Source organism: Vibrio glycogenivorans, from assembly GCF_051660965.1.
In the GTDB taxonomy this organism is placed as follows: domain Bacteria; phylum Pseudomonadota; class Gammaproteobacteria; order Enterobacterales; family Vibrionaceae; genus Vibrio.
On the sequence record NZ_JBPVIS010000021.1, the window covers coordinates 1 to 50,818 of the forward strand.

A 50,818-nucleotide genomic window follows, 5' to 3' on the forward strand; every position below is an offset into this window, starting at 1 on the left:
TGCGCAATCTGACCTTCGCGAGCGTTCAATGCCGGTGCTCAATACCGAGGTTCAACCCCATAGGGTTGTTAACCCGGTGAGAGCACTCGACCGCATTGAGAGGGAGCTGACAACCACCCCACTCAACCATTTATGCACATGAGTTTTCGAGACCGCCAGGGACAATCTCGAAAACGATTGTGTAGAAAGTTAGCGCCTAAGTTCACGGGCGTGACGCACTCACCGGCACCACCCTTTTAGATTTCGCCCTGCGTAATCTGTCCTTTGTGAGCGTTCAATGCCAGTGCGAAGCACCGAGGTTCAATCCCATAGGATTGTTAACCAGGTGAGAGCACTCGACAGCATTGAGAGTGAACGAAAAGACCGCGCAAAAGCTGATAAGCGATGCTGCGGGCTTTTCCACACTTAGCCTGATCGCGCCCTAGAGCGAGCAGGGTTAGTGTGCCAAGCCCTAGAAAAATTCAATCGCAACAAGCGCCCCCTTGCGGGGTTTAATTGTTAATTTTCTCTAGGGTGCGAATCGCCAGATGAGCATCTTAGAGCATTTTCGCCCAACGAAAATGTTCTAAGACGGGGGAGCCGAAAACAAACACGTGCCCCAGCAAAGTGAGACCGCCCCAGCGGTCGCTTTGTTTTTGGGGGCTTGCCCCCGAAAACCGTTGAGTAGGCGAGACCAAGCTCGTTTTCGTAGTGGAAAGGAAGACATTTAAGCAAGCTGGATACAGCGGCAAAATGGCGACCATTTCCCACTTGAAAAGGGGCTTGGTCTCGCGTAGCGAGGCGGTTTTCGGCTCTTAATTAAAAAGGATCATTTTTGGTCGTCCAGACCGAAAAGGATTCTTTTTAATTTATTGAAAAATCACCGATTTTTTAATAATTCCCCTCAAGGGGAACCAAGTTAATTGATCGCCTTCAAGCGACAATTGACTTGCCTCGTCGGTCTCAGCGTTCGGTCTGACCAAAAGACTGAATGCAGAGACCGAGCACAAAGACCAAGCAACGAGAAAGGAAACCGACAACATGCTTGAGCTGATAGAACTCAAAATCTTTACAGGATCAGTGTATTTGATCTCCTTGTTGTATGAGGCGACGTTTTATTACGGCTCATACATCAGCCTCATCGCGGGGCTGTTATTGCCCATCATCTATTTCGATAAACCCAACAAAGGTGAAGAGGATTCGCCGCTTCGCCGAGTGTTGGTGATCGTCGCGTTACTCTTGTTTGTGCTTGGCACACTGGCCCCGTTCACGGTGCCGCCACTCATCAAATACGTGCAAAGTATGAAAATGGAAAACGTCACCTCGGTCTATTATCCAACATCGAGCTATCTCAACATGTTGGTATGCCTGGTCGCATCCATCATCCATACCGTTGTGCGACGTGAACTCACAACCATCGCTAACCAACTCAAGAAGAAAGCGACGAAAAAAACCAACATGGCGCGTGATGAACGTACCGACGTTCGAACCATCAAAGAGATGTTGCCGCAAACGGTCGAGTACGATCCTGAAGACTACATTGATCTCACGAAAGGCGTGTTTGTTGGTTTGGATCGCGAGCAAAAACCGCAATACATTCCATTGGAAAGTATCCAGAAATGGCACGCTGATATCATCGGCACCACGGGAGCCGGTAAAGGCGTTGTCTCCGGTCTTATCCTGTATCAATTAATCTTGGCCGATGAAGGCACATTCGTGCTCGATCCGAAAAACGATGAGTGGGCACCGCACCTGCTTAAGTACGCTTGTGAGAAAGCGGGCAAACCATTTCACCTTATAAACCTAAATAAGAAGGCCCCACAACTTGACTTGCTGGCGGGCGCATCGCCCGAGCAAATCGAAGAATTATTGGTCGCGGGTTTCTCACTGGCCGAAAAAGGTGATAACGCCGATTTCTATCGAATTGATGACAGGAAGGCCGCTCGAAAAGCGCCGAAACTGGCCGACGATGAACAGCGCCGCTCGTTTGAGGGACTATTCAGCACTGAATACGTTCAAGGGATACAAGACACTGTAAAAGCGTTTTATGGCAAGCTTGAAGAGATCTCATTGATTGAGTCGGTTAATGCCATTGGCGGGCTCAATCTCAATGACATTTATGAGCAAGGCGGGTGCTGCTACATCATTGGATCGTTACGTAACTCCAAGATTTTGATGACGCAAAAAATGATCCTCATTCGTCTGATCCAACTGGCCGAGATGCGGGATCGCATCAATACCTCACCGCGCCCGATTGCGATTTTTCTCGATGAGCTGAAATACCACATTTCAAAACCCGTCATGGAAGGTTTGGGGGCCGTGCGAGATAAAGGTGTTCACCTACTTCTTGCTCACCAATCGATTGCCGACCTGAAAGATTGCCCAGCGGATCTCAAAGGTGATGCGGTAGTGGGCTCTGTTGTGGAAAACACCAAAATGAAAATTGTTTATCGATTACAAGATCCCATCACCGCGCAATGGGTCGCGGAAATGTCGGGCACGATATTGGTCGATGATGAAACGCGTTATGTCGAAAGCGGTCGCTCGTTAACAGAGACCATCGAAGACCGGCGCAATATTAAATTAGCCGAGCGCGAGCTCGTTGACAGCAATATGTTGCTAAGCTTGCCTAACTTCGTCAGTTATATTTTCACCCCCGACTTTGTGCCAAGACCCTCTATGATTGCGCCCATCAAAGTCAAAAAACAACCACTGAAAACCTTTGATCAAACTCTGGCCGTCGTGAGTCAACCCCACGCGGTTATCGATGAGCAGCCGATTCACCCGGATGATGAGGCACCCATTGACACTCATGATGAAGTCGAAGCACAAGCAACAGCTTCCGGTGACAATGACTCGAACCAAGCGCCAATTGATCTCGATGAGGATGTGGCGGCACTTTTCCACATCGTGGAGAACGAACAGGCACAAGAGAGTGACGAAAATGATACACCGGCGCGCGCTGAGCCTGAGTCGAGCGAGCCCGTCGAGCCATTTTTTGATCAAGCGATGTTAGACATACTCGAAGCAGAAATTGAGGGGTTAACTGAAGATGAAATTGCATAATCGCCGTGTGCTGATCCTCTGGGATGATGCCAAATACAACCCAACTCAACGCCCCAAACACAAACCCGTGGATGGGGCATTTATTTACCACAGCCTGTTTTCTGTCGGCGCTTTCGCCTCGAAAAAAGGGCAAAACCCAAAGCAAGCCATCACTCAACGTTTAGCGATAAAGACAACGGAAAAGCTGCGCCTGGATGCGCGCGCTTTGCGCAATGAACTGACTAAGATGGCGCGTGAGTTGATTGATGAAGTGGGCGACATTGAGATCAATCCGGTCAAGTTACCCACCGCTGAGCGAGTGGTGTACGACGAATCCAAAATAACCCCGGAAACGGCGATGCTGATCAAGATTTTTGCGGCGCTTGATGGCTATTTCATCATCCTATACAAAGCGTTTAAGAACGGTGAACTCACTGACCATGAGCAGCGGGAAAAACGAAAGTTAGCGACAAGCAAACTGCAAGCGTTTTTGACCAACACCAACAAAACTTGCCTGTCTTTTCATAAAGTGCGCAAGCTTAAAGTGGAGACTATGGCATGAGTCACTTGATTGCCGATCCCCGCGAGCGCGAGCGGATCAATACCGAAAAGATGGCGAAGGTGATCCATTTTCTCAAGCAAGAGGTCTACAGCGACATTAAAAACCTAACCTTGCTCTTGGGCGTGAAAAGCCGCCGACCAGTGGATCGATTACTCAATAAGTTGATTGATTTGGGCTTTGTGCGAAAGCACGTTTATGACTTCCCGACTGGGCAATTTTCAGTCTGGGGGATCACCGACCTGGGACTCACGCAATACGTCAAAGATACCAATGAAGATTTTGTGTCCTTTGAGCCTTACCGAGTCAAATTTACCAACCTCAATCACAAACTGATGAATCAGCTTATCTACTTGCACCTTACCAAACGCAATTGGACAAACTGGCTCAACAGCGACCGTTATGCGTTTCGTCAGCAATACGATTTAGAACATCGCCCTGATGCTCTCATGACAACGCCCACCGGTCACGTGGTCGCCTTTGAGACTGAGCGCAGTCTCAAAGCCGTCCGTCGATATCGCTCAATTATGAAAAGCCACATCATCGCCAAACAGAAAAAATACTGGTCCGTGGTCGTCTATGTTGTCCCGGATGAGAACATTAAAAAGTTACTCACCAATCGCTTTAACAAGATTGAATACATTCAGTTTGACGAATCCAAATACCCTTTCGAGCACTACCAATCAAAGCTCATTCGCATCTACACCATTGATGAGCTGAAGAACCTCACTATTGGCTAAGTCATCCCCCCGCACTTGGCTACCCAAAACGGAGAATTTACCTCATGCAAGTGTATATTGCTGAAAAGCCGTCCCTGGCCGCTGCGATCTTCAAAGGCTTAGGCGGCAACCCACAAACCGGAAAAAAAGACGGCTATTACCAAACCGGCTCGAACGTCGTGACCTGGTGCGTCGGCCACCTATTGGCTTTAAACGATCCTGAAGATTACGATCCCGCGCTAAAGAAGTGGTCGCTTGAACAACTGCCCATCACTACAGTGTTTCCACCGAAGTTAAAACCCCGCAAAGGCGTGAATAAGCAACTCAATACCGTCGTGTCACTCGTCAAAAAAGCCAGCTCCATCGTGCACGCCGGTGACCCTGACGCCGAAGGCCAATTGCTGGTTGATGAAGTGCTGCGCTACGCTGGTAATGATAAAAAGGTTGAGCGCGTACTGATCGCCGACCTCAACGATAAGCCGGTCAAAAAAGCCCTGGCAAACTTACAGTGCAATACTCAATTCGCCAACCTGTCAGATAAAGCCCTGGCACGCTCACTGGCTGATCAAGCGTTTGGCTACAATCTAACGCGCGCCTATACCCTGAAAGCTCGAGAGAAAGGGTATGACAGCGTGCTCAATATTGGCCGGGTGATCACCACTTTGATTGGTCTTGTCAACGTGCGTACCCTAGCCAATCAAAACCACACCAAAAGCTATTACTATGAGTTAGTCGGTCAGTTTAAGATGGGCGATCACGAGCTCAAGGCAAAGCTCGTCCCGGATGATTCTTTTGACCTGGATGAGAAGCGCCGAATGATCTCTTCGCTGGAAGCAGCAGCGACCAAAGAAGCGGATAAGGGCCAGGCGGCCACCGTAAACCAGGTAAGCGAAAAAACAGAAACCTCCGCGCCACCGATGCCGTTCAACCTTTCTAAATTGCAGATTGAAGCGTCGAAAAAGTGGGGCTATAACCCCAAGCAAACCCTCGATGTCCTGCAAGGGTTGTATGAAAAACACAAGCTAGTTACCTACCCTCGAAGTGACAACCAGTTTTTATCGGATGCCCACCTAGCCAATGCGCCGCAAATTCTCGCGGCGGTAAGCGGAACCTCACCAGAATTAGATCAAGTGATCAGTGAGGCGCAGCCCACGTCTACCCATAAAGCCTTTAACGCGGCCAAGATTGAAGCGCACCACGCGATCATCCCCACTGAAAAAAATGGCGCGTCAATCACGTTGAACGAGAAAGAGCGAAATATCTATGAGCTGATCGCCAAGCGCTTTATCGCTCTGTTTTACCCAGCTTCAGTGCGCAACAAAGTCACCCTGGATATCCATTGTACTGATCGCCTTTATCGCAGCACACAAAACACTTTGGAATCACAAGGGTGGGAAGTCCTTTTCAAAGCAGAGAGTCGTGATGAGCCGAATGAAAACTCGGTTGACCTGGCAACCCTGACTGAAGGGCAAACCGGCGAGTGTGTTGATGTGGAAATCCTCGAGCGCGAGACCAAACCGCCCAAATATTTTGATGATGCTAGCTTGCTCACTGCGATGACCAATGCGGCAAAGTTCATTAAAGATCCAGCGTTAAGAAAGCAGCTAGAGGCTAAAGACAAAAACACCAAGGGTGAAAATGGCTCCATCGGCACCGAGGCTACGCGCAGTGGACATATTGAAAAGCTCGGTTCACTCAAACACTTGGTGAGTGTGAAAAAAGTCAAAGGCTATAAAAATCCGGTGTACATGACGACTAAGGCTGGGCAAGAGTTTTGTGCCCTACTCCCTGACGAAATTGTGATGCCCGATACTAGCGCGATTTGGGAGGGGGATTTATCGCGTATCGAAGGTGGAGAGTGTCGGGTCACTGAATTTATTGATCGTATTGATACCTATCTTGCTGAGCAGATAGCGCACGTTAAAACGCATGGTGTCGCGTTAACACAAACCGAGGGGATTACCTGCCCTACTTGTCAAAAAGGCCGTCTCAAGGCGCTTAAGGGCCGTAATGGGCCATTTTGGGCCTGTGTTCGCTTTCCTGACTGTAAAACGGCATTTCCCGATGACAACGGTAAGCCCAACCTCAACCCGAAAAAGAAGCAATCCGGGGAGGTGAGCAAAGATGAATTTTGTAAGCGCTGTGGTAAAGCCCTGGTGCGCCGCCCTGGTAAGCATGAGGGTTCATTTTGGTGGGGCTGCTCTGGATTTCCAACGTGCAAAGTGCGCTTTTTCGACCGCAACGGCAAACCTGACCGCGACCGAGGTGAGCTTGAATGACCAGTATCGAAACTCGACAACGAGGCGATGAACATACCCTTTTCATCGCTTCTAACAACCAAAGCCTGGATGACTTCTTGAAAACGCCTATCGCCTCGGGTAAGCACGTTTATTGCTCGTTCGGCCAAGAGCAACTTGATAACCATATCAAGTCAACCCTGCACCGGCGCGGTGTGTTGAGCGTGAGTTTTAACGATGGCAACACTTACTATCCAACTGAGGACAATCTATAAATGAATAAAGCAACACTGATTTTAGCCGTCGCCGGGCTGTCGATCACCGGCTGTGGCAGTCACACCGCTTCCTATACCACCACAAAGCCCCCCATCAACGTGTATGAAGTGGGAAATAAGACCAACGCAAAAGGGGTGGCCTTGTTTGATTATGTCAACACGCGTGCAAGCCCTGAGTACCAACGCTATCAAGTCGTGCTCTATTTTGACCAGTTACCGATTGATGAGACATTCCCGCTCTGCGCACCGGCGACGGTCGTTGATGACTGTAAGAGCCACATCACGATCCATGAAAATCCGCTAACCCTACCAGGTCGAAAACCCGTTTGGGTTGATTACAACCTGACCTTGCTTGAGTCGATAGAAAGTAAAGGTGGGCAAAGTTTACCGAATGCCCGCAGTATGATGAGCCGCACATCGGTGAATTGGAACACACGGGAGTCGCTTCACTACCTCAACCGGCAGACGCCTGACCACCTAGAGACTTTAGAAAGCTTTACTGTGCAAATAAAGCGCCTTTAAGTAAAAAAGCCCGGTTAGCTTCCGCTACCGGGCTTTTTTGTTGTAATAACCTATCACCTACACAAAATAGATCGTGCCATTGTCACTTTTAAGGTCACGGCCAATCAACTCAAGAATGTCGATCAATTCGTTCCTATCAGTCTGCTGCGTCAGTGGATCATTGAGCAAGCAAAACAGTTCATAATCGTTGCATGATTCTATCCATTTGAACTGTCTGACCGATAAGATACTGTGCAGTCGTTTAAGTTTCGCGCCAAGGAAACCCAAGGCCAGTAGACCAACAATGACGACCAACTTTAGAAAATAGCCGGTCACTACGCTCAGCAACAAAATAAACGCTACGCCCCCAATGCTCAACTTCATACTTCGTAAAGCGCGTTGTTGCTGTGGGTCGGCAAAATCACCCTTCCTCATAAACTGAATATTCATCGTTAATCCTCCTTGTAAAAGCCTTTCATCGCCGCCGCCAACACCTCATCGTTCGAATCAAAGCTTCTATCAAACGCCCTCAAAAAAGTTTCAAAATCTAACCCCTGATTTTTACAATCAAAGCCAAACTCATAAGCTTGTTCTGACAAGTCCATCTGCCCAATCCATTTGCTGAAAACTTACAAACATACTAGTAATAATTACTAGTTAAATAAAGTAATTATTACTAGAAAGTAGATAAAACATGACATGACACATGTCCTGCCTAGACAAGCCCCCGCCACCACGATTCACCGAAGTATTTTGATAGGTCAATTGGGCTAACCAAAAATAGTCAGCGTCCAAACTGGAATATGCAACTAATATTAAATATAAAGTTAATTGTGAAGCAGTACGCAAAAAAATTCAGATAGGTTGATTTACTTCCCAAATAACATCAATAATTACCAGGTACAAAACACAAGGAATAATACAAATGGAAAACCATGAGCCATATATATTAGTTAATGGTGCACAGTGTCGAATGATGGCAGATAAAAGAGTATTAGATATTTGGCTTGAAAATATTCAAATATCAGCACACTCAGATGACTTGATGCTATTTCATTTATTTAATGATACCTTAGAAAAAAATTCACCATACATACTACAGGCGGGGAACGCACGAATTTCACTTACAAGAAAAGAGGCTAAAACCATAGCCACCACGTTCTGTCTGGAGGTTATGAGTGCTTATTAAAAATAAGAAAATCTGAACAACAATGACACTAGTATAAACAAGCACTATAATAAGTATCTTTGAAAAAATGACCACACCCAGAAGCTTTAAAGCGAACGTTATTTCCCCCCTAAGGTGAAAGGTTCGTGATTTCGTAATCAGTTATAGCATCAAAGCCCACCATTTGATATGCGCAATAGTCGCCCTTGCTCTTTAGCGACCCAATTATTGGTGATTTTAGACTGGGCGAACTTATACACGAACAGCCCGCATAACACTGGGATGCTATAGTACCAAATTGATTCATAAGCGATAGAATAGAGGGCCAGTAAAGACAAAAACCAACTTGCTACCCCAATATAAAAAGCCTTTCTTTCATTAGTCTTAGGCATTCGCTGTTTATGTTTACGTAGAAAATCACGGGGTGATAGTTGTGAATCAACCAGCGATTCTTCAAGTTTTAAAATTTGTGTTTCATCTTTAGCTACCATCCAACCGTTCTCGGCTAATTCGTTAAGCACATCATCAAGTAACCCCTTGAGAATCAGGTTGTCAAACAAACCCAACCTCGATTGGCTTTTGAGAACAACCAACTGATGTTTCGTATCAATATGAGATATAAGCAATGGAACGTTGCCTCGCTTATTATTTGTGAATGCCAAGTCCACATTTGTTACAACTGAACTATCGAAAACATTTGGTAAATCGATAAGCTTGGAAAGAATCGCTATGGGCTCACCTGTTGGTGCGCTCAGATTCAACTCTACTTTATATCCATAAGACATTTTAAAATCCTTTTTGTTTTACTGAGAGACTTGCAGCGCCGCAACTAGTTCCCTCATTTATCTTGTCAAAGTGAACACCAAGATAACAGCGAATATCCCACGCGTTAGCCAACGAATTAACGGTGTACTATTTTGCTGATACTTATGCATAATCTCCGTACATCCAAATCCAATCAGGCATACCATTAGATAAGTTGTTATATTTCCTTCCACAATTCCCCCCTTTTTACACAACCCTCGATATCTCATGGTGATACCCACTAATGATAATAATACCAATACAAAAGAATGAGCCCGCTAACAAAAGAAAACTATGTAACAAGTCACCTTCTTTTAGTGAAATTAAAGACCTAACAAATAAGTAAAGACCAAAGACCATTGCCACTAACAGTATCATAAATTTATCCTTTGATTGGTGTGCTGCATCAATTTCGTTCTTATAATGAGTCAATGGGATAGATACCTTGTTCAACATCGGACTTCATAACATTGATTACCGGAGGCTTTGTCCCACATTTTAGAACTATCTTCGAACCGACTAGTAGCTCCACCTCCATAGAACCATACTCACCAAAATCAATTCGATACTTTAACGGTAAAGGGCCTTCATTTTTAATAACAACGTCGTGGCCTGGAATTGCTTCAAATGTCTGTGTCTGTATATCGTCCATATTTCCCCTTATAAGATTCTTTGCCGAATACGCCCCGTAGGGCGTAACGAGTAAAGCCACTAATCAAAAATGATTGGATGCGAGCTTTCATAAAGTTGTTCGATTTCTTCATCACGTTTATTCAATGACTGGCGAGTTTCTGCTGAGCCAGTATCGCGCTTAGAGAAGTAAGGTCTCGGTTGATTTTCGAATTTTTCATGTTGTTCATCGTAATGTGACATGGTGATTGCTCCTTTTGTGAAATTGTAACGGTTAAACATTCGTACTGGATGAATAAAGCAATACGCTCACCGCAAGCCGCAGCTAAGCGAAGTCTGAACGAGTGAGGAAGCCGAAGCTTGATATTGTTTTATGAGCCCTCGAATGTAAGTTGCAGAGATTGAACAAGGAGTTTCACCAGAACACATCAGGAACAACCCCGAAAGACCTATATTGCTCAAAACCACTTAGTTAACGTCAAAGTCCTTAAGCTGAGATAAACCATTCTTAACGAACGCCGTATTAAATTTAAGACTGGCTTTGTACGTTTCTGCGGTAGTAGGCTGCAAACCTAAAGATCTAAAAGTATGTACAGCGATTTGACGTTGGTTATGTTCAGGACAGTAAGCAATGCATTGTTTTTCACTTGTCCATGAACGGTTTGAATATGAGCAACCGCACTCAAACACTGCCGTAAACTGAGTGAATGCATGAGCATTCGATTCATCAATAAATGTTACTTTTGGCACAATTTCCCCTTAATCACGGTTTTCGGAGTAATTTCCTTCGTCACATGCGAATCCTTCGGCTTTCAATCCATCGCTATGATCTACTACTGTCACATGACAGAGCTTGTCTAAGATAACTACGTCCACGACCTTTTTCCCATCTACATCACGAACATCTCTCACATAACTAAGTGCTATACCAACAACCTGTTGGCCAAACAAGCCAATACTATCTCTGTAAGCAGATTTTTCGACTTGGATATTATCCAAAATAGGCACTTCGGAAGCTATCACGCTCGATGCAGCCATTGCTAAAGCGGCTGTTACTAGTAGTTTTTTCATAGTGATCTAAATTTACCCCTCTTGTCGTTTGTTCTTATTCGGCAGTCCATTTACAGCATCAAGATCACGCTGCTCACCGGCCTTCGCGATTCGGGATAGCTGTCGCTCAGACTTACCCCACCTTTTGCCTATCTCAACAAACGTCCAGCCTTTAGCGTTGGCTAGTCTTTGAAACTCTGTTATTACTTTACCCGTCATATATGTCTAGTATATAGCTTAAATTTTAACCAGTCAATAATGTCTAGTATGCGCGCATTCATTCAAGATGTCATTTGCGAAATATCCCCAATTATGAGGTTTTGTGACATATGAATGCCGGGGAATAATGAAAGACGCATACTGAGGTACTGATACTGAAGACTTTCGGGGGAAATCGGATTGTTATAGATGTCCTCACAATGCCTTATTCGTGTCCTATATCTGTGAGAACAAAATCAGTAACCTTAATATTGTTCTGTTTATGGGGGATACAACAATGACATTTATCGATAGCAAAAAACTTAAATCCGAACGTACGGCTAAAAATTATACGCAAGAAACACTGGCTACAATTTCAGGGGTAGATACTAGAACCATTGGTCGAATTGAGCGTGGTGAAACTGGAGGATCGTTGGAAACACTAATGTCCTTGTGTACTGCTTTAGCACTCCAAAGAGAGCAACTGTCCCCTGATATACAGCAGACACTTGTGTCTCCAGAGGCCATTAAACTACTTAAGCAATCAATAGATGCAACCGAGTATGCAGGAGATATTGTAGTGTACGACCATTTCGACCACTTCCAGGTTGATGTCGGTACATCGCCAGTCATCAATGTAATATCAGGAAAAGATAGAGCTAACGCGCGTGCAATCATAGAGGAGTTAATATCAAACGATCTAATTACACTCGCCGGAGGGCAGATATACTCTGTAACAAGTAAGGGCTACGCATTAGTTGAATAGAGGTTTCATCTTTGTTCAACAATGAGGAGACTGTCCTGAATTCTGTGTAACTGTCTACACTTAAGCCGTTAAGGCTAAGGATGGACAACATGGATAAAAAAGCACTTGAAGCTTTTGCTCGTGAAGCTGCAAAGTCAATCAAGACCGAATCTGATCTCGATGACTTCCGCAAAATGTTAACCAAGGTGACCGTTGAAACAGCGCTAAATGCTGAACTAGACGACCACCTTGGCTATGAAAAACACTCTCCAAAACCCAACTCAAATACCCGAAATGGGTACTCTGAAAAATCTATCATCACTGATGATGGCGAAGTGCCTATTGATGTGCCTCGTGACCGTGAATCTAGCTTTGAACCAAAGCTCGTGCGTAAGCATCAGACACGCTTTCAGTCCATGGATGACAAGATTTTAAGCTTGTATGCCAAGGGAATGACCACTCGAGAAATCGTCGCTACCTTCAAAGAAATGTATGATGCTGACGTCTCACCGACACTGATATCTAAGGTGACGGACTCCGTTCTCGAGCAAGTCGTTGAATGGCAATCACGCCCACTCGATGAGGTTTACCCCATCGTTTATCTCGACTGTATCGTGGTCAAAGTTCGCCAAGATAAGCAGGTCATCAACAAGTCGGTCTATCTCGCGCTTGGCGTGAACATGGATGGGCAGAAAGAGTTACTTGGAATGTGGTTGTCTGAGACCGAGGGCGCGAAGTTCTGGCTAAACGTGCTGACAGAACTACAGAACCGAGGCGTTAAAGACATCCTAATCGCTTGTGTCGACGGCTTAAAAGGCTTCCCTGATGCAATTAATGCTGCCTTTCCAAATACTCAAATCCAGCTCTGTATCGTGCATATGGTGCGAAACTCGGTCAAGTATGTCCCTTGGAAGGACTACAAGGCTGTGACCACAGATCTTAAGAAAATCTACCAGTCAAAAACTGAGGATGAAGGGTTGTTGGCCCTAGAGCAGTTCTCGGAAAAGTGGGATGAGAAATACCCGCAGATCAGTCGCTCTTGGACTAATCACTGGGATAACCTTAATACCCTGTTTGGCTATCCTGAGGATATCAGGCGGGCCATCTACACCACGAATGCCATCGAATCACTCAATAGTGTGATCAGGAAAGCAACGAAAAAACGCAAGCTGTTCCCGACGGATGAGTCTGCGAGGAAAGTGATCTTCTTAGCGATCCAGGATGCCTCCAAGAAGTGGACAATGCCAATTAGAAACTGGAAGCAAGCCCTAAACCGCTTTATGATTATGTTTGATGAACGACTATCTAAATATCAATAACCCAGGCAGTTACACAGAATTATTTACAGGGTCACAATGAGGGTTACTAGCACTGCTACTCTGAGGTAATTGAGGCAAAAAAATGTGCAGTGCTGGCAAGTCAACATTCTATCACAAACCCCGCATTCCCCTGACACTCACCGTGGTCATCTGCCTTTAATTTCTAAGTGGGCGTGATACTGCTCATACGCGAGTCTTACGTTATCAGGAAGGCTCTCTAAGCCCTCTTCGCTAAGCTTGCGCTCGATACTCCGCATAGACCATCCGTTAAACAAAGGCTGCTCGTCAAACTGACTACCGTCATTCCAGACTGATGTTAATAAATCGAAACGCAGATCGTTACACTCATAGCGTGGGGTGCCCTTTCCATACGAGTTATTCAGTACTGGGTAACGACTCAGGTAATCCTCACAGATCGACAATCTCGCCAGTATACCTTTGAAAGTAAATCTCTCCTGTTTCGGTAGTGAGCGGAGTTCCGCCCAGAAGCGGTCGAGTATTTGCTTCTTATCCTCGCTATGGCCCCTTATCGCGGCTGGTACTTGCTGCCCATCCACTCGATCATTAACGTTCTCTGTACGCTCTTGTTGACTGACTCGCGTTACTGTTCGCTTAGATACACCCGCTAACTTAGCCGTTTCAGCAATACTCAACCCACTTGCACGTAAACGGCGGATCTGATCGTGCAATTCCAGGTTCGCTTGTCGGCCTTTGAGCTTACCTGCTAGTTTGGCCCTCTCTATCCCTTCAGCTTGGCGGCGGCGACGGTCAAGGTAGTCCTTACGAGCGATCGCTGCGAGCATATCAAGCATCATTTGATTTATGGCATTGAGCATTGCACCGGTGAACTCATCACTTAGCGCTGTTGAGAGTGCCAAATGCGATGTGGGCAAATCGAGGCTGATCACCTTAAGCTGTTTTTCACTGATAATGCTCTTTAGTTTGAGCCAATTAGCCTCATCAAGCCGAGAAAGTCGATCAACTTGCTCAATGAGTATTGCATCACCTGGCGCTGCTTCATCAAGTAAACGCATCAATTCTGGTCTTTGCAGACTAGCACCCGATACGTTTTCCCAATACCAACCAGCAACACGGTGCCCTTTTTCTGCCACAAACTCTAAAAGGCTGTTCTGTGCACGTTTTGCATCTTGCTCTACGGTTGAAGCTCTTAGATACCCAAAGATGTACATTTTTGCCCTTCTGTGTCATATAAGTTATGTCACATACAATAAGCCATATAGATTATGACATAAAGAAAAAACATTGGGAATGAGAGTGGTGTCACATGGGTATACTGAAATGACACAATGGAAGCAAGAAGCAGCAACCCGTTCAACTCGGCGTATCACTTCGTGCAGAATCTTAAAGAAGCGAAAAAAACCACCTGGCAAACACCAATGAGCGGCAAAGCTGCTGTTAAAAAAAGGTTGGGCCGGTTCGGCTTAGCCTATAATTCATACAATTACATTATTTAGCCCCAAAACCCAACTTGACATTATTTCAAGTTGAGAAAGCGCAAGTGGATGAAATATAACAAACTCTTTTTACCCCTCGTCTAACTCTCCTAAAAAATATTAGATACAAGTATTATTTACTTATATTAATCCCCACACAAAAACACTGTAAATTTTACTTGCACTTAGTACCACAAATAACAACCAATGAACAAACAAGAGGTGTCGTGCGTTTAAATTATTGATTTTAAACATAATTTGGATAAAATTAAGCCATATTTTCAAATAAGTAAAAAAACCACTTGCACAGCCATCCAAATAGATCGTAACCTATATTTAAGCCATCAAGATTGATGGTGATACATTCCAATACTAAAAAACATTTAAGAAGTACAAAATGACCAATAATAAAACCACCTCAGAGAAGGTAATTGTCGCCCTCCTTATAATCACAGCACTGCTGTGTACTCCCTTTATCGCTGTCAAATTATTCGAGCAAAAGGCGAGGTATGATTTTGTTGACAAGCAAACGTGCGAAGACAGCGAGTACACCCGTCCTAGCCTAGAAGCCTGTGCGCCCTATGTTCCCGAAGACCATGAGCTATATCAGCCGTAACTCTTCTACTACTCAGAACCCCCAAAGCTACGATTAACCGTGCCTTTGGGGGTAGCATGGTAATCCGACACAGATTTAACCAAGTAAATACATGGATGTTTGACGTATCATGATACATACGCAATAATCAACCTGTGTGTATCATGATACGGAGTGAAGATGTTCTTAACGTTCGGTGTAGCGCCTACGGGCGAATGGATAAGCATTGGAGAAACCAAGGCTGGGAAAACCGAATTGGTTTGTCCATTTTGCAAGCAACAACTTATTGCTCGAAAAGGGAAAATAAAGTCGCATCACTTTGCTCATCATGGAAATACGTGCCAGCTCTCTGAGAAGGCGTCTCAAAACACCCAACTCCCTACCATTGATCATTTTGAACTGCTCGACACTAATGAATTGAAATATCTAGAGCGTAGGCAACAGTATCAGCACAAAGATATTTACTCATGGGGAGGCGAGCGTCGAGCTATCGAAAGATTAGAGGCGATGCAAATCCTGTCTGTGGAGTATGAGGATACAAAAAACCAGAATGTTGTAGCAGTGACAGACAATCTACGAGCGCTGCGAAAAGGCTATATAAACGAAGCCGGTAAACCATCCCAAGCATTTATGGACATTTTAGAGGCACTGGAGCCCATCACAGGAAAAGGTTTAGCTGAATGTTGGCAGGATTCGAGAAAAGTTATAAAAACATCTATCAACCGCTCTTACCATACCAATAAACTTAGTAAGTTAAGCAAATTTGGTCATTTTGAGGCAGCTCAGCGCTACTGGCTTGATGCCTACTATCGCAAAATAGCGTTGCTTGAACCCGATTTTATTCCACTACTTGATGCGAAGTTGCGAGCACTGAATGAACAAAGTCTCTACGTATTTCTGTTTGAAATCGATATTGCAAACTGCCCAAAGAGAATCGTAAAGATTGGTATGACAACCCGACCAGTAGAACAGCGCTATAAGGAAGTGAAGGCCATGTTGCGATCGTATGGTAAAGTCACATCCAGTTCAATTTTAGCGACTAAACCGCTTTGTGGACGACTAGAGCGCCTATTGCATCATCACTTTGCTGATCAGTTCATTCCGCTCAAACAGCACCGAGAATTTTTCGCTCTCTCTGATGAGCAGATACAACAACTAGTAAACGACCTAAATCAAGCTGGAGATATAAAGCGTTACAATCCACCTGTTATAGCGCTAGCAAAAGAGATTAAAGCAGCCGGTCGTAAGAAGAAGACGGCAAACCAATTGCTGGCAGAGTATCCTCAGATTGTGGACTGCCTAGCTCGCGATTTAGGTATCCGCCCCACCGCACGGGAAACCGGAACCAGCGTCAACACGGTTCAAAAGGTTAAAGCTGCGCTCAACCAAAAGGATTGCTAAATGTTGGTATTCGTCACCAGGGCATCTTACTTGCCTCTTGGCAAACCAGGCACTAGGTAAATGCCTAATATTACCGAAAGCACTCAGCTCTCGACTAACTAACGGTGTTTAGTGCCGTTAATTATCACCGTGCAAGATCGCTTTAAATTCCTTAAGTTTCGATTTTCGTCGAGCCAAGCATTCCAAAGCCAATACCACAACTGGCTTAATCACAGACGACCCCGAAACTAGGTTATCAATTTGTTTACACTGATATTGTGTATGCGTGTAGCCCATTGCTTTCCCAAGCGATAGGTTATCATAGCCTAGTAAATCACGCACTTTCACAAATTGATGATGGTTCATTGGTTTTCTTCACTGTAGCAATTATTACTTGATGGTAATTGCCAAACTTCGCACTGTAAAGTGAGCACTTTGTTGCCTCTATCTCGAGATACAAAAAAACCCAACAATCATATGATTGTCGGGTTATTTTAGTGAGTTGAGAGTTTGTATCGAGACCAACAAACAGTTAGGCCGCGATTGATTCTGAGTCGTGATTTACGATTTCTACTAAATATTGGTGTGCCTTGGATGCAAAAGCAGCCGCTTTGAAAATATAACGTTTGTCATTTTCAAGCGCTTGCAACCAATTAGCAATATACGATTCGTGTTGAACATCACCAGAAAGCCCCAGATCAGCCATTAAGAAACAAGCACCTAACTCTGCGATCAATTCCTCAAACGCATAGTCTTTCGTACCAAATTGCCCTTTTAGATCGCGTTCTAAGCGGCTCTTATGCCCTGTCCAATGCACAAGCTCGTGCATGGCCGTGGCATACATATCCGCTTGCGAATGAAATCGCTCGCGAGCAGGTAACACGATACTGTCAGTGCTGGGTCGGTAGAAAGCCTTTTGACCTCCATAGACGATGTCAGCGTGTGTATCCGCAATAAAGCGCTCTATCTCCTCATCTTGCAAGATAGTACGCGGTTGCTCAGTGGTTGATGAATCAAAATCGATACCATCCACTTGATCCAAATTAAACACCGTGTAGGTCTTTAACATTGGATACACGTCTTTCTCGTCCGTCGCCCCTTTCTTCTCTACCATTTGATAGTAGAAAATTTTGGTGCCCTTTTCGCCTTTGCGAACTTGTCCTTTAAGCGCCTTAGCTTGTTTGAACGTAAGCCAGAACTCAGAAGAAAAGCCGCGCATCGCTGCACTCATCCACAATAGCATGATGTTCATGCCGTTATAGTGATTATGCGTCGATGCATTAACCGGCAAACCGGAAGCATTGGTGCGATCCCAGGGACACGTCCAAGGTTTCACGCCCGCTTTCAAAGCTTCAATAACCGCATTGGTGATTTCTTGGTAAAAGTCAGTTTTAGTGTTGGTGTTAGTAGCCATGGTGACCACTCCTTATGTTGATTTAGCAAAAATGGAAATGTTGCTAGTCAACTGGCATCGCCAGTTGGACTGGCAATGCCACACTGCGAAAGCAGTGAGAGTGGTAAAAACGTTAACCTAAGTACTGTTCATACTCGGCTTTTGTGTCGATAGCGCGTGAAAGATCACAGTGAGGACACTCTGTAGAAGCTGCCCCATCGCGCGTAATATGTAACAACAACGGATTGTTACATAAAGTGCAATGATCAGACGATTTTGGGATCACCAAAGAAGCAAAGCCACTTTGCTCAAGCTCGACTAGTGGCAGCATCCAATAGGTGTTTTCTTCCGTAAAGTCTGTGATCACCCATTCCTCGTTAACCAAACACCAGACGAAATAGATTTCTACACGTTCCGGTGATACAAACGGGTTTGGATCGCAAACTAATGACACATACGCCTTTAGCTTTAAATGGTAATGAGTAGCAACTATCGATGGCTTGTCAGCTAAGATCTGTGAAACGTTTACTACTTGATTATTGGTAGTTGATGGCATCAGTTATCCCTCTTCAAAAAGTAATCAGAGGATTCCCGCTAGGGATTCCTCCCTAGCTATAGCTTTGCGGTTGGTTATCAGTCGAAAACTACGTCAGCAACATTCAGTTCTCGATGAGATACCTCAGTGACAATAAAGCCAACTCGATTAACCCAACGAAACCCTTGAGAGATGATCCAAACATCTTCATCACTGCTGTCACTCTCTATGACTGTCCAAACATATCGAGGGTCTGTTTTAGGCAACAGATCAATCGACCTTACCTCGAACAGAATGTTGATATCATCGACAAGCATTCCACCTAATCCGTCAGGATTCGGTAACGGTTTGAACGTGTCATACCATTGCTCAAAACTCATAGATTCCTCATTCATTTGGCCCATACCTCTAATTCATATCAAATAAAAAGAGGAACCCCGCTAGGGATTCCTCCCTAGCTTTCAAGTCAATTAATCGGCTATCGCCTCGATTTTCTCGCGTTCAGGATGTGATTTCACATACTGGTCGAGAAGGTGGACAAGCACTGACAGACGATTCATCTCTACCTTGTCATCGTCTCGCCAAGCAACCATTGCGACGGCTGACAATGTGATATGAGTGATACAGATGCCTGCGGCTTCTGCTGTCATTTGAACAGGCTCACACCGACTTGGGTTTTTGAGCACCAAAGATTGATCGAGTTTAGGGTAGGCAAATTTTCCACCGTTGCTTAACTCAACAAATTCCCAGTAACCACCGTCATAACCATCACATATGTTGCGTGCAAAATTAAACATTGCAGACTCAAAGTGAATGTATTGACTGGTAATAGAAGGGAAAAACCCTGGACGTTCCGCTATGGGAACAATTGATGCAGTAATCATAGCGACTACCTCATGTTGATGGATTGCAAGCGATGCTGGCAATCTTAATCTTGGGTTGGACACCACTCGATTAAGAATGGTGACATCGCCAAGATTGCAACTACTGATGAGCTGCCCATTAACTGTACGAAATTAGACAGTTATGGTCAATATTTCCTCTGGATTGTTTGTGAAAATGCCAACCATAATAATCGATGCCCATAAAAAACCCCGGCATCGAAAGATAAACCGGGGCAATTTAATGAGTAATGTATTGGTGCACGACATATCAATTGCAAATAGCCGCCATCAAGTCGCTTTCAGAATGTTCTTGAGCAAACTTTTCTAGCAAGTTGTGCTCAATCGCTATCTCGTCAACTTTCGCTAAGTCCTGCTGTTTGTATGCTTCATACGCAAGGCGCTCTAATGCCAGAAGGCTAAAACAAATGCCAGCAGCATTAAGTGACATACGCACAGGCGTGCGATGTTTAGGGTGCCACAGAGTAACGAAATCATTATGACAAGCAGGTTGAAGATATCTGCCACCATTACTTAACTCAACCCAGAGCCAGGTTCTTTTCGGCTCAGTAACCGAGTAAGCGATTTGTTGTGACACTGTAGAGCAAAATTGCTCAAATCGAGAATCGCAATACGATGCTGAAAATTCGTCGGCACGACTAAGTGGTAAGTATGTTGATGTGATCATGGTGATTGCCTCGCATTGATGGATTGACAAAATAGGCTGACAATCATAATCTGGGCATGGACACCACTCGATTATGAATGGCGTAGCCTAAGATTAACAACTTCTGAAGAGCTGCCTTTTCAATGTACGAGAATGAAAAACACCAGTCAATGACTGGTGTTTTTTTGTCTGGCAAAAACGTTACCAAACTCAATGTTTGTCCCACCGTTTTCAATGTGTGACTCATAACGCCTCTCAGCACGAATTTTGGCAATCAGTAACGTTTGCCTTTCATCGCTGCTACGCCTATTTGATTCATCACCTGGCTCGCCAACCAGCGTGCGTTTGAAGTCTTCATGTTTTCCGAGTATGTACATATCACTGAGTAATTCATCGACCGTTTGATAGACCTTACTACAAAAATTCGCTTTCAACTCATCTAACTGTGAGCCGTCATCATGAAACACTCGCCCCTTGATATGATATAAATCCTTACCTTTCATAATCAGGCCTCATCACGCGTAACATGTATTACATATGTAATACATGTTACGCCATTTTGTCTATATGCGCTGCAAGCTTAGCATCGTCAATGTCTTCTCTCATGAGTAACAGCGCTCGCATTAGTTTTGCTGGTGATACTTTTCTATTTAATGCCGTAAGTTCACTTACATCATCCACCCAGTCCATCACCTCTTTCTTATCGTTTCGTGATAGTCGTAAGGAAATAGGCGGCACTTGGTATGTTGTATCATTGCGCTGCTTAACCGTGGTAATGGGTGCACGATTTTCTCCCCTCTCACCAGTGACTATTAATTTTTTCTTATTTTTCGGTATCAATTTTGCCATACTGAACCCTGTCAAATGTGTATTACCTATGTATTACATAGAGTTTAGTGCTCGTATCTCTTTCGCTAGTGACGAATAATCGTTGTTTGCCAAAGAGCCTTTTTTGTAAAAGCGTAGAGGCATTGATACTGCACTTGCTTGACCTATATCCTCAGAACGTCTAATCACAGTTTTTAAGGTATTCTCAGAAACTTCCCTTAACTCTTCATCAATAAACTCATTGATCAATCGATTGCGGCTATCAACCTCATTACGTAAGAATCGATAATCAAACCCTTCCTCTTTGATCTCTTCAACTGCCTCAAGCAAAGGTGTGACACCATCTAAGCTAAATGCGCCCGAGTCAATAGGTATCAAATTTAGCCTGGCGGATTCAATCGCGTTTAAGGCTGTCAAAGAGAGATTTGGGGGGGTATCTAATATAACAAAATCAAACGTCTCGGTAAGCTTTGCGAGTCCGCGGCTTAAAATTCGTTCTCGATTAATTTTAGTCAATGAGGTCTCAATGATTCGGGACAACTGGAAGTCTGCTGGGATCACGTACAAGTTATCAATTTCAGCATCATTGCATACAGCTGGCTTTATGAGTGAATCAAGCCCTACGGCTTTAGGCTTATCGAAAAAAGCAGCAATTGTTTCTTCAAACTCATAGTCACTAGCGCCCAATAGTACCTTTGAACAGTTACCTTGAGGATCAAGATCAATCACCAACACCTTGTGTTTTCGACATAATTCAGATGACAGGTTAATGGCCGTGGTTGATTTCCCAACCCCACCTTTTTGATTAGCAATATTAATGATATGCATAGCGCCTCCATGTGTATGACCTGTGTATTACATATAAATATCGAGTAATGCACATTTATGTATTACCTATGTAATACACAATACTACCAACCTTAACGATGTGCAAGTCATTATGTGTAATACATAGGTAATACATATAATTTATAGATCAAACTTCCTACTGAGGTAGACACAACTCGGAGCTATGTATTACACATGTATGACACAAAGGAAAAGAGATCGTATCGAACTAAGCTACGAGCACCAGAGCGAGTCTGGAAGCACAATTGAAGTCGGTTGAGGATGAAATAGACAAGATCATTAAGGTACACGTGGATTGAAGACAAATTGGAGTTGTACCTACTAAATATAGGCTCCCACGAAAACTTCTACCAGAAGGCAAAGGGGCAGCGAAAAAGCGACCTTAAGCTAATCAACTCATAGATGAAGAGAGCCAGGGGAGGCAACGAACCTGGCTATATCGCTCGAATTGTCTCCCAATCAACAAAGATACGACCCTGATATTTGATGCAAGGGTAGGGGATAGTGAAATGCACCTCATGACCACAGTGTGTACATTTGTGGGGGAGTTGGTTGTGCGGCTGTATTCGAGTGCCGTCTGCGTTGTAGTGATAAACCCCATTGTGACAACGTTCGCATGGATAATCGACGCGCTCGACGCCGTGAGCGGGCCGATACACATAGGGGGCTTTAGAGTGTGCCATCTGTTTGTTCGCTACCGTGTCGTTGCGAGCTGTAGCGCATCACAATAACGCTCCTGAGCCAGCAAGTCATCGAGGTTTTCAACTTTAACCTTAATCACTTTCTTCTCTTCGTCGGTAATACCTGCATCTAAGTTGAGTGCAAACTTGACCGCATCGGCAGCCGCAAGAGCTTGGTTTTTACATGCCGCCTGATCACTAGCCGCAATGGAACTCGACGAAACGAACGCGAGCGCTGCAATAATAGTCACTTTTAACATAGTCATTCCTTATCAATTAAAGTGTTGTGGATAAGCAAAGCTTCAACCACGTCCAATCTTAATGAAACCTGGTCATCACCACTTGCTTTTGCGTGCTCCAAAGCAGATTGAGCTTGCTCAAAAGCCCGCTCAATCTCTGATGCCAAATCACCAACTTCACCTGTCGTCATCAACCTAATTCCTTCTTCCCAACCCAGCAAATAACCGCGCTATTACTAGATAATGTACATCGGCATCCAAAAATATCCATCATATTGTGTTTTCTAATCAAAAGTATGTGCGATGACTCGAAAAACAGCTAAGTTTGTTTGTTATGTTTGTTATGTTTGTTTGTTATGTTTGTTTGTATTACAATGAATGTATTGACCGGATAGGAGAGAACGCCATGAGACCCAAAAGTTACACTGACACGCAATTAATCGAAGCTGCTAACCTACTTATCGCCGAAGGCAAAGCAGTTAACGGTGCCTCTTTACGTAAAAAAGTTGGAAATGGCCGTCCAGATGCGCTTTTAAGTGACTATGAGCGTTTAAGCAAAAGTGGACAGATCACCATCTTGATCCCATCCGAGTCCGAAAGTAATGATGTCGTACACCAGGAGTTGCCACCCGAAATAGCTGATCGGCTAAATGTATTTCTAGCCGATATCACAGAGATGGTTGAATCCATTAATGACCATGCTCACCATACTGTAGAGGGACGCTTGAACACGGCTATCGCCGAGGCGAACACAAGAGCCTCAGAAGCGGCAAAACGAGAAGCAGAGTCGTTACAAGAACAAGAAAAAGCGTTTGATGAGCTAGAGGATACTTTAGACAAGCTCGCTGAAGCAGAGGCGCAATATCAAGAGCTTCAAGACAAAACCAACCAAATCGCTTCTGATCTGAAAGTGTCACAAAGCGAAACTAAATCAGCCCTGGCCGATATCCAAGAGCGCGATCAGCTTATTGAAAAGCTAGAATCTGAGCTTCAAGCTCATCGCCTAGCGTTGAGCGAAGCACAAACAGCGACGGCCATGGCTCAAGGACAAGCCGCGACACTAGAGACTCAAAATACGGAGCTAAAATCACTGTTAAACACCGAACGTGAGCACCTGAAGCAAACTGAAATCACCAACGGTCAGCTCGCATCAAATAATAATAACCTTGAACAACAAGTCTCAGAGCTAACGGCCCGAGTTGAACAAACGCAAGATAGCTTACAAACCAGTGAGAAAGCCCTGGCGAAACAGCAAGCAGATAACCAATCGTTAGTTAATGAAGTAAACCGCTTGAAAGAGTCACTAGAAGAAAATCAAAGTGAGAATAACCAGTTGCAACAGGCGATCGGCGAGGCCAACACCACGGCTAAACTTCTCAAAGAACGATTAGAAGACGAGGCCCAAGCGCATAAAACAGACTTAGAAGCGTTGAGAACCTTAGAAAAGCAAAACGCTAAATTGGAAGCTCAGAACCAGGACAAGAAACAGTAGTTACAAGGTCACTCACAGTATATTAAACCGAGGCTCGAAAAATTTTGTTAAACCCTCTCAGAGTTTGACGAAATTTTTGAGCAACCAACGGAGCCTTAGCGAGGCGGTAGTTCATTTCGACGTTTTAGCCTCTACCTACCTAAAACCGTCTGTTAGTCATACAAAGACATCGACAAAAAATACTCGCCGTAGCTTGCAATGCATCACCTAGAGTCAAATCAATATGCGCTCCAAACTGCCGCGCCCAAAGGGCTTGCCCGCGATGAGCCTCGTATGACTAGCGGCCTATCGGCCTGACGTCACACTCATTCATCGCATTGGTGTATAGAGTCCATATCATCATGCGATAAGTACCATTTTGTTATCAATCTCTTTTGCGCCCAGAAGCGCACCCACTGAAGGTAACACGCGCTCTAAACCAAGCCGCGCAGCGATAAGCAATGCGCTTGCGCAAGCGAGGCACCAAGCCGCTCGATGCGGTTAGATAGACCACTGAACGTCTTCGGCGCGGTTAGTTGCACAGTCCATGATTCGATTTTGCCTATCCCTCCTGCTAGACCTCGCGAAGCGAAAATGGCTAGGTGATTTAGTTGAAGTCTTCAATAAGGTTCGAGTGAATGATCCACTAGTTTGTCGTATATCTAGAAAGCCTGATGGTCGAATGACAAAAGAAATGTTCAGCGCAGACAGCAAGATCGATGTTCTTGAATCGTTTGATAGGGTGGGGCTGTCTGTCATCAAAACCTCGATGACGTTTGAGTGATCGTGGTGGTTATTGTTTTGATGTGAGTACCTTTGAGCGAAGCGATAGATTTGCTTTTGCTTAAATATTTATCTTTATATTTATCTATATACAAAGTCTTAATACGTAGTCTTCCTAAGCACTCTGCCTTAATGATATACATTTTTGAACTAACTTCTTAGCTCACTTTCTTGCACCATCTTTTGTGTGGAAAACTGAATTGGGGACGGATCGCCCTCTGAGTTTAAAATCAGCAGGTAAAATCATTGGAAATGGTCGATGTAAACACAACCGAGATAGCGGAAAATACGTAAAATGAGGGTGGTATGACTCTACAGGCGTGCGAATGCCTCCGCTTTCGCGGATAAATGGCCAAATCTAGTGGGGGTAGAGTTGCTCAGCAATAGCCTGGGTATGGAAAATATGCGCGGTAACGTCCGCAATTTCATTCAGCTTTGTGCTGTTGTAGATCTCTTGAACTAACTCACTCAGCGCACGACGGCTTATCCAATGAAAAAGGTTGCCCTTTTCATGTTGTCGTTTACGAGTTTTAACGATCAGCTTACAGATGTTTGAGTAACGCACGACTTTAAGATCGTTAAAAAACTTTCCAGTTAATTGCTTGTAAGCGGGGGCACTTCGGATCTCACCTTCCTCATCGACTCGTACGTTGATACGTTCAGACGTCAAGTAACCCGCGCGTTTAAGGTACTTCAATGCCTTGCCCAGTGAGTTAGGGGAAATGACTTCACCAAAGCGAAGCGCATAATCTTCTTCAACTTGGTTCCAACTGATGGTTTTCATCCCGGCCTCGGTCGGCTCACCAATCCGCCCACCAATTAAATCTGTATTCGGTAAAATACAAGCGAGAACGCGGGCAATAAGACGGCGGCATTGAATGTTATTGATGCCATCACCGCCCCAGGCATACAGTGCCGCGAAGCGTTTTTTATTATCAATCAGCTCTTCACAGGCTTTTAAGATAAAGGCAAACTCAGTCGGCAACTCCTCGACTTCACCATCACGGCGAATACGTCGTTTGGAAAAACCAACTTTAAACGGTGTCTTAGGCTTTTTCGCTTGTTCACGCTCTACCACCGATTTATGCAAATCAGCTAATTGCTGTTTTCTGGCTTTGCGTTTGGCACGATAGCGCGCTTCAGTCTGCGCTTTTTGCTGGGCTTTATCGAGGTTGAGGTTACTCGTTTTCATTAGACACACCCTCGCCAATGCCGATATCTAAACGTACTGAATGCACGTAAGACCATCGATATTTGGGGTAAGCAGTGTGTAATGCGAGTATAGACGCGCACCCATGGTGCACTAAGTTGTGACAAGTCATAGTCGATATCCTGTAAGATTTTGGGAGTGCTTCGGGTGCTAAACCAAAACACGTTCTCTTCAATCTACTCGATAAGGCTTGAAAGATCAAGCTCTTGAATGACAGGCACAAAAAAGCCACCGACTTACAGGAACGGTGGCTTGTTTGCGAATGCTATCACGTCAGATTAGCGGTCTGACACATTCTACAATTTGAAAAAATACACTACATAGTGAACTATGTAGCTAGTGCCATATGTAATGCACTCTTACTATCAAATTGTTATCAACATTATACGTCAACGACGGGCGATAAAGCAACTTTCCGCAAAAAAAAATCAATTTTTATCATGTTTTTTTATTCGTCGTCTCTTTTATGAGATAAGTCACATAAGTCATTGAAATATACGTTAAATTATTTCGATTTGTTAAATGATATAACTATCCATTACACCTGTTAACGTGACGAGCTTCATGTTGTGTTACAGACCACCACTAGTTAAATAGTTGCACACATATTGCACAACAATGCAACAAATGGTAAAAATGAACGTGCGCAAAGTTTGACTGCGCTGCAAAACAGTAACTTAAAACCTTGACATGCTTGTATTTACGCTCGTCACAACTATAGACTTTTACTGAACTTAAAAACACAGCTGTAGAGTGTCTATCAAATGAAAAAAAGTGAAAGTGATGAAAGAAAAAGCACGACGGTTAATGTTGTACTTGACTATGAAACAAACAGAAAGCTAGACGATGCTGCTCAAGCGAGCGGAAGAACTAAACGAAAGGAAGCCGCAGCAAGGCTGAAACATCATTTAGAGCATTTTGAAGGTACCTGGTCACGGATGGACTAAACCGTACGTAAACAAATAGAAGTAACGGCCTCACACATCGTTGCTTTTATTTTTGACTTATTCGATCCACCTTCTGTGCACCATATGTAGCGATTGTGTTAACAGAAGTATCATAAGTGTTACTGGCAAATTATCTGTGTGGCAAAGCGCTAAGAAGGGCGCAGGGGCGAATCCTAATAAAATCGAGCGTTTACACATTGGACGCAGACCGTATCGAAACCGGGAACACAATGTATTAGGCTATAAACCACACAACTAAGCCAGGTTAAATCTGCTGTCTTAGCCAGATCGATAATGACCGTCCATTATCACAAGCAGTATGACGGTAGCGGCACGGCACGTGTCGCTTTCTTATGGGTTTTTGTACCCGAGAGTCCATAAGAAAAGGAGTGCAATCACTATGGAAATTATATACGGACTATTTGAGTCTTCATCACCCACATCAATCATTGATGTTCGTCACCAACTTCGATTCATTACCCATCATTCAATTCTTCCAATTGTTCAAAGCAAAGTCCTCGAGGTCGATAAGGCCACTAAACGGGTCGCATTTGCCGCTCTAGCACACGACGATGAAAGCCCGGAACTGAACCAGTGGATTGAAACATCTCGAGGCCAGGTAAAATTTACTCGTAAACGTCGCCCAATCTTGATGAAAAAGTTACCACCTCTGCCGATAACAGCCAGCTTGACGGCTCGCCGTCGCCGTTTTCGCAAAGAGAATAATCGAGTGATGACCGAGAAGAATTGGAAGCAATTTATTATTCGTAAGCACGCCCCGGAGGTCTCTACCTCTTAGGCGCACCACATAGGAGGAACTATCGACGCTACACAAACCACGCATAACCCTCAACTCACGATCCAAACCGCTTTACACGACAACATCTCAACCCTCTTTGGGCTACCTCTTCCAATCTTTGCTTTCGCGCTGCTCATCTCTGGCACCTGCCTTGGGCTACTGATCCACATACTCGGCACCTTACTGGGTCTTGCACTGAGTACGCTCGTTATGCTCGCGGTGTTTATGCCTTTGCGCGTGATCCACCGAAACGATGTCCATGCCTGGAAGCTTTGGATTAAAGCCGGGAGAACGCCCCGACTTAGCTCAAATACCTTGACGGAAAGGCCCGTTTTTATCGTGAAAAATCATCAACATCTAACCTTTCAACAATGGAGATCCCATCAATGAAAAACCAATTACAGCGGTACTATTGGTTGTTTTTTGCAAGTCTGCTCACCCACCCAGCCTATGCCAATATCAGCCTGGGTGGTTCAACGACTGGCGTTTTTGGCAAGATGACTAAGTTCATGCAAGACATCGTCAATTTTTTAGGGGGCGCAGGAACCATGTTTGTTGTGTTCCTATCGTTTGCCGGTGCGATTGGGCTTTGGGTGATCTCACCCAAAAGTGGCGGTGCGGCGATAGCCTGGGCATTTCGCGCTGGGATAGGCGCGATTGGGCTGTTTGGCATGGCGACCTTGCTGACTTGGATTAAGGCGTTTTAATATGACTGCGCTCAACTCACTTATCCCAACGTATGCCGGTCTAAACAACGCTACGTTAACGCATTTTGGCAGTGTGATTGGTGCCTTATCGATAAGTGGTGTTGAGCCAGTATCGCTGAGTCACCATGACAAATGCACCCTGACTCAATTAATCCGCAACGTTCTGCAACGCTTACCGTTCAATACGTCATTGAGTCAGTACTATTTTCACATGCCAAGTCGTCCTATTGAATTTAAGCCTCGCGCCAACGCGAAAGCACAATTGGTCTCCGAGCGCCGCGCACACTTTTTGAACAACACGCGAGAGCTCTACGAATCACGGCTCTACTGGGTGCTCGAAGTCCAGTCACAGACGCAATACGATGATGCTGACTCGTCGTTTATCCATCTCTTGTTCGGTGCTTTGTTTGACAAAAACAAACGTCGCCAGCTCAAAGATAAACTCTCTTACTCTCATGCACTGCTTATCGAAGAGCAGGACTTAATGCAGCGGTTAGAGTTACTTGATGATGCGCTGGAGAACCTCAACACCGGGTTGTGTTTCCGTTCATTCAGTAATACTCGGCTCTCTGAGGATGAGTTATTTCACCTGCAAAAAGCCTTAGTGTGGTTGAGCCCCGAGTACCTCTTTAGCCAAGCAGCGGCCCCCCACTGTGATTGGGACAGCTTCTTATCAGGGGTCGAAGTCACGCCCATCGTCAAAGACTCTGTACACTATCTGCGCATCACCGACAGTGATACACGCTACGCTCGGATCGCGTGTGTGCAAGGTTGTGGCCTCAAGCGCGTTCCTGAAGCGGCCTGGATTAGTGACCTCAATCCGGTGTTAGAGCGGGGGAATTACCTCTATTTCACCCGTTTTACCCCCTTCACCAAAACGGCCCGGCGCTCGATGGTGTCGAGCAAAGAAAACGATTTATATCGCTCGCAAATCAAGATTATCGACATGCTCTCGGGAAATGCCGATCAAGGCACCATGTTGCAGCGGATGAAAGATAACCCGCAGCTAAAAGAAGTCCTTGATCAGCTCGAAGCCATCAATAACGACCCGGATAATTACGGCGATTGGGTCTCCTATGTGGTGGTGATCGAGTCCAGCATTGACGCGGTCAAAGAGCGCGTTAAACGACTACGTAGCGTGCTCGAAAACTCCGATTTTCACCTTCATTGGGAAAACATCGGCCTACTCGATGCCTATGAGACCCTCATGCTTGGCAGTGCCCAAAAGCCGATACGCGCCGCCGAAATCAACACCACCCAAGCCGCCGCGCTTTCGCTGTTTTATCGCAGCCAGGAAGGGGTGCCGGTTTGGGACTTTGGCTTGAAACAAGAAGAGGCCATCTATGTGCTTGAAAGTAATGATGGTGTGCCGTTTCATTACACCCCCTTTGTAGGTGACAAATGCTTAGTGATTGGGGTTGGGCCAACGCGAAGTGGAAAAACCTTTTTTAAACTCTGCATCGCCACCCACTTTCTAAAACTGGGCGGCATGTATTGCGCGATGGATGTCGATGAAGGCAGTGAGCCCTTAGCAAACTTCTTTCGTGAAGACAGTTCGGTGTTTTGTCTGAAAGATGCCGCGACCACCAAAGGCTTTAACCCTTTTGCGATGAGCTACGGCAAAGGTGACGATGCCTTTATGCGTCATATGATGGACTTGATCAGACTGATGCTGGCAATGAATGAAGCCGAAGACTTGCGCTCACTCTCATCGGATGAACAACTTGAACTTGAGGCGGCGATCAACCAAACCATGCAACAGACCGGCCCGCTGCGCTCGTTCTCCGCCATGCTGGGTCAATGCTCACCCGGGGTTTGCCAAAAGCTGCATAAATTTCGACGTGGGCAGGTCTACGGCAACCTGTTCGACAATGATGAGGATGCCATCGGCGTATTGGAAAAACCTTACTCGGTGTACAACGTTCAGGGCGTCAAAGACTCTCCAGCCTTAGCGCAACTCGTCAACACGGAAATTTTCTTTCGCAGTGTGCGCCTATTTGAGAACCCCAAATACCGCACCCGCGCCAAGTTTCTTGATGTCGATGAAGCTCAATACGTGCTCACGAAACCGGGCGCAGCTGACTTTCTCATCGCCAAAGCACGAACCTGGTTTAAGCACGGTGGCGGCATGGGATTTTGGACACAATCACCAAAGCACTATTCCTCACTCGAAGAGTGGTCAACGCTGCGCAGCGCAGCGACCACCTTTGTGTTTATGAGCGATCCCGAAATGAGCAAGGTCGAGTACCAGTACGCCTTTCCATTTCTCAGCGATGGTGAGTGCGACATCATCATGGGCCTCAAGCCTAAGCAACAGGCGTTCATTAAACAAATGGATATCAACATCGCCAAAGTGGTCAATCTGCACGTCGAGGATGAGCAATACGTCATCGCGACCTCTCGCCCACATGAAGCCGAGATTGCCAAACAGATCTTTGCCACTGAGCCAGATGAACACAAAGCGATTGATATGGCCGTCAACGCCATCAAACGAAGGAGCTGACTAATGACCCCTCCCCCTCTGAAACGAACCCTGATCACACTGGCGATAGCCGTCCAGCTTAGCTCTATACCCAATGTGAATGCCACGGGCTTTCCCACCATCGATGGTGCCAACCTAATCCAATCGTTGATTGAGTACATGACGGTGCTTAAGGAATACGAACAGATGCTCCAGCAAACGGGATTATCCGCAAACCAATTGCTCACCTTGATTGAACAGTATGAGCAGACCTTGCGTGAATATGACGTGCTACTCAATCAGGTTGCCCAATTAGAACATAAGATTGCGCGGCGCGACTACAACGGCATCGTTAAAGAAGGTCGAAAACTGTACGACGAATACGGCGGTCGGTATGGTGATGATTCAACCACCAACACCGACCAAGTAGTGCGTCGTCATGGCGAGATGACACAAAAGGACGAGCTGGAAACGCTCAGTCACGAAACCTTTGGCTATGTGCCGGATGACATCTCTCAATCGTATCTGTTTGCCAACGATGCCAACACCAATGAGCGAATGCGCGAGCATCTTCAAGGGCGTAACCGGCAGAATCAAGACGACATTGCGCACCTCGATTCGCTTCGCACTGATTTAGGCGATCAAAGTGAACTCGCTACCTTGCAATTGCTGGTAGAGCAAAATCAAGTGCTACTCAACCAAATATCGACGCTTACTGACTTGCAAATGGCGAGCTTTACCAATAACAACAACGCGTTACAACAAAGCTCTCAAGCTGAATATCGGGCTCATATCGAGCGCTTGAAGCGCATCAAGTATGAGAATGAAAATCCGATTGAGATAGATGAGAGGTCACTGCGATGAGTACAACCACGGTATATCGCGAAGCCTTTACCCACTCCATCAACTTATACATCGATGACTTGGTGAATCATCCCGAGATTGGAAACTTTACTCTCATTCTGACCGCCGTGTTTGTGTTGATTTTATTCTTTCTCGAAGTCTCAAAGTTCATGTTGACCGGCTTTGAGCTAGAGAGTCATATCCAGTCTGCGTTCATGGTGTTCTTCACTCTGGCGTTTTTAAAAGGTTTCCCCACGGCTTTCGATATCGCCTATGAAACCCTCGACAATTTAGGGCTGCTGTTTCTCAAAGTTGGCACTGGCAATACCGATCCTTTCTTTCTGTCTAAGTTCGTCTCGAAAACCCTCGCTTACATTAATCCACCGGACACGAGCATTTTTAACATGGCCGCGAGTGATTTACTGCTGGCCGGGGTTTGGTGGATTGTGTCGATGTTATTGCAACTGGTCATGATGCTGGTCGCGGCGTGGGCAACCTGGACACTGGCCCTGGGCAAGATGCTGGGCGTGCTGTTTATCCCCATGTTGATTTTGCCAGCCACTCGCCCGGTCTTTGACGGTTGGCTTAAGTTTGTGGTCGGCAGTCTGATGCTACTTGTCACCCTACGCGCGGCGGGGGTGCTGGTTGGCTTAGGGTTCCGCGCGCAATATATCGCTGTGGGGGTACTCAACTGCACGGGGACAGGGTTCAACACTTGCACCTTTGTCGCCAAAGGCAGTGCTTCGGTTGCGATGCGCTATTGGTCAGAGTTGATCGTCACCATGGTGATTGGCATCGCACTGGTGATCTCCTGTATCGGTATTACCCAAGCGATGGTGGGGGGCGCAGCCTCGCCAAGTAAAGCGGTCGGACGCGGCGCGGGGCAACTCGCCGGAAAGGCCGCCAATATGCAAATGATGAAAAGCCTTTTTGCTCGATTTATGAAATCTTAAGGGGTTCACTATGGACGACGTTGTCAACACATGCGACGACACGCAACCCACACCACAAGCCCCCTTGATAGCCCAACTCAGAAGTGAACGAAACCGTTGGTTTTTCGCCACACTTGGCAGTTTTGGGCTGATAGGGCTGCTTACCCTTTTCTGTTGGTACGCCTTTTCTAAAGCCGAAACCAACAAAGAAATTGTCTACGTCAAACTGGCGCCCAACGGCACATGGTCAGTGATTGATTACCAGCCTCAAGATAGCCAGTTGTACTACAAAACCACCATCGATTCAGCGCTAGAGCGATTCGTGATTGCACGATACCAACTCCACCCGGCCACGATTAACCGAGATTGGGGGGAAGCGATGGTGTTCATGGGGGCAGATCTTCGCACTCATTTCTTATCACCTGATGGGTTTAATGCGCGGGGCAAGATGGCCGCACTGCAAAAAAACACCACCCAAACCGATATCACTATCCGCTCTGTGGAGCACTACGACAGCGTAGAGTGGCAAAGTGATGCGCAATCGGTTGGGCAAGCGATCCGTAGCAACATCTATTTTTCCCGCACTCGAAACCCTGAAAGTAAGTCATCGAAACCCGAAGCCCTAGTGCTCAATGTGCAATGGCGACTGGTCGATAAGAGCACGCTGACCAATCGCAGCATCGATGAGATCCGTGTCAATCCAATAGGGGTTGAGATATTAACCACCCGACTGACTAAGGAGCGCAGCAGTGACTAAATTCCTGATTGGGTTATTGTGCTTGTTCAGTGCATCCAGCTTGGCAAGTACATGCAAGCCCATCAAGCACAAGGATGGCGAAATCATCCAAATACACAGTGCCCTGCGACTTGGGGGGCGCATTCAACTTCCTTCTAACCTCATCAGTCAACCTATTGTGTCTAACCCGCACCTGTGGGACGTGGATGGGATCGTTGGCACCAACCAAGTGTTTTTGAAACCCAACTCTGAGCTAAGTGAAGGGGAAAAAACCCTGATCTACGCCGTTACCGAAGATGGCAAGGTGTACGACATCGAAGCCACACGAACCAGCGCCAAAGCCAACCAACCGTGTGTGATGATCAACGGCGGCTCACGCATTTTTGAGCCAGGACAACAGTCGGCCATCACGCAGTTTGTTACCCAGCGAAAGCCCGTTCAACCGACTGGCCCCGATCCCCGCTTTGCAGACCAAAGCCAACGCATCCGAGCGCTCGAAGCTCAGCTTAAGCAAGAGCGTGAAAACGCTGAGCAGCGCATCAAGCAGTCGGTCGTCGATGCGTTAAAGAAATATCAATATCGCATCTACACCCGTTATGAATGGAATGAGGGTAAACACTTTGTGGGCCGCAATACCATCGCTGACGTGTACGACGATGGTCAATTTACCTATATCCGTCTTGCCAACCCAAACCGGGGGATATTGAGCGTCGAGACCATGATTGCGGGCCATCAAGCCATTGCGCCCACCCAGTACATCGACAGCTATGGCATGTACAAAGTGACCGGCATTTACCCGCGTTTCACCTTGCGCGTGGATAACGTCAAGGTTGAGGTCAATCGTCGCGATAACCGAACCAAAGGGAATACCTGATCATGAGCGATGAAACTGAGAGCCAAGAGAATGAAGTCAATGCGGGCCAAAAAATCAAAGTCTATGTCTTTGGCGGGCTTGTCTTAGTCTCGTTACTGTTTGGCGTTGCCGCCCTGGCAGAAAGAATGCAAACCAAACCGACGGCGCAAGAGCCGGGCACAAGTACCTCTGCCGAAACGCAAAATCAGCCGACCGATGTCGTCGCGACCACGTTCGAGAATGTGGTGGTGCCGAGAGAGGACGCGATTGATACCTTTGCCACGCCAGATAAGGAGCCCAAAGGCGTCAATGTCGAAAGCATGGTTCGCCAGGTTATCCCATCGGCGATGGATAATGAGGTTGCAGCGTTTGAAAGTGCCGAATATAAGCGAGCGGTGTTATCGGCCCGGTCGAGTTGGAACCTGACCCGCCCGGCGGTGGCCACCGCCCCAGCGCCCGAGCCCCCTCCACAGGCAGTGCCAGCCACCCTGACCGGGCAACGCGAAGACCTGCTATCCACCGAAGAGCAGCGGTTAATGATTGCTGAGCGGATGAGGCAGATGCAAGTCCTCAAGCAGCAAATCCAAAGCGGCGACTACTCCGCGTTCGATCCGACGCAACAGAGTGAGCAACTTCAAGAATTGCAGCAAAGCTTTTCGCCGCCGCCCACCGATATCGTCGGGTTCACTGAAGAGAATATTTATAACGCTTCTACCGAAGGGCTGTTAAAAGTGCCGATTGGCTCGATCATCCCTGCCGTCACAATGACGATGGCGAGCAGCGATAATCCCGGCACCTTTAAAGCGCTGGTCTCCCAAGACATCTTTGATGTGGATCAGGAGTATGTGCTTATTCCCAAAGGGGCTGAGGTGATCATGCGCAGTGTGCGTATCCAAGGCATCAATGAGCCCATCAATCCACGCATTGGCACCACCGTGCCGTGGATAGTCCTGCCCAACGGCAACAAAATTGATCTGTCCAAAAGCTCGGGACTGGATCGCGCGGGACTCTCTGGCCTAAGCGACCAGGTCGATAGGCACTTACTCGAACAGTTCTTAGGCGTGGCCGCATATGCCTTGGTGGCGAACAGTACCAGCCCCTATCAAGGCTCAAGCAGTGACAGTGACATGACCTACAGCGGGGAGGTCGCTCAAGGCGTCCGTGATCAACTTGCCCCTGTCGCTCAAAAGTACTTGAGCTTAACGCCCACTAACACCATCCGAACAGGACAAAGTATGAACGTCATTGTGGAAAACGAACTTTATCTTAAGCCCTGGCGGCACATCTATGAGGATTACCTATGATAAAAATACACTCCATCGCGTTAGCCACATTAAGCTTATGGATAGCCTGTGCTAACGCGGCCCCCCCTTTGCTCCCCGAAGTCGATACGCTGCAAGTCTCGGTGAGAACCATTTACCCCCCTGAACTCACAAAAGTCCATGAAGCGGTGGACTGGCTCGTCGAGCCACTCGGTTACCACGTCGTGACCGACTACCCCGCACCGGATAGCGCCAAGATGTTGCTCAATCGCCCCATCCCTACGGTTGCCAAAATGCACCGCACGATGCCGGTCACTCACGCCGTTCAACTGCTGATTGGGGAAGACAACACCATCATCGTAGACAGAAAACACCGTTTAATTACGGTGGCAAGGGGAAGACAATAATGCCAAATAAAACCTTATTGGCGGTGGCGTTGACCACCGTCCTAGCCGGGTGTGCGGGCACGCCCGAGTACACCGGCCAAGGCGAGTACTTTGAACTGTACAGCATCAACCTGGTCGAGCGAGATTTGTCGGTATTCAAGCCGACACAAATCGTCACCACCCACCCAGCCATCGCCCAACCCGCGCCCAAGCCCAAACCGAAAGCCGCCGTGCCCACGTATACCGTGCGCCCTGGTGAACGCTATCAAGCCGCTATCGTACGTTGGCTTCGTGACGATGAGGGGTATTTTCAAATTGCTTGGTCAATGAGTCACCATCATTCCAGCGTTGTTGATCAAGTGAGTGAATCCGCCCTCTCGTTTGAGGGCAGTCTGAAAAAAGCCGTCAGCTTGCTGTCGATACACTTAGACATCCCACTCAACATCATCATTGATGAGCAGCACAAAGTCGCGGGCGTGTTTGATTTTGATGGCGATGCTCGGATCACCCATGTGACCGGCAGAACCATCCGCTCGGTCACTGAGCGCGTGGTGCGCAACTATGGCCTGAGATGGAACAACACCGACGACTTTTCTCGCAGTTGGTTGGCCCAAGATGATTTCGAATTTGGCGCTGATTATTACCTGCTGACCAAGAAAAATGACATTGAAACCGCCTTGGCGACCGTGCTTGATGAGTACCCACTCTACTCAAGCATTGTGGAGTCCACCGGGCAAGTCATTATCCAAGAGGAACTCTAATGAAAAAATTAATACTCAGTGGGCTATGTTTTTTGGCCGTGCTACTTGGCTGTGCCAGTCAAGAGTATGAAGACAACCTGGTGGCTAACCAGGAAGTTTCACAAACCATTGCCGATTACACCGAAGCGGCCCACAACCCCAAAGTCTCCTACATCACCAAACCCCCCATCGAAATCACCCCCGTCAGACAAGCTTACGACCGCGCCTGGATGCATGAGACGTTGACCATCAATGCAGTGAACCGGCCTTTGGCGATTGTGATTGAAGAAGTGATGGACGGCACCGGCGTGCCCATCTTCTTTGCCGAGGACATCAAGCCAAACTTAGGGGTCACCCTTAATTTTTCGGGTAATCGTGGCAATGTTCTTAACCTCATCGCCCGTGAGACCGGCTACGGTGTGGAAATCAACAATGAGCGCCTCGAGATCAGCCGCTCAATCACGCGCGTGTTTACCCTCAACATCCCCACCGGGGAGATGACCGGCCAGTTAGGCTCGCAAGGCAACGCCACCGGAAAGGATGAGGTGCGCATTGAGGGCCAATACCTCAACGTTAAGTTCGATAAAGTTCAGGTCATCAAAGAGGTGGCGGATACCATCCGCAACGTCATCAAGACCGAAACCGATGAGCACAGTTCGGTGACCGAATCGGGCAACACAGCCACAGTGATTGTGCGCACCACCGCAGACAAAATGAAAATGGTGGAGGACATCATCGACCACTATCAAGATCAGCTCTCCAAACAGGTCTTACTCGATATTCAGATCATCGAATTTGAATCGAATCTGGGTACTGAGCGCGGGGTTGATTGGAATATTGTGCGCGAAACCGGGCAAGGCTTTTTGCAATTTTTCCTACCCGGCACCAACACGGTGTCACAGTCTGCCGGTTATGGCCTGGCCTTTACCGGCACGGGCAAGTGGGACGGGACAGAAGCCTTTGTAAAAGTGCTTGAAAAACAGGGCTCAGTCTCAACCCAAACCCCGGTGACGGCGATGGTGCTCAATAACCAGCCCGCCAAAATCACTCAACAGCGCCTAGTGCCCTTTATCTATGAAGCATCGAGCGAAAGCAGCGAGGGCGTGGTGAGCGCCAGTGTCACGCGAAGTGAAGAGGCGGAAGGTATTGACATGATGGTAGTGACCAACGTCCAACCTGACTATGTGTGGTTGCGTATTTCGGGCCAACTGCAAAAAATTGTCGCTGAGGAAACCAAACAAGTTCAGCAAATTGACCTTGGTTTTCTGACGCGCCAAAAGTCGGAAATCACCTTTGTCAATAAACTGCGCTACGGCCAAACCTATGTGATTGCTTCGGTGAAACAGACATCGAGAGTCACAGAAAGGACAGAAAGTTTTTGGCTTCCCTGGCTCGGTGGCACCGGCTCGAAGAACACCACCATCGAAACGTTGGTGCTTCTGACGCCACGTAAAGCGCAGTAAGGGGGAGATATGGAGTTAGCCAACCTCGCTATCGTTGATACCCCCAAAGAGCTCCGCGCCCACCGTCAACGCTTTCGCAGTGCCTATGAAAGCGTGATTGAACGCAATTCGCAGTTTTGGCGTTACTACAGCCAGCACCCAGCCACCCTTTACGGCGAGCGTGTACATGCGCATTTGTACTCTGACGCTCTGCCCGAGGATGAGTTTGTTGGTTACATCGAAAAACTCGATGAGCAGGACACCTCTGACAACGCGCTGTGGTATCTGGTCTTTTTTGAGCGTGGGCGTCTTGTCCAAGAGTTGGTGGGGTCGAAAACCGATGAGCTTCGCAGCCAATGTGGCTACCACCTGCACCATGCCAGCAAGCTCTATATCGCGCATGAGTGCCCTGCCTTAATCCGGGGACATGAGAGTAAATGTCAATCCATTGACCCGATTGAGGGCGCACCACTCAGTGATTATGAGCTGAAAAGAACCTTCAGGGTGTCGCCCAAGGTCGCCGCTATCGCCGGGCTCGTTTGCCTGGTACTGGGTGGGGTCACCCTATTTTCTCTGCCTGAGTCAACGTCCCCGGTACCCCAGGTGATCAGCCGACTAGACAGCACCGAAATCAACTACACCCAAGGCTATCAGCACAAGTCGCGTCCAATGGATGCCCTTTTGTCGAGCCGAAACCTGTTGATAGAGGCCAGCATGATACCCAAAGGCATCAATGCGCGTCGTGCGGTCTTAGACGGTCGCACATTGGCGCTGCTGTCGGACGGACAAGCCACAAGTCCCAATGAGTGGGCGGTGTGGCAACAAGCCACCCCTCGCTTAGCCGATGCCTATGACGCGGAGCAATCCAAGTTCATTTTTGAGCTTCCATCGGTTTCCCCCTGGTCGGCCTACGCCGTGCAAGGGTATCGCGACACGCTGACTAAAGCACTTCACCGATTGGGCGCGTCCGTGACGCAATCGGGCTCGGTGGCGTTCTCTGGGATCACCATGGACACCTTAGATATCACTTACACGGGGGAGCTTATTGGGATTGGCGTCATGGCGGAACTACTCGATCAACCCTTTATTGCGGTGAACCAATTGGAGATGCATATCGACCCGCAATACAACATCACCAAATTCAGCTTATCCGTTGATGTGCAAGGAGACACACAATGATAAAACTTGACGATATTAAACAAGGCTTAAAGGTCAAAAAAGTGCGCATGATGATCGCCGCTGGCCTTGGGGCATTAATGATCATCACCATGCTGATCCAACAGCTCACCACCCCGCCTAAGTCTGCGCACTATCCGGTGGCTCAAGACGAGACACAAGAGTTTGATGATGCCGCTTATGAGCCCTTTGAAGAGGTCATGGAACTCGATGTTGTGGATGAGCCCGAGCAAGCGAGCATCGAGGTGGTCGCGCCACACGATATGCTCGATGCGCCTTTACCCCAAACAAAACCCCAACCCGCAGAGATTGTCGAGCCCCAAGAGCCGGTGCCCGCCGCGTTAACCTTTGCGCTTTCTACCAAAACCCAAGACATTTTGACCGCAAAAGAAGAGGTGGAGCTGAGCAAACTCAAACAAGCGCAATGGCAAGCCCAGGTGCAAGAGCTTCAAGCGTTTAAAGAGCTTAACGATGTCGTCAACCCGCCAGCGCCACCGAAGTCCAACGTCCACGCTGAGCCGCCTCTCATCAGTCTGATTAAGGTCGAGAGCATTATCAGTACCCCAAGCCACACCACGGCCTGGCTCAAAGTAGGCAATGACAGCTTTCCGGTGCGCCGGGGGGCACGAATTCAAGATTGGCGCGTGTTAGAAATCAATAAAGATCACCTAACACTGATGAATAAACAGGGCCACGAAGTGGTGCGTTACGTTGAAAAAGCGCCCGTGATTGTACAGGAGGACAGTGATGGTCGAGATCGAGAACGAACCTGAATTGATGTTAAGTGATGGGCTTAAATCCGTCTATTTTGCCGAGCAAGACACGGTATTGACCGACCAAGGCACCATTTTAACCAGTAACTATGACAGCTTAGCCATCGGCGCAATTAAGCAACATATTACGGATAATCGCACTGAGTACCCCTCGTTATTAGGCGCACAACTTGCTGTGGCGCGGGTCGAGCACAAAGTGATCCGTGCTTACCTCGAGACCATCATGGCAGACAATGATCCGGCAGAGATGGATGAAGAGGTCAAGTCGAGTATCGGCCAAGCCGCCAAAGAGCTGCTTCAAAAAGCGGTCTCCCTGCGCTCGTCAGACATCCACATTGAGCTGTATCGAAAATCAACCATAATCAATGCCCGTGTCGACGGCCGAATAATTGAGCTTCGCAAACCCATTCCAGAGCGTGACTACGGCGAAACCTTGATTGGCTACTTGTTCAACGAGCTCGCGGACGACAAAGATAGCGACTTTTATGTGACCAAAATGAACAATGGCCGCTTGAGTATGGAGCTTATCACCGGCGACACGCGCCGTGAGTGTCAGTTTCGTATCTCGTTTATCCCAGGGGCTGATAGAGGGGGGCAAGCTGTGCTGCGTTGGCTCAATGCACAAACTCGCATCCCCAAAATTGATGAGATCGGTTTAGAACCCGGTCAAGTCCAAGTGGTACGCGACTTTATGGCAAGTAAATCCGGGGCGTTTTTGCTCACCGGTCAAACCGGCTCGGGCAAAAGTACCACGGTTGCCGCCGTTCTTACCGAGGCTAAAGGCACTGGGCGGGCCATCAATACCATTGAAGATCCGATTGAGTTTGACTTGGGCGTCATGCAAACCTCTGTAAACAGCGATGAAGAGTTCACCGAGTACGGTAACTTACTGCTACGTCATGACGTGGATATTGAGATGCGCGGCGAAGTTCGCACGAAAGAGGGGGCGCTGAGCGTATGTCGTAAAGCCGAAACAGGGCAATTGATGCTCACTACGCTCCACACCTCAAGTACCATTGGTATCGCGCACACCCTAAATAAACAGCTTGGTATCCCTCTGGCTGTCATCGCGGCCCCGGACTTGATGCGTCTGTGGATGTATCAAACCTTGGTTCGTAAGCTTTGTCCGCACTGTCACTTGTCTTTAGAAGAGGCCAAACAACATTGGGGCTCACAGCATCATATGCAGTATGAGCGCTGGCTTCAGCATGGCGTCGCCACGACGCACATGCGGTTTAAAAACCCCAATGGTTGTAGTCAATGCACCCAAGGCGAATATGACCGTACAGTTTTAGCGGAGCTGCTTGTACTTGATGATACTGATCGACACTTTATCCTGAAGGAGGACTACTTAGGCTGGCATGATCACTTGATTGAGAAGGGCTATAAGACCGTCGCCGATCATGCCAACTTAAAAATCGCGCGGGGTGAAATTGACCTGTTTACGACAGCGCAGCGGGTTAATGGACTGTTCGCACAAGACGTGAATGAGGTTTACGCCTCCATGTTTAAGGAGGTGGCCGATGTTAGCGAAAGCCGAACAACTGCGCCTACTGGATAAAGTCTTACGCCTGTCACGGGCGGGATTGCGCCAAAAGGACATCACCAAGCTGCTCATCAAGTTTGGTACCGCCAAAGAGAAAGAGATTGGCGAGTCATGCGCCAGCAGTCTTCAGCGGGGCTTTTCTGCCGGACTCAAGCCGTACCTATCACAAAACGCCTATATGGCTTTATCCAGTGGTGAGCACATCGGGGATTTTCAACTGGGAATCTCAGACGCCATCAACGCGCTGAACGTGGATGAGGCCAGCACCAGTAACATCATCAAGGCGTTATGGAAACCCATCTTATCCGTCATTGCGATGCTCCTGAGTAGCGCCGGTCTCGGAGCTTGGGCCTTTCCATACCTGGCTGACATTAGCCCCCGTTATCGCTGGGGCTGGCTGTCCCTAAAAGCTGAGCAATTTGCGCTTTTTTGGCTCAATCACGGGCTGTGGCTTGCTGGGCTAACGGTCATACTCGCCTTTGCCCTGGTGTACTCACTCAGTCGTTATACCGGCCGTTACCGTTCGATATTGGATCGCGCGCCGATTTACCGTCAATACCGCTACATCCAATGCACGAACATGCTGACGGCCATTGCGCACCAACTCACCGCAGGGACAGAGCTTAAGCGCGCCCTTCGTCATTACCACCAACACACCTCACGCTACATGGGCCATCACACTGAGAAAATGCTGCTGACCTTGCGCCGAGGCAAACTCAATATAGGGGAGATTTTCAACACACAACTCTTAGAAGCCGAAGAGCTTGAAACGCTCAAGATGTTAAACGACACCGGCAACTATGCCGTGTTGCTAAAAAGCAGTGCTGAGCGACACAGCGAGACACTGCTGGATGAAATCAATCAACTCAAGCGATGGGCCAGTTGGCTATTGATGGGCCTATCCATCGTCATGTTTGCTTGGATGACCGCCGGGCTTGGGATTGTCGCGTTCAAAGCGGCTTCTCAAATGAGCACTTTTTAACATTAATAAGGAAAAAATATGAAAACTGAAAACATGGTAGATACCGAAGTGGACACACTCGAAATGGAAAAGAGCCAAACTGAACAACAATTTTGGCGCAACAAACAGCGCGGGGCAATGAGCGCCGAGATTTTACTTACGGTGAGTGTCCTCATTGTGGGATTGATTTTTATTGCATCCAATGCACCGGGCATCATGTACAAAATCAATGAGATCCGTTTTGCCTGGCAAGCCGATGCGATTCAAAGCGAGGCGCACGCTTGGAAGAAGTTCCAGCCCAATTTCTCCAACGTGACGCTTCCGAAATTGTGTACTGAAGCGAATTTGAGCAAAAGTATCTGTGGGCCAAATGATGATGGCGTGGCGACTAACCCGTTTGGTGGCAACTGGAGTATCACCCCGAACTCGGGTAACCCGTCAATTGTCGATGTGATCGCAACGATCCCAACCGATGTTGACCGTATCCCACAATTGGCGAACGCCGTTGCACCGGCGACGCGCGACCGCTGCGTTGAGGCCACCGGCTGCGCCACGCTGACCACCACGGGTAACTCAATCACGTTGGTGTACTAATGAAAGCGCACCGTGGTGCGTTATCTGCGGAAATGGCTTTATACGTCACTGTAACTCTGATCCTTCTCGTTTCCTTCATCCCCCTACTTTCCCACTTAGCTCGCGACTATCTCGACGCACGTCATATCAAGGCGTATGTGCATGAGATTGTGGCCCAAAGCCACGCCTTTTATGGCGAGTCTGTGCTGACCAGTCGATGCCTGGCACACAACGATCTAAGCATGGCGAATTTAGGCATGAATACCGACGAACACAACGCCACCTTTTCGGTGGCGTACTTTCAGAGCAGCGTGACTAACACTAAACCCAGCGGGATAGAGGTCACCGTCACTTTCCCCTCGACACCTCATGGGGTGAATCGCTGGCTTAGGCCGCATGATAATCGCAATGACACCATGATCTTTGTCTATCCGCTGGATTTTCACCTACCGGATTGGCAACACCTTGATCGCAATACCGGATGCATCGGATAGGGAGGGCATTTGAAAGGTAGATTCAAACAACGAGGGGCCATGATTGCCGGGATGATGCTCACATTGACCGTCATCTCGATTGGCACCATGTATTACACCCAATATCGCACTCAGCAGCACATCCTCAACAACACCGAATCGTTCTATAACCACATTGTCTTTCTTCGCCAGCAAATCCATGCCTACGCCACCGACCGTTATCTTGACGGGTGGCCGGTGAATGGGTCGGGTATTTTTCCAAGCCGGTTAAGTGATCTGGAAGGGAATTACTACCCGTCTTGCTCTGACACGGATAACGCCGCGGGGTTTTGTCGAAAAGTGGATCAAACCCCTTGGGGTTCGATTCCAACCAGCAGCTATCGCCGTGTGCCGGTGCCCTCGGCCAGTAATCCCCAGTACTACCGAGCGGAAATTGACATTGCGTTGCCATCGAAAACCGATCCTTTGGTCAGTCGAGAGCGCAGTGCGACACTGAGCTTGCTCGCTCAACTGCCCAATGTGAATTACAACGATGTGACCAATACACTCACTGTTCGAGTCGATAGACCGGATAAAGCCTTTGCTTACCAGGCATTGGTTAAACGCAGTGGGGATGACTCGACCCTCACAGGGGATTGGGACGTTGGGGGCACTCACGCCATCACCAACGCGCGAGACCTCACCATTCGCAACTCAGACAACACCCAAACCTTGGTCAGCCAAGGGCTAACTTATGTTGTCTCTCTGACGCACAACCAATATTTGGACAAACCAAGCTGTCCATCTGGCCTAACCCCTGAGCCCTCCCTCACCATTGGCTCTGTGACCGCGCCCACGGGTTTTACCCTGACAGGACACACCAAACCTTATATCAAGTTCGAAAACTCTAACCGTTGGCAATTTGGGCTTGATATCGGCGCAGTGGATAGCACAGGCACAACGCAAAATATCCACACGGGTGAAATCGTTGCCCTTATTCAATGTAACTAAAGGAGAACCATGATGAAAAAACAATGGGTATTACTGCCCTTATTGATTGCCAGTACCAGTGTGCTGGCAAAAGTGACCTATGAGGACGCTGTTGCATCGGCTCAAGTCTACCAAGACACCTTAGATGCTGCTCGCGTTCCTACCCATACGGAGGGACTGCCACCAAACTGGAGTAGCTCTTCAGGGAGTAACAACATGGGGATTTGGTATTTAACTGGTTCGACAACAAATACCAGTACTGCCATGAATAGTAGAATAATGCTAAGAAAAAATAACTCATATAATTATAGTGGGCCATCTACCCTTAACGAAGCGTGCATAGTGGGTTTATTAGGGTATATCCATAACGACCCTATTAATAGTAGTGATAGATATTACCAATATGAGTGCAAATAACACTCAAATTGATTGCTAATCAGCCACAAAGTGTATATACTATCTGTATATACACTTTCTTTTGAGGCCATTATGAAACTCTCATCACTGTTTCTTAGCAATCAAACCCAATGTGCCCGGATCCCTTCCGAATACCGTTTTGAAGGTGGCATAAAAAAAGTAACCATCAGACAAGTGGGGAGTGAATTAATTTTGTCGCCCATCGACTCTAGCTGGAACAGTTTTTTTTATGATAAGGAAGTGGTAAGCGAAGACTTTAATGGTGAGCCATCATGAAGCGTTATATGCTCGACTCATACATTTGTCATCATGTCGTCAAACATCGTCCTGTCGAAATGCTAAACCATTTCAATAATAACGCGGCCCACCTGACTATCAGCAATATCGTGCTGGCAGACCTGCTCAGCAGCGCTAATATCTCTGCCGAGCCAGATAAAAACCGTCGCCAAATTGAAAGCTTCTCCTCTCGATTGGATATATTGGATTACCCCTCTCAAGCTACATGGCACTACGGGGAAATAAGAGCGCACACCCTCACTCACTCATTACCTTTGAGTATTAACGATTGTCATATTGCCGCTCATGCTAGAGCAGAAGGATTGATACTTATCACCAGTCGCCCTGAACACTATCAACACATACCAGGGTTATACGTTGAAAATTGGCTAACAAAATAATTCAGTTCAACAAGGATATGTTGCATGAAAAAAACACACTCTCTCGCTTTATTATTCAGTTTGGTCGCCTCTTCCAGCTTTGCGGTCGAAAATGGCACCCCGCTATCGTGGTCAGCGCATGACAATGTCGCGCGCTTTACCAGCTCGAGCGGAAACAGTACAACATTGTGCACCGGCACCCTTCTGGCGGGTCGTTTTGTACTTACCGCAGCACACTGCACCAATAGCGATACCGTTGAAACAGCCAAAGGCCAAAGCTATCCTTTCACGCCCATTCAAAAACATGACCACCCAAATTATTACGAAGGTAGTGGCTTTACGGGCGAAGATGTTGCGTTGATTAAGCTAAATAGTTCTCTCTCCTACCAACAGTATCAGCCGCTAGCAGACTTAACGCGCCCTATTTTTGAGCCAGGGCTTAACGTGGTCATGAATGGGTTTGGCGGAACGTATGACGCTCTCAATCAAGCGCAATTTACTTTAGACTCCCTTCACTGGAGTAAATCCTTTGTGGTTTACGCCGAACGAGTAAACGAATCATGGGGGGCACCTGGTGATTCAGGTAGCGCTTGGGTAACTGAAGCAGGAACAATTGTTGCCGTAATGAAAGGCGGCAATATCAATGTTGATCCTGATACGGGTGAATATGAATATGAAACCTACGCAACCAGTTTGCACCATGCCAATGAGTTTATTTTAGAAACCATCAACGGTTGGCACTACCCAACCCTTGCTACCGTCAAAGGAAAGAAGGCCATCACGATTCAATCACTGCACTACAACGGCGCAATCGATTATGCCTATGTGGAAGGAGACTTAACGCTCATACCCGAAGAGAGCACGTGCATGATGGGTACGGTGAAACCTTACCAAACCTGTACCTATGTGGTCGAAAGTGAAGGCGGTTCAGGCAAGCTTTGGATCACCGATAACGACGTGATTAACATCAATACAAGCAAAAGCTCGGGTGATGACGATGAAGGGGGCTCATTGGGATTATGGTCACTACTGCTGCTTTGTGCCGCAGCCTTACGTCGCTCACGCCAGTAGTCGAGGTGACAATGTCACAGCACATTTTCAAGCACCAACAATTTGAGGTGTTGTGCGGTTGGGATCGTCGCTTACAAGGTTTCTTTTTGGTGATCGAATCTGACGCTCAAGACGAACCGATGTACTCCAACCTGTATGAAGACAATCCTCATCCGACAACCTTCGTCCCCTTTGAGGCGGTGTTAAAGCGTTTTGGTATTGCGATGCCAAAAGGACTGAAAGACGCCTTAGAGGCTGACCAAGCCGCTAACATGGGGAACCAAGTCACTAACTGGTAAAGGAATGACCATGCTTACATCAAATATCACTCTGCTCGCTTTCGTCATCACTACTTTCGTTATCGTAAAATGGATATTTGGCCGCGTTCACCGTCTAGGAAAACCATACAAAACGCAGCAACTCACCCTTGGGGTCGTCACGGCGCTGCTAATGGGATTGGTGAGTCATCGGCTAGGCTGCTCGCCGCCGCTCTCATCGCTTATCGGGCTTTTGCTGTTCACCCAGTACGTCAGCTCTGTGTTTCGTTTATCGTTACACCACAATGCTGAGTTAGTCGTTCTACCCGGCTTATTTGAGCCAGGACACGTGCAAATTCACTTAGCAAAGCCTGAGCAAAAGTTTACCAAAGCGGCCTACAGAGAGTTGCCGGTCATACTTGAAAAGCTCGGTCAACAAGGCGTTGAGACCGTCACCTTATCGTCGCCACTGTTTGGCAAAAATGATGGAGAGCTGCGCGAACGGAAAACGTTCAACCGAATTGTTGGGGAGTACGACCCTGACCCAGACTGGAACAAAGTAAGCTGGTATCACGTCCCATTGAGCACATTAACGATCCTTTTCGCTAAGTACATCAAGCGAGCGGACACGCTGAAAAATGCGCAAATCAACAACTGGTATCAGGTCACCCTAACACTCAACCCAACCCCGCAACTTTCACCGATTAGGTAACCCTATGCATCGACTTCTATGGCTGATGATCTTACTCAGTCATGGGGGACTCGCCTCGGGCATACAAAACGGTGGGCGGGACTATCAAAGCGCGTGGAAATCAAGTTATCAGCGCACCAGTCCCGCCTCTAAGTCATGCCCTCGATATTGCGAAGAAATCAGTTACTACAGCGCCGTGTATGGTGTGCCAAAACCGCTTCTGGTTGCCATCATCCGCCATGAGAGTAACTTTAACCCCTATGCCGTAAGTCCAAAGGGGGCCAAAGGATTGATGCAACTCATGGACGCCAACAGCCAAGCGGCCAACATCGACCCTTTTGACCCAACCGAAAACATTCAAGCGGGCACCGCCCTCTTTGCCAGGCTATTACGCCGCTTTAATGATGTCGAACTGGCGTTAGCCGCTTACAACGCCGGGGAAGGCAACGTAAAACGATACGATGGCATCCCCCCGTTCCCTGAAACTCGCACTTACATCACTCGGATCATGGCGGAGTATCAGCCCCGCTAACTTCCCTCTTTCCTTAAAGGACACACTATGACGATACGCTATCCCCGACCTTGGGTGATGGTGGCGTTGCTCTGTCTCGCTACCATGTTCACAACCTACTCACCCCAAAGCCAAGCCGCTTCTGACGATGAATGTGGTATTTGGATGTGCCTACCGACGGGTTTTATTGGAGGCTGTTCGGGCCCAAAGAAAGCGTTTAAAAAGCGCGTAAGACGGGGAAAATCACCCCTGCCCTCGTTTTCATCTTGCCTGGTCAGCGCGCCACAAGATCAATTCGCAATTAAGACCGGCCCCGATGGTGCGCCGCTTGGTGCCGATAACTTTACCAGTCGGACCGGCATCGCCGCGCACATAGCCAGCCACCGAGTTTGCGAGCGTTGGCATACCTTTGGTGATACCCAGCACTGCCAAACTTGGAAGACGGTGCCAAGTCACTACGTCAAAGGAACACGTTGCCACACCGGTGATGGCTATCGCTCCCCTAAGCATTGCACGCGCACCTATCGTTACACCGAAGTATATCGAAACGGCCAACTGTTCGGTGAAACGCATTTCTTCTAAGTCACACCCTAGCTTATACACAATTGCTTTCGAGATTGTCCCTGGAGGTCTCGAAAGCGCGTGTGCATAAGGCCCAACGCACACCTTGAACTTGGACACACTATGACAGGTACAAAAGACACCCTCTTTGGCGCTGTGCCAATCGATAAGCAGTATGAATGGGATTGGGTTGTCGATCATTTCCAGCCCATTAAAGAACTCTATACCACACCCAACGTGACTGAAATCTTTGTTGACCGATACGACTCCATTTCAATAGAGCGTAACGGAGAAATTGAGAAAACATCACTCACCTTTGGCTCTGAAGAAAACTTTCGCAGCCTGGTAAAACAGATCGCGGTTGCACTGAATCAAACGCTCGACGATGACAATGCGATCCTCGATGCGCGCTTTCCTGATTGCTCTCGGGTGTGTTGCACCCTCCCTCAAGTCACCCCGCAAGGGGCGACGATGACGATGCGGATTGCGCCCAAAAATCACATCACCCCGCAGCAACTGGTTGAGTTTGGCGCGCTGTCACAAAGCATGTTGGATTACTTAATTAAGGTGATCGAAGACGGCAAAAACATCATCGTTTCTGGCAACACCGGCAGCGGCAAAACCACCCTATTGCGGGTACTAGCGACCTTCATTCCTAAGACGGAGCGCATCATTACCTGTGAAGATACCCAAGAGCTGTACCTAGACTGGCTCCCTTACCTGATCTCGATGGAGGCACCCAAACGCAAGCACTCTTCGATAGAGATGAAAAATCTCATCGAAGCGGCGTTGCGGATGCGACCAGATCGGATTTGGGTCGGCGAGATTCGCAAAGCGAGCGCCGCCGATGCCTTTATCCAAGCCATCAACACCGGCCATAGTGGGTGCGCCACGACGGTACACGCCAACAGTGGCAAAGACGCGCTTGCGCGTCTTCAATACCTTATCGCCTCTCAAGGTCAAATTAATTATGAGCTGGCGCATCACCAAATCGCGGGTAACGTCGATGTCTTTGTGCACGCCTCAAGACACGCCGACTATGGCCGAAAAGTCACCGAAATTATTGAAGTCAGTGACGGCCAAATGATCCCCAAGTTTTCTTTTGATAAACACGAAATGCGCCATGTCGCTCACTCTTAGAGCAACCGCGCACCACCACTAACATTGAAAAGGGCACACCATGCAAGACATCATCAAAGCGTTAAGCTCTCAAAGAACGTTGAGCACCAAGCTCAAAGGCGCGTCACTTGAGCAGCTTGATAAAATCGTGACCAACCTTCTTGAGTACCAAGAAGAGCGACAAAAAGAAGCGCAGCGCCAAGCGGAGATCGAGGCGCAAGAGCAGCAAGAGCTTGAACAAATTAAACAGCAGATCGTCGAGAAAGGACTTGACTTTGATAAGCTCGTTTCGCTGATGGGTAGCGCGAAAAAGCGCAAGCCAAGCGCGCGTAAATCCAAACCGTCTACCCCCTCTAGCGAGCCCGAAGGGCAACGCGAAGAGGTCAGCGAATAGAAGATAACAGTTAATGGGCAAATTTGTGATCTGACTTTTGTGAATATTCAATGCCGGTGCCGAGCACCGAGGTTCAACCCCATAGGGTTGTTAACCCGGTGAGCGCACTCAACGGCATTGAGAGTGAGCTAACAACCTCCCAACTCACCATTTATGCACATGAGTTTTCGAGACCGCCAGGGACAATCTCGAAAGCGATTGTGTAGAAAACCAACGCCCAGGTTCACGGGTATGACGCACTCACCGGCACCACCCCTTCAGATTTCGCTCTGCGCAATCTGACCTTCGCGAGCGTTCAATGCCGGTGCTCAATACCGAGGTTCAACCCCATAGGGTTGTTAACCCGGTGAGAGCACTCGACCGCATTGAGAGGGAGCTGACAACCACCC

60 protein-coding genes and 2 pseudogenes are annotated in these 50,818 nt (G+C 47.4%); 42 read left to right on the top strand and 20 right to left on the bottom strand.

The annotated features are described in order from the left end of the window. The first annotated feature begins 1,020 nt into the window (after positions 1–1,020). From ACSTTG_RS22720 to ACSTTG_RS22745, 6 genes are read left to right on the top strand one after another with little or no spacing between them, the layout of a single operon-like run. Positions 1,021–3,045 (top strand): type IV secretory system conjugative DNA transfer family protein, encoded by a 2,025-nt coding sequence (locus ACSTTG_RS22720; protein WP_438476455.1) that lies wholly within the window; start codon positions 1,021–1,023, stop codon positions 3,043–3,045. Further along, entirely contained in the window at positions 3,032–3,586 is a 555-nt protein-coding gene (locus ACSTTG_RS22725; protein ID WP_438476457.1) for a DUF1845 domain-containing protein, read from the top strand. Before ACSTTG_RS22720 ends, ACSTTG_RS22725 begins: the two co-directional genes overlap by 14 nt. Beyond that, a complete protein-coding gene (mobC, locus tag ACSTTG_RS22730) occupies positions 3,583–4,323 on the top strand; it encodes a MobC family replication-relaxation protein (protein ID WP_438461093.1) in 741 nt (246 codons plus the stop codon). Before ACSTTG_RS22725 ends, mobC begins: the two co-directional genes overlap by 4 nt. A 44-nt stretch (positions 4,324–4,367) precedes the next feature. Next, the gene (locus ACSTTG_RS22735) at positions 4,368–6,581 is read left to right on the top strand and encodes a DNA topoisomerase 3 (protein ID WP_438476458.1); all 2,214 of its coding nucleotides are present in this window, start codon (positions 4,368–4,370) and stop codon (positions 6,579–6,581) included. Next, positions 6,578–6,814, top strand: coding sequence for a hypothetical protein (locus tag ACSTTG_RS22740; RefSeq protein ID WP_438476459.1), 237 nt, complete (start codon positions 6,578–6,580; stop codon positions 6,812–6,814). The genes ACSTTG_RS22735 and ACSTTG_RS22740 overlap by 4 nt, the downstream gene beginning before the upstream one ends. After that, a complete protein-coding gene (locus ACSTTG_RS22745) occupies positions 6,815–7,336 on the top strand; it encodes a hypothetical protein (protein ID WP_438476460.1) in 522 nt (173 codons plus the stop codon). A gap of 57 nt (positions 7,337–7,393) precedes the next feature. Here the strand turns inward: ACSTTG_RS22745 and ACSTTG_RS22750 are convergent, their stop codons facing one another. After that, a complete protein-coding gene (locus ACSTTG_RS22750; protein WP_438476461.1) occupies positions 7,394–7,765 on the bottom strand; it encodes a hypothetical protein in 372 nt (123 codons plus the stop codon). 2 nt (positions 7,766–7,767) lie between these two features. Next, positions 7,768–7,920, bottom strand: coding sequence for a hypothetical protein (locus tag ACSTTG_RS22755; RefSeq protein ID WP_438461088.1), 153 nt, complete (start codon positions 7,918–7,920; stop codon positions 7,768–7,770). A 320-nt stretch (positions 7,921–8,240) separates the two neighbouring features. On the opposite strand from ACSTTG_RS22755, the gene ACSTTG_RS22760 reads away from it, so the two are divergent. Then, a complete protein-coding gene (locus ACSTTG_RS22760; RefSeq protein WP_438476462.1) occupies positions 8,241–8,504 on the top strand; it encodes a hypothetical protein in 264 nt (87 codons plus the stop codon). A 149-nt stretch (positions 8,505–8,653) separates the two neighbouring features. Here the strand turns inward: ACSTTG_RS22760 and ACSTTG_RS22765 are convergent, their stop codons facing one another. The 6 genes from ACSTTG_RS22765 to ACSTTG_RS22790 form a co-directional block, all read right to left on the bottom strand. Next, on the bottom strand, positions 8,654–9,268 hold the full coding sequence (locus ACSTTG_RS22765; RefSeq protein WP_438476463.1) for a hypothetical protein: 615 nt from the start codon (positions 9,266–9,268) through the stop codon (positions 8,654–8,656). A gap of 437 nt (positions 9,269–9,705) precedes the next feature. After that, a complete protein-coding gene (locus ACSTTG_RS22770; protein ID WP_438476465.1) occupies positions 9,706–9,939 on the bottom strand; it encodes a hypothetical protein in 234 nt (77 codons plus the stop codon). 59 nt (positions 9,940–9,998) lie between these two features. Beyond that, positions 9,999–10,160 (bottom strand): hypothetical protein, encoded by a 162-nt coding sequence (locus ACSTTG_RS22775; protein ID WP_438476466.1) that lies wholly within the window; start codon positions 10,158–10,160, stop codon positions 9,999–10,001. 225 nt (positions 10,161–10,385) lie between these two features. Continuing rightward, on the bottom strand, positions 10,386–10,667 hold the full coding sequence (locus ACSTTG_RS22780; RefSeq protein ID WP_438476467.1) for a hypothetical protein: 282 nt from the start codon (positions 10,665–10,667) through the stop codon (positions 10,386–10,388). A 9-nt stretch (positions 10,668–10,676) separates the two neighbouring features. Next, entirely contained in the window at positions 10,677–10,988 is a 312-nt protein-coding gene (locus tag ACSTTG_RS22785) for a hypothetical protein (protein ID WP_438476469.1), read from the bottom strand. A gap of 12 nt (positions 10,989–11,000) precedes the next feature. Further along, a complete protein-coding gene (locus tag ACSTTG_RS22790; RefSeq protein ID WP_438476470.1) occupies positions 11,001–11,186 on the bottom strand; it encodes a hypothetical protein in 186 nt (61 codons plus the stop codon). A 277-nt stretch (positions 11,187–11,463) separates the two neighbouring features. Between ACSTTG_RS22790 and ACSTTG_RS22795 the strand changes: the two genes are divergently transcribed. Beyond that, positions 11,464–11,931 (top strand): helix-turn-helix domain-containing protein, encoded by a 468-nt coding sequence (locus tag ACSTTG_RS22795; protein ID WP_438476472.1) that lies wholly within the window; start codon positions 11,464–11,466, stop codon positions 11,929–11,931. An 89-nt stretch (positions 11,932–12,020) separates the two neighbouring features. Next, on the top strand, positions 12,021–13,229 hold the full coding sequence (locus ACSTTG_RS22800; RefSeq protein ID WP_438476473.1) for an IS256 family transposase: 1,209 nt from the start codon (positions 12,021–12,023) through the stop codon (positions 13,227–13,229). Between the two features lie 584 nt (positions 13,230–13,813). Here the strand turns inward: ACSTTG_RS22800 and ACSTTG_RS22805 are convergent. Beyond that, positions 13,814–14,419 (bottom strand): annotated as a pseudogene (locus tag ACSTTG_RS22805) (recombinase family protein); the annotation flags it as partial. Between the two features lie 661 nt (positions 14,420–15,080). On the opposite strand from ACSTTG_RS22805, the gene ACSTTG_RS22810 reads away from it, so the two are divergent. Next, positions 15,081–15,299 (top strand): hypothetical protein, encoded by a 219-nt coding sequence (locus tag ACSTTG_RS22810; RefSeq protein WP_438461078.1) that lies wholly within the window; start codon positions 15,081–15,083, stop codon positions 15,297–15,299. A gap of 159 nt (positions 15,300–15,458) precedes the next feature. Next, positions 15,459–16,679 carry a GIY-YIG nuclease family protein gene (locus tag ACSTTG_RS22815; RefSeq protein WP_438476474.1) on the top strand — a complete coding sequence of 407 codons (1,221 nt, stop codon included), beginning with the start codon at positions 15,459–15,461 and terminating at the stop codon, positions 16,677–16,679. Positions 16,680–17,190: 511 nt separating this feature from the next. Here the strand turns inward: ACSTTG_RS22815 and ACSTTG_RS22820 are convergent. The 8 genes from ACSTTG_RS22820 to ACSTTG_RS22855 all read right to left on the bottom strand — a co-directional run bounded on the left by ACSTTG_RS22820 (position 17,191) and on the right by ACSTTG_RS22855 (position 21,790). Continuing rightward, positions 17,191–18,072, bottom strand: a complete 882-nt coding sequence (locus tag ACSTTG_RS22820; protein ID WP_438476475.1) for an ArdC family protein — start codon at positions 18,070–18,072, stop codon at positions 17,191–17,193. A 112-nt stretch (positions 18,073–18,184) separates the two neighbouring features. After that, positions 18,185–18,607, bottom strand: a complete 423-nt coding sequence (locus tag ACSTTG_RS22825; protein ID WP_438476476.1) for a hypothetical protein — start codon at positions 18,605–18,607, stop codon at positions 18,185–18,187. Between the two features lie 77 nt (positions 18,608–18,684). Next, the gene (locus ACSTTG_RS22830; protein WP_438461074.1) at positions 18,685–18,981 is read right to left on the bottom strand and encodes a hypothetical protein; all 297 of its coding nucleotides are present in this window, start codon (positions 18,979–18,981) and stop codon (positions 18,685–18,687) included. Between the two features lie 75 nt (positions 18,982–19,056). Continuing rightward, positions 19,057–19,470 carry an antirestriction protein gene (locus tag ACSTTG_RS22835; protein ID WP_438476478.1) on the bottom strand — a complete coding sequence of 138 codons (414 nt, stop codon included), beginning with the start codon at positions 19,468–19,470 and terminating at the stop codon, positions 19,057–19,059. Between the two features lie 268 nt (positions 19,471–19,738). Beyond that, complete coding sequence (locus tag ACSTTG_RS22840) at positions 19,739–20,155, bottom strand: antirestriction protein (protein ID WP_438476480.1); 417 nt, start codon at positions 20,153–20,155, stop codon at positions 19,739–19,741. A 146-nt stretch (positions 20,156–20,301) separates the two neighbouring features. Then, entirely contained in the window at positions 20,302–20,637 is a 336-nt protein-coding gene (locus tag ACSTTG_RS22845) for a hypothetical protein (RefSeq protein WP_438476481.1), read from the bottom strand. 46 nt (positions 20,638–20,683) lie between these two features. Further along, positions 20,684–20,983, bottom strand: a complete 300-nt coding sequence (locus ACSTTG_RS22850) for a hypothetical protein (RefSeq protein ID WP_438476482.1) — start codon at positions 20,981–20,983, stop codon at positions 20,684–20,686. A gap of 33 nt (positions 20,984–21,016) precedes the next feature. Then, positions 21,017–21,790: a ParA family protein gene (locus ACSTTG_RS22855; RefSeq protein ID WP_438476483.1), complete on the bottom strand. Its 774-nt coding sequence runs from the start codon at positions 21,788–21,790 to the stop codon at positions 21,017–21,019. A gap of 309 nt (positions 21,791–22,099) precedes the next feature. Between ACSTTG_RS22855 and ACSTTG_RS22860 the strand changes: the two are divergent. Then, positions 22,100–22,213, top strand: a pseudogene (locus ACSTTG_RS22860) (type II toxin-antitoxin system RelE/ParE family toxin); the annotation flags it as partial. Between the two features lie 292 nt (positions 22,214–22,505). On the opposite strand, the gene ACSTTG_RS22865 reads toward ACSTTG_RS22860, so the two are convergent. Continuing rightward, entirely contained in the window at positions 22,506–22,751 is a 246-nt protein-coding gene (locus tag ACSTTG_RS22865) for a hypothetical protein (RefSeq protein WP_438476484.1), read from the bottom strand. Between the two features lie 2 nt (positions 22,752–22,753). Next, the gene (locus tag ACSTTG_RS22870) at positions 22,754–22,921 is read right to left on the bottom strand and encodes a hypothetical protein (protein WP_438476485.1); all 168 of its coding nucleotides are present in this window, start codon (positions 22,919–22,921) and stop codon (positions 22,754–22,756) included. A gap of 215 nt (positions 22,922–23,136) precedes the next feature. Between ACSTTG_RS22870 and ACSTTG_RS22875 the strand changes: the two genes are divergently transcribed. Next, complete coding sequence (locus tag ACSTTG_RS22875) at positions 23,137–24,222, top strand: coiled-coil domain-containing protein (RefSeq protein WP_438476486.1); 1,086 nt, start codon at positions 23,137–23,139, stop codon at positions 24,220–24,222. Between the two features lie 1,120 nt (positions 24,223–25,342). On the opposite strand, the gene ACSTTG_RS22880 is transcribed toward ACSTTG_RS22875, so the two are convergent. Then, positions 25,343–26,176, bottom strand: coding sequence for a hypothetical protein (locus tag ACSTTG_RS22880; protein ID WP_438476487.1), 834 nt, complete (start codon positions 26,174–26,176; stop codon positions 25,343–25,345). 782 nt (positions 26,177–26,958) lie between these two features. On the opposite strand from ACSTTG_RS22880, the gene ACSTTG_RS22885 reads away from it, so the two are divergent. The 29 genes from ACSTTG_RS22885 to ACSTTG_RS23025 all read left to right on the top strand — a co-directional run bounded on the left by ACSTTG_RS22885 (position 26,959) and on the right by ACSTTG_RS23025 (position 50,429). Further along, positions 26,959–27,141: a TraY domain-containing protein gene (locus ACSTTG_RS22885; protein ID WP_438476489.1), complete on the top strand. Its 183-nt coding sequence runs from the start codon at positions 26,959–26,961 to the stop codon at positions 27,139–27,141. Between the two features lie 400 nt (positions 27,142–27,541). After that, on the top strand, positions 27,542–27,940 hold the full coding sequence (locus ACSTTG_RS22890; RefSeq protein WP_438461061.1) for a hypothetical protein: 399 nt from the start codon (positions 27,542–27,544) through the stop codon (positions 27,938–27,940). A gap of 386 nt (positions 27,941–28,326) precedes the next feature. Beyond that, positions 28,327–28,647 carry a hypothetical protein gene (locus ACSTTG_RS22895; RefSeq protein WP_438476490.1) on the top strand — a complete coding sequence of 107 codons (321 nt, stop codon included), beginning with the start codon at positions 28,327–28,329 and terminating at the stop codon, positions 28,645–28,647. Position 28,648: 1 nt separating this feature from the next. Continuing rightward, positions 28,649–31,150 carry a VirB4 family type IV secretion system protein gene (locus ACSTTG_RS22900; protein ID WP_438476492.1) on the top strand — a complete coding sequence of 834 codons (2,502 nt, stop codon included), beginning with the start codon at positions 28,649–28,651 and terminating at the stop codon, positions 31,148–31,150. A 3-nt stretch (positions 31,151–31,153) separates the two neighbouring features. Then, on the top strand, positions 31,154–31,972 hold the full coding sequence (locus ACSTTG_RS22905; protein ID WP_438461120.1) for a TrbJ/VirB5 family protein: 819 nt from the start codon (positions 31,154–31,156) through the stop codon (positions 31,970–31,972). Continuing rightward, positions 31,969–32,904: a hypothetical protein gene (locus tag ACSTTG_RS22910; RefSeq protein WP_438461119.1), complete on the top strand. Its 936-nt coding sequence runs from the start codon at positions 31,969–31,971 to the stop codon at positions 32,902–32,904. Before ACSTTG_RS22905 ends, ACSTTG_RS22910 begins: the two co-directional genes overlap by 4 nt. Before the next feature lie 10 nt (positions 32,905–32,914). After that, a complete protein-coding gene (locus tag ACSTTG_RS22915; protein WP_438461118.1) occupies positions 32,915–33,640 on the top strand; it encodes a VirB8/TrbF family protein in 726 nt (241 codons plus the stop codon). Continuing rightward, positions 33,633–34,493 carry a TrbG/VirB9 family P-type conjugative transfer protein gene (locus tag ACSTTG_RS22920; RefSeq protein WP_438461117.1) on the top strand — a complete coding sequence of 287 codons (861 nt, stop codon included), beginning with the start codon at positions 33,633–33,635 and terminating at the stop codon, positions 34,491–34,493. The genes ACSTTG_RS22915 and ACSTTG_RS22920 overlap by 8 nt, the downstream gene beginning before the upstream one ends. A 2-nt stretch (positions 34,494–34,495) precedes the next feature. After that, positions 34,496–35,776 carry a TraB/TrbI/VirB10 family type IV secretion system protein gene (locus ACSTTG_RS22925; RefSeq protein ID WP_438461116.1) on the top strand — a complete coding sequence of 427 codons (1,281 nt, stop codon included), beginning with the start codon at positions 34,496–34,498 and terminating at the stop codon, positions 35,774–35,776. Continuing rightward, positions 35,773–36,141, top strand: coding sequence for a hypothetical protein (locus ACSTTG_RS22930; RefSeq protein WP_438461115.1), 369 nt, complete (start codon positions 35,773–35,775; stop codon positions 36,139–36,141). Before ACSTTG_RS22925 ends, ACSTTG_RS22930 begins: the two co-directional genes overlap by 4 nt. Beyond that, on the top strand, positions 36,141–36,881 hold the full coding sequence (locus ACSTTG_RS22935) for a hypothetical protein (RefSeq protein ID WP_438461114.1): 741 nt from the start codon (positions 36,141–36,143) through the stop codon (positions 36,879–36,881). The genes ACSTTG_RS22930 and ACSTTG_RS22935 overlap by 1 nt, the downstream gene beginning before the upstream one ends. Continuing rightward, on the top strand, positions 36,881–38,323 hold the full coding sequence (locus ACSTTG_RS22940) for a type II secretion system protein GspD (RefSeq protein WP_438461113.1): 1,443 nt from the start codon (positions 36,881–36,883) through the stop codon (positions 38,321–38,323). Before ACSTTG_RS22935 ends, ACSTTG_RS22940 begins: the two co-directional genes overlap by 1 nt. Before the next feature lie 9 nt (positions 38,324–38,332). Beyond that, positions 38,333–39,481 (top strand): hypothetical protein, encoded by a 1,149-nt coding sequence (locus tag ACSTTG_RS22945; protein WP_438461112.1) that lies wholly within the window; start codon positions 38,333–38,335, stop codon positions 39,479–39,481. Then, positions 39,478–40,251, top strand: coding sequence for a hypothetical protein (locus ACSTTG_RS22950; protein WP_438461111.1), 774 nt, complete (start codon positions 39,478–39,480; stop codon positions 40,249–40,251). The genes ACSTTG_RS22945 and ACSTTG_RS22950 overlap by 4 nt, the downstream gene beginning before the upstream one ends. Then, the gene (locus ACSTTG_RS22955; RefSeq protein WP_438461110.1) at positions 40,226–41,812 is read left to right on the top strand and encodes a GspE/PulE family protein; all 1,587 of its coding nucleotides are present in this window, start codon (positions 40,226–40,228) and stop codon (positions 41,810–41,812) included. The genes ACSTTG_RS22950 and ACSTTG_RS22955 overlap by 26 nt, the downstream gene beginning before the upstream one ends. Next, positions 41,775–42,779, top strand: a complete 1,005-nt coding sequence (locus ACSTTG_RS22960) for a hypothetical protein (protein WP_438476493.1) — start codon at positions 41,775–41,777, stop codon at positions 42,777–42,779. The genes ACSTTG_RS22955 and ACSTTG_RS22960 overlap by 38 nt, the downstream gene beginning before the upstream one ends. A gap of 18 nt (positions 42,780–42,797) precedes the next feature. Continuing rightward, complete coding sequence (locus ACSTTG_RS22965; RefSeq protein ID WP_438461108.1) at positions 42,798–43,352, top strand: hypothetical protein; 555 nt, start codon at positions 42,798–42,800, stop codon at positions 43,350–43,352. Further along, on the top strand, positions 43,352–43,825 hold the full coding sequence (locus ACSTTG_RS22970) for a hypothetical protein (RefSeq protein ID WP_438461107.1): 474 nt from the start codon (positions 43,352–43,354) through the stop codon (positions 43,823–43,825). The genes ACSTTG_RS22965 and ACSTTG_RS22970 overlap by 1 nt, the downstream gene beginning before the upstream one ends. Positions 43,826–43,834: 9 nt before the next feature. Beyond that, positions 43,835–44,794, top strand: a complete 960-nt coding sequence (locus ACSTTG_RS22975; protein WP_438461106.1) for a type II secretion system protein — start codon at positions 43,835–43,837, stop codon at positions 44,792–44,794. A 9-nt stretch (positions 44,795–44,803) separates the two neighbouring features. Beyond that, on the top strand, positions 44,804–45,190 hold the full coding sequence (locus ACSTTG_RS22980; protein WP_438476494.1) for a hypothetical protein: 387 nt from the start codon (positions 44,804–44,806) through the stop codon (positions 45,188–45,190). Between the two features lie 72 nt (positions 45,191–45,262). Continuing rightward, a complete protein-coding gene (gene vapB, locus ACSTTG_RS22985) occupies positions 45,263–45,466 on the top strand; it encodes a type II toxin-antitoxin system VapB family antitoxin (protein ID WP_438461104.1) in 204 nt (67 codons plus the stop codon). After that, positions 45,463–45,867 carry a PIN domain-containing protein gene (locus ACSTTG_RS22990; protein ID WP_438461103.1) on the top strand — a complete coding sequence of 135 codons (405 nt, stop codon included), beginning with the start codon at positions 45,463–45,465 and terminating at the stop codon, positions 45,865–45,867. The genes vapB and ACSTTG_RS22990 overlap by 4 nt, the downstream gene beginning before the upstream one ends. Before the next feature lie 24 nt (positions 45,868–45,891). Then, positions 45,892–46,917 (top strand): trypsin-like serine protease, encoded by a 1,026-nt coding sequence (locus tag ACSTTG_RS22995; RefSeq protein WP_438461102.1) that lies wholly within the window; start codon positions 45,892–45,894, stop codon positions 46,915–46,917. Positions 46,918–46,928: 11 nt separating this feature from the next. Then, the gene (locus ACSTTG_RS23000) at positions 46,929–47,195 is read left to right on the top strand and encodes a hypothetical protein (RefSeq protein WP_438461101.1); all 267 of its coding nucleotides are present in this window, start codon (positions 46,929–46,931) and stop codon (positions 47,193–47,195) included. Positions 47,196–47,205: 10 nt separating this feature from the next. After that, positions 47,206–47,865 carry a hypothetical protein gene (locus tag ACSTTG_RS23005; RefSeq protein WP_438461100.1) on the top strand — a complete coding sequence of 220 codons (660 nt, stop codon included), beginning with the start codon at positions 47,206–47,208 and terminating at the stop codon, positions 47,863–47,865. A 4-nt stretch (positions 47,866–47,869) separates the two neighbouring features. Next, positions 47,870–48,376 carry a lytic transglycosylase domain-containing protein gene (locus tag ACSTTG_RS23010; RefSeq protein WP_438461099.1) on the top strand — a complete coding sequence of 169 codons (507 nt, stop codon included), beginning with the start codon at positions 47,870–47,872 and terminating at the stop codon, positions 48,374–48,376. Positions 48,377–48,403: 27 nt separating this feature from the next. After that, positions 48,404–48,937, top strand: coding sequence for a hypothetical protein (locus ACSTTG_RS23015; RefSeq protein ID WP_438476496.1), 534 nt, complete (start codon positions 48,404–48,406; stop codon positions 48,935–48,937). Positions 48,938–49,039: 102 nt separating this feature from the next. After that, positions 49,040–50,056 carry a TadA family conjugal transfer-associated ATPase gene (locus ACSTTG_RS23020; RefSeq protein ID WP_438476498.1) on the top strand — a complete coding sequence of 339 codons (1,017 nt, stop codon included), beginning with the start codon at positions 49,040–49,042 and terminating at the stop codon, positions 50,054–50,056. Positions 50,057–50,096: 40 nt separating this feature from the next. Next, positions 50,097–50,429, top strand: a complete 333-nt coding sequence (locus ACSTTG_RS23025) for an H-NS family histone-like protein (RefSeq protein ID WP_438476500.1) — start codon at positions 50,097–50,099, stop codon at positions 50,427–50,429. The last annotated feature ends 389 nt before the right edge of the window (positions 50,430–50,818 follow it).

What these genes read in the sequence shown, in the direction of transcription:
- ACSTTG_RS22720 (WP_438476455.1), top strand. Translation starts at nt 1,021, where the DNA reads ATGCTTGAGCTGATAGAACTCAAAATCTTTACAGGATCAGTGTATTTG.
- ACSTTG_RS22725 (WP_438476457.1), top strand. Translation starts at nt 3,032, where the DNA reads ATGAAATTGCATAATCGCCGTGTGCTGATCCTCTGGGATGATGCCAAA.
- mobC (WP_438461093.1), top strand. Translation starts at nt 3,583, where the DNA reads ATGAGTCACTTGATTGCCGATCCCCGCGAGCGCGAGCGGATCAATACC.
- ACSTTG_RS22735 (WP_438476458.1), top strand. Translation starts at nt 4,368, where the DNA reads ATGCAAGTGTATATTGCTGAAAAGCCGTCCCTGGCCGCTGCGATCTTC.
- ACSTTG_RS22740 (WP_438476459.1), top strand. Translation starts at nt 6,578, where the DNA reads ATGACCAGTATCGAAACTCGACAACGAGGCGATGAACATACCCTTTTC.
- ACSTTG_RS22745 (WP_438476460.1), top strand. Translation starts at nt 6,815, where the DNA reads ATGAATAAAGCAACACTGATTTTAGCCGTCGCCGGGCTGTCGATCACC.
- ACSTTG_RS22750 (WP_438476461.1), bottom strand. Translation starts at nt 7,765, where the DNA reads ATGAATATTCAGTTTATGAGGAAGGGTGATTTTGCCGACCCACAGCAA.
- ACSTTG_RS22755 (WP_438461088.1), bottom strand. Translation starts at nt 7,920, where the DNA reads ATGGACTTGTCAGAACAAGCTTATGAGTTTGGCTTTGATTGTAAAAAT.
- ACSTTG_RS22760 (WP_438476462.1), top strand. Translation starts at nt 8,241, where the DNA reads ATGGAAAACCATGAGCCATATATATTAGTTAATGGTGCACAGTGTCGA.
- ACSTTG_RS22765 (WP_438476463.1), bottom strand. Translation starts at nt 9,268, where the DNA reads ATGTCTTATGGATATAAAGTAGAGTTGAATCTGAGCGCACCAACAGGT.
- ACSTTG_RS22770 (WP_438476465.1), bottom strand. Translation starts at nt 9,939, where the DNA reads ATGGACGATATACAGACACAGACATTTGAAGCAATTCCAGGCCACGAC.
- ACSTTG_RS22775 (WP_438476466.1), bottom strand. Translation starts at nt 10,160, where the DNA reads ATGTCACATTACGATGAACAACATGAAAAATTCGAAAATCAACCGAGA.
- ACSTTG_RS22785 (WP_438476469.1), bottom strand. Translation starts at nt 10,988, where the DNA reads ATGAAAAAACTACTAGTAACAGCCGCTTTAGCAATGGCTGCATCGAGC.
- ACSTTG_RS22790 (WP_438476470.1), bottom strand. Translation starts at nt 11,186, where the DNA reads ATGACGGGTAAAGTAATAACAGAGTTTCAAAGACTAGCCAACGCTAAA.
- ACSTTG_RS22795 (WP_438476472.1), top strand. Translation starts at nt 11,464, where the DNA reads ATGACATTTATCGATAGCAAAAAACTTAAATCCGAACGTACGGCTAAA.
- ACSTTG_RS22800 (WP_438476473.1), top strand. Translation starts at nt 12,021, where the DNA reads ATGGATAAAAAAGCACTTGAAGCTTTTGCTCGTGAAGCTGCAAAGTCA.
- ACSTTG_RS22810 (WP_438461078.1), top strand. Translation starts at nt 15,081, where the DNA reads ATGACCAATAATAAAACCACCTCAGAGAAGGTAATTGTCGCCCTCCTT.
- ACSTTG_RS22815 (WP_438476474.1), top strand. Translation starts at nt 15,459, where the DNA reads ATGTTCTTAACGTTCGGTGTAGCGCCTACGGGCGAATGGATAAGCATT.
- ACSTTG_RS22820 (WP_438476475.1), bottom strand. Translation starts at nt 18,072, where the DNA reads ATGGCTACTAACACCAACACTAAAACTGACTTTTACCAAGAAATCACC.
- ACSTTG_RS22825 (WP_438476476.1), bottom strand. Translation starts at nt 18,607, where the DNA reads ATGCCATCAACTACCAATAATCAAGTAGTAAACGTTTCACAGATCTTA.
- ACSTTG_RS22830 (WP_438461074.1), bottom strand. Translation starts at nt 18,981, where the DNA reads ATGAATGAGGAATCTATGAGTTTTGAGCAATGGTATGACACGTTCAAA.
- ACSTTG_RS22835 (WP_438476478.1), bottom strand. Translation starts at nt 19,470, where the DNA reads ATGATTACTGCATCAATTGTTCCCATAGCGGAACGTCCAGGGTTTTTC.
- ACSTTG_RS22840 (WP_438476480.1), bottom strand. Translation starts at nt 20,155, where the DNA reads ATGATCACATCAACATACTTACCACTTAGTCGTGCCGACGAATTTTCA.
- ACSTTG_RS22845 (WP_438476481.1), bottom strand. Translation starts at nt 20,637, where the DNA reads ATGAAAGGTAAGGATTTATATCATATCAAGGGGCGAGTGTTTCATGAT.
- ACSTTG_RS22850 (WP_438476482.1), bottom strand. Translation starts at nt 20,983, where the DNA reads ATGGCAAAATTGATACCGAAAAATAAGAAAAAATTAATAGTCACTGGT.
- ACSTTG_RS22855 (WP_438476483.1), bottom strand. Translation starts at nt 21,790, where the DNA reads ATGCATATCATTAATATTGCTAATCAAAAAGGTGGGGTTGGGAAATCA.
- ACSTTG_RS22865 (WP_438476484.1), bottom strand. Translation starts at nt 22,751, where the DNA reads ATGTTAAAAGTGACTATTATTGCAGCGCTCGCGTTCGTTTCGTCGAGT.
- ACSTTG_RS22870 (WP_438476485.1), bottom strand. Translation starts at nt 22,921, where the DNA reads ATGACGACAGGTGAAGTTGGTGATTTGGCATCAGAGATTGAGCGGGCT.
- ACSTTG_RS22875 (WP_438476486.1), top strand. Translation starts at nt 23,137, where the DNA reads ATGAGACCCAAAAGTTACACTGACACGCAATTAATCGAAGCTGCTAAC.
- ACSTTG_RS22880 (WP_438476487.1), bottom strand. Translation starts at nt 26,176, where the DNA reads ATGAAAACGAGTAACCTCAACCTCGATAAAGCCCAGCAAAAAGCGCAG.
- ACSTTG_RS22885 (WP_438476489.1), top strand. Translation starts at nt 26,959, where the DNA reads ATGAAAAAAAGTGAAAGTGATGAAAGAAAAAGCACGACGGTTAATGTT.
- ACSTTG_RS22890 (WP_438461061.1), top strand. Translation starts at nt 27,542, where the DNA reads ATGGAAATTATATACGGACTATTTGAGTCTTCATCACCCACATCAATC.
- ACSTTG_RS22895 (WP_438476490.1), top strand. Translation starts at nt 28,327, where the DNA reads ATGAAAAACCAATTACAGCGGTACTATTGGTTGTTTTTTGCAAGTCTG.
- ACSTTG_RS22900 (WP_438476492.1), top strand. Translation starts at nt 28,649, where the DNA reads ATGACTGCGCTCAACTCACTTATCCCAACGTATGCCGGTCTAAACAAC.
- ACSTTG_RS22905 (WP_438461120.1), top strand. Translation starts at nt 31,154, where the DNA reads ATGACCCCTCCCCCTCTGAAACGAACCCTGATCACACTGGCGATAGCC.
- ACSTTG_RS22910 (WP_438461119.1), top strand. Translation starts at nt 31,969, where the DNA reads ATGAGTACAACCACGGTATATCGCGAAGCCTTTACCCACTCCATCAAC.
- ACSTTG_RS22915 (WP_438461118.1), top strand. Translation starts at nt 32,915, where the DNA reads ATGGACGACGTTGTCAACACATGCGACGACACGCAACCCACACCACAA.
- ACSTTG_RS22925 (WP_438461116.1), top strand. Translation starts at nt 34,496, where the DNA reads ATGAGCGATGAAACTGAGAGCCAAGAGAATGAAGTCAATGCGGGCCAA.
- ACSTTG_RS22930 (WP_438461115.1), top strand. Translation starts at nt 35,773, where the DNA reads ATGATAAAAATACACTCCATCGCGTTAGCCACATTAAGCTTATGGATA.
- ACSTTG_RS22935 (WP_438461114.1), top strand. Translation starts at nt 36,141, where the DNA reads ATGCCAAATAAAACCTTATTGGCGGTGGCGTTGACCACCGTCCTAGCC.
- ACSTTG_RS22940 (WP_438461113.1), top strand. Translation starts at nt 36,881, where the DNA reads ATGAAAAAATTAATACTCAGTGGGCTATGTTTTTTGGCCGTGCTACTT.
- ACSTTG_RS22945 (WP_438461112.1), top strand. Translation starts at nt 38,333, where the DNA reads ATGGAGTTAGCCAACCTCGCTATCGTTGATACCCCCAAAGAGCTCCGC.
- ACSTTG_RS22950 (WP_438461111.1), top strand. Translation starts at nt 39,478, where the DNA reads ATGATAAAACTTGACGATATTAAACAAGGCTTAAAGGTCAAAAAAGTG.
- ACSTTG_RS22955 (WP_438461110.1), top strand. Translation starts at nt 40,226, where the DNA reads ATGGTCGAGATCGAGAACGAACCTGAATTGATGTTAAGTGATGGGCTT.
- ACSTTG_RS22960 (WP_438476493.1), top strand. Translation starts at nt 41,775, where the DNA reads ATGTTAGCGAAAGCCGAACAACTGCGCCTACTGGATAAAGTCTTACGC.
- ACSTTG_RS22965 (WP_438461108.1), top strand. Translation starts at nt 42,798, where the DNA reads ATGAAAACTGAAAACATGGTAGATACCGAAGTGGACACACTCGAAATG.
- ACSTTG_RS22970 (WP_438461107.1), top strand. Translation starts at nt 43,352, where the DNA reads ATGAAAGCGCACCGTGGTGCGTTATCTGCGGAAATGGCTTTATACGTC.
- ACSTTG_RS22980 (WP_438476494.1), top strand. Translation starts at nt 44,804, where the DNA reads ATGATGAAAAAACAATGGGTATTACTGCCCTTATTGATTGCCAGTACC.
- vapB (WP_438461104.1), top strand. Translation starts at nt 45,263, where the DNA reads ATGAAACTCTCATCACTGTTTCTTAGCAATCAAACCCAATGTGCCCGG.
- ACSTTG_RS22990 (WP_438461103.1), top strand. Translation starts at nt 45,463, where the DNA reads ATGAAGCGTTATATGCTCGACTCATACATTTGTCATCATGTCGTCAAA.
- ACSTTG_RS22995 (WP_438461102.1), top strand. Translation starts at nt 45,892, where the DNA reads ATGAAAAAAACACACTCTCTCGCTTTATTATTCAGTTTGGTCGCCTCT.
- ACSTTG_RS23000 (WP_438461101.1), top strand. Translation starts at nt 46,929, where the DNA reads ATGTCACAGCACATTTTCAAGCACCAACAATTTGAGGTGTTGTGCGGT.
- ACSTTG_RS23005 (WP_438461100.1), top strand. Translation starts at nt 47,206, where the DNA reads ATGCTTACATCAAATATCACTCTGCTCGCTTTCGTCATCACTACTTTC.
- ACSTTG_RS23010 (WP_438461099.1), top strand. Translation starts at nt 47,870, where the DNA reads ATGCATCGACTTCTATGGCTGATGATCTTACTCAGTCATGGGGGACTC.
- ACSTTG_RS23015 (WP_438476496.1), top strand. Translation starts at nt 48,404, where the DNA reads ATGACGATACGCTATCCCCGACCTTGGGTGATGGTGGCGTTGCTCTGT.
- ACSTTG_RS23020 (WP_438476498.1), top strand. Translation starts at nt 49,040, where the DNA reads ATGACAGGTACAAAAGACACCCTCTTTGGCGCTGTGCCAATCGATAAG.
- ACSTTG_RS23025 (WP_438476500.1), top strand. Translation starts at nt 50,097, where the DNA reads ATGCAAGACATCATCAAAGCGTTAAGCTCTCAAAGAACGTTGAGCACC.